Raw genomic sequence first — 55,785 nt, 5'->3', positions numbered from 1 at the left:
CCGCGCCCCGCAGGGCGAGCCGGAGGCCGCCTCGCGGGGCCCCCGCCGCCCGGTACGGCCCGAGCCGGACCCCGACCCGGATATCATTCGGTAGCGCCGCCGCCCTCACGGCCGGCGGGCGAGATCCGCGAGCAGGCTCGCCGCGACGACGGCCTTCGAGACGGTCAGTCCCGATGACGCGATGGCGTCGATGGCGCCTCGGATGCGGGTCAGCGCCGGTCCGCGGGCGGCGATCCAGGCGTCGAGGGCCTCCGGACCCGAGCCGATGTCGCCCATGACCTCGGCCGTCAGACTGCGATGGGCCGTCGAGATGCCGGCCACCGCACGCTCCAGGGCGACGCGGTCGAAGGTGTCGGCGACGGGAACCTGCCGGGTCTCGGCGACGAGGGCGTCGAGGCGAAAGGCGTGCTCGATGGCGAAGTGCGTTGCCGCGATCTCCGGAACCGAATGGCCGTCGGTCTCGGCGACGCGCACGATGTCGGGGGCCGAGATCAGCGCCTTCAGGGACGCAAGCCGGCGGGCCGGCTCCGCCTCCATGCCGCGGGCGACGAGATCGGCCCGCTTCGCCTCGATCTCCTTCGCGGCCTCGGCGTCCACCACGCTGGACAGGGCGTCGAGCACCGCGCTGACGCCCTCGCGGTAGCGCGCGACGATCGGCGAGAGTCCGCCCGAGAGATCGAGGTTGCGGATGAACCAGGTGATCCGGTTGGCGAGCAGGTCCTGCACCTCGGCGTAGAGGCCGAGCTGGTCCTGGCCGGGCAGGGCGCCGGCGAGACGGTCGATGGCGAGGTTCAGTTCGAGCAGTCCGAAGGCGTCACGGGTGACGGCGTAGGCTTTGGCGATGGTGGCGGCATCTGCCCCGGTCTCGTCGATCAGCCGGGTCACGAGAGCCGGGCCGCCGCGGTTGACGATGATGTTGGCGAGCGCCGTGGCGATGATCTCGCGGCGCAGGCGGTGGCCCTTCACCGCGTCCGGGAACTGCGCCTTGAGCGCGGCCGGGAAGTAGCGCTGCAGCTCGCGATCGAAATACGGGTCGTCGGGCACCGCGCTTTCGAGGATCGCGTCGTGCAGCGCGAGCTTGGCGTAGGCGAGCAGCATGGCGTATTCCGGCCGGGTCAGGCCCTCGCCGCGGCGCAGGCGTTCGTTGAGCACGGCATCGTCGGGCAGGTACTCGACGGCCCGGTCGAGGCGGCCCTCCGCCTCCAGCGCCTGCATCACCCGCATGGAGAAGCCGGTCTCGCCGGCACCCCGCCGCAGGGCGAGGGACAGGGCGAGGGTCTGGAGCTGGTTGTTGCGCAGGACCAGCGCGGCGACGTCCCCTGTCATCGCGACCAGCAGGGCATTGCGGTCCGCCTCAGCGAGCCGACCGTCGCGCTCCGGCGTCATCAGCGCGATCTTGATGTTCACCTCGACATCCGAGGTGTTGACCCCGGCCGAATTGTCGATGGCGTCGGTGTTCAGCCTCACGCCGGCCCGCGCGGCTTCGATGCGCCCTCGCTGGGTCAGGCCGAGATTGGCGCCCTCGCCGATCACCTTCGCCCGCAGCATCGTGCCGGTGATGCGCACGGCATCGTTGGCCTTGTCGCCGGCCTCCTCCTCGGTCTCGGTCCCGGCGCGGACATAGGTGCCGATGCCGCCGAACCAGAGCAGATCCACGGGCGCCTTCAGGATCGCCTGGATCACCTCGGCCGGCGCCGCCTCGGAGCGATCGAAGCCGAGGACGGCCCGGATCTCGGGCGAGAGCGCGATGCTTTTGGCGGATCGCGAAAAGACCCCACCGCCGGCCGAGATCAGGGAGTTATCGTACTCGGTCCAGGACGAGCGCGGCAGGGCGAAGAGGCGCTTGCGCTCGGCATGGCTCCGGGCCGGGTCGGGGTTCGGGTCGAGGAAGATGTCGCGGTGGTCGAAGGCGGCGACGAGCCTGAGGCTCTCCGAGAGGAGCATGCCGTTGCCGAAGACGTCGCCCGACATGTCGCCGACGCCGACGACGCTCACCGGATCCGTCTGCACGTCGACGTCGATCTCCTGGAAGTGGCGCTTCACCGCTGCCCAGGCGCCACGCGCCGTGATGCCCATCACCTTGTGGTCGTAGCCCTGGCTGCCGCCCGAGGCGAAGGCGTCGCCAAGCCAGTGGCCGCGCTCCTGCGAGAGGCCGTTGGCGATGTCGGAGAAGGTCGCGGTGCCCTTGTCGGCGGCGACCACGAGATAGGCGTCGTCGCCGTCGTGCCGAACGGTGTCGGCAGGCGGGACGATACCGCCTTCGACGATGTTGTCGGTGAGCTGCAACAGCGTGCGGATGAAGATGCGGTAGCTCTCGGTACCCTCCGCGATCCAGGCGGCGCGGTCCGAGGCCGGCGGCAACTGCTTCGGAAAGAAGCCGCCCTTGGCGCCGACCGGCACGATCACCGCGTTCTTGACCTGCTGTGCCTTCACCAAGCCGAGGATCTCGGTGCGAAAATCCTCGGGCCGGTCCGACCAGCGCAGGCCGCCGCGGGCGACGTAGCCGAAGCGTAGATGGACGCCCTCGACGCGAGGCGCGTACACGAAGATCTCGAAGAACGGCCGCGGTAGCGGCATCGCCGTGACTTTGGCGCAGGCGAACTTGAACGCGATCGTCTCGCGCAGGCCGCCATCGGCCGTTCTCTGAAAAAAATTCGTGCGGACGGCCGCTTCGATCAGGTTCACGAAGCGGCGCAGGATGCGGTCGTCGTCGAGACTGGTGACGTCGCCGAGCGCCGCTTCGATGGTTTCGCGGATCGCACCTTGCGCCGCCTCGCGGTCGCCCTCGGTGGCGGGGTCGAAGCGGGCACGGAAGAGGGCGACGATCTTCGCGGACAATGCCGCGTGCCGGCTCAGCGTCGCGGCGAGATAGTCCTGCCCGTAGCGGATGCGGAGCTGGCGTAGATAGCGCCCCAGCGCCCGCATCAGCGCGGCTTCGCGCCAGTCGAGGCCCGCTTCGAGCACGAGGCGGTTGTAGCCGTCGGATTCCGCCCGCCGTTCCGAGAGGGCGAGCAGCGCGGCCTCCAGCGGCTTCTCCAGCATTTCCAGGTCGACTGCCGCGCCGCTGGCCCGCTCCAGCAGCATGTCGTGCAGCCAGACCCGCGTTTCGCCGTCCGGCAGCAGCACGCGGTAGGTGCGCTCGTCGATCACGCGGAAGCCGAGGTTCTCGAGAGCCGGCACCCGGTCTGACAGCGGCAGCGCGGCGCCACGCGAAAACACCTTGAGGCGCACCTGCGAGGCCGGATCGGTCTCGCGCCGGCCGAGTTCAGCCGCGCGGGGATCGGCCTCCGACAGCCGCTCCAACACCAGCACGTCGGCGACGGCGACGCGCGGATCGAAGTTTTCGCGGTAGCCGACCGAGAAGGCCTCGGCGTAGCGCCCGGCCAGTGCCCGGGCGCCGGGATCCGGCATCGCTTCGGCCAGGGCCTCGCGCAGGCCGTCGCCCCAGGTCCGCACGATGGCGGAGACGCCGTCTTCGAGCGTCGCGGATTCGCGGTCCTGCGTGTTCTTCTCGACGAGGCCGACGATGACGTGGATGCGCGCGAGCGGCCCATCGGGAAATTCCGGATAGGAGGCCGAGAGCCGCCCGCCGAAGCTGTCGGCGAGGAAGGCGCCGATGCGGGCGCGCACGCCGGCGTCGTAACGGTCCTTCGGCACGTAGACGAGAAGCGACACGAACCGCCCGAACCGGTCCGGCCGCGACAGCACCCGAACCCGCGGCCGGTCGGCCAGGTTCAGGATCGCCAGGGCGAAGCGGTACAGCCGCTCCACGTCGATCTGAAACAGGTCGTCGCGCGGGTAGGTCTCCAGCACGTCGATCAGAGTGCGGCCGGCATGGCTCGTGGGATCGAACCCGGCGCGGGCGGCGACCTCCGCCACCTTACGGCGCAGATAGGGAATCGTCCTGGCCGGGCTGCTGTAGGCGCTTGCGGCGAACAGCCCGACGATGCGCAGCTCGCCTGCGGGCGCACCGTCGTCCCCAAAAAGCTTCACTGCGACGTAGTCGAGATGGACCGCGCGATGCACGCGCGAGCGCCGGCTCGCCTTGGTGACGATGATCGCCTGCGGGTCGTCGAGGAAGGCGGCGATCTCCGGCGTCATGTCGACGTAACTGCGGCCGAGGCGCAGGACCTGGACCTCCGGGTCGCGCAGCAGGCCGAGTTCGATGCCCGCGAATTCGGGCGTGCTCGCTCCGTCGACGACATGCGTGCGCATGCCGAGCGGCGTGAAGTGTCCGTCGCGCAGCCATTCGAGGAAGGCGGCCGCCTCGCGGGTCTCGCCCTCGGGCAGATGCGGGACCGTCTCGCGGTAGCCCTCGCTGTCGAGAAGCGTGTCGATCAGGCCGAGCATGGCGCCGTGATCGTCGGTCACCGCCGCGACGTCGGCATAGACGCGGGCGAGGCCCTCGGTGAGCCGCGCCCGGGCCTGCGGCTCGTCGAGCCGGTCGAGATGGATGTGTATGAAGCTTTCGCGGGGGACGTCGCCCCGCGCCTCGGCCGTGGTCTCGCCGACGACGCGCACGAGGGCGCCGCCCGGATCGCGCTCGACTCCGAGGATAGGGTGCGCCACCAGCAGGGGCATCAAACCCTGGCCGTTCAGCTCGGCTAGCGTCGAATCGAGGAGGAAGGCGCGGTTGTCGTTGACGACCTCGACGACGGTCAGATCCCGCGCCCGCCCGTCGCGCTCAACCGTAATGTCGACGAGCCTTGCATCTGCCGCACCGCCCGTGCGCCGCGTCGCCGCAAGGTGCTCGTGCGCCGCGACCGCCAGACTGCCGAGCGCCTGCACGGAATAGCGCGCCAGATCCTCGGACGGCACGCGTCCGAACAGGTCGCGCACGAAGGCTTCCGGCCCCCGATCGCGCCCGACCAGGGCCGACGCACTTTCGATCAGACCCTCACGCGCCGCCCGATCCTCGGCGGAGGTGAGCGTCGCTGCCGCGTCCAGGGTCATGTCGCAGGTCCTCGCCGAGTCGCGCACGACCTTCGGCGCTTCCTGCCACCCGATCAACCGGATGCGACGCCCAGACGACAGTCACGGGAGGACCGGCAAAAAAGGAGTCTCGGCGTCGGATCGGCCGGATCAAACCATCGAGTGTGCCGGGAACGCGGCCGATCGCGATGGGGCGTAAGCGTCGCGATAGGAGCGGTCGATCTCCAGCAGGATGTTCGAGCCCGCGACGACCTCGCCGGATTCATCGCGCAACGGCGTCGGATACGGCATGAAGCAAACCTTGGTACCGTCCGGTCGCTCGAGGATGGCCCGGACGCCGCGCACGGCACGGCCCTCCCGGAGTGCCACTGCCATGGGGCATTCCTCGTGCGGCAACTCGCAGCCGTCCGCCTCGTAAAGACGCCAGGCGCCGCACCACCGCGCCTTGCCGAGGACAGGCCGAAAGCCCCAGAGCTTTGCGGCGGCGTCGTTGTAGTAGGTCAGCCAGCCCTCGGCGTCGGTGGTGTAGAGGGCGGCCGGAATCTGGCGAAAGAGCTCGGCCCGCGACGGCTCGTAATTCCAGTCGGAATCCGGAGCCTCGAAATCGTAGTCGATGCCTTCAAGGTCCATTGTACTCCCCACGACAGACGGGCTGGATGCCCATGGCGAAGACCGGAACGCCGGTCTCCATTTGCCCCCATCTGTCGCGTGTCCCTGTGAACCCTCCGGCCGCTTTCGCGGACCGCCGAAGGCTCGTCGGTGTGCACCAGCGCGGTGCGCACTCCAGATCGTCCAACCCTATAGGATTGTGCCTGGACAGCTTCCGGGGGCGGTTGCTGTCCCGACGCCATAACTGGAATGACCAGCCTGGGCTCTCCAATAGGGCCGTGTACGGACAAGGCTCTAAAACCACGAAAACAGTCTTCGTGCAAGTGCAGGAAGCTCTTGGTGCAACGCGAGATTTCATCTTTTGCAGGGCAACGTCTCCGGCGACTGCGAACGAAGGCGTTGCGGCTGTTGCAGCGCAACACGATGTGCGATCGGCCGTTGATGGCGGAGTCGCGCTTCCCCTATGGTCGATCGCATGGACGCGATCGCGATCGACTTCGAGACGGCCAACGAGCGGCGCGACAGCGCCTGCGCCGTCGGCCTCGCCTGGATCGACCATGGACGGGTCGTGCGCCGGGAAACGCGGCTGATCCGGCCGCCGGAGCTGCGTTTCTCGCCGGGGAACATCCGCGTCCACGGCATTCTTCCGGCCGACGTGCGCGGCCAGCCGAACCTGCCCGAGGCGATGGCGGAATTCCTGCCGGATCTGTCGGACAGGCTGGTGCTCGCCCACAATGCCGGCTTCGACATCGGCGTGCTGTCGGCCTCGCTCGCCGCATGGGGCAAGCGCGCGCCGCCGGTGACGTATCTCTGCACCGTGCGAGTTGCGCGGCAGGTATTTCCGCACCCGGCCGGCTGCGGCCTCGCCAAGGTGGCCGGACGGCTCGGCATCCGGTTCGAGCATCACGATGCCGGTGAGGATGCCTATGCCTGTGCCGAGATCGCCCTCGCGGCCATGCGCGAACGCGGGGCGGCGAGCGTCGCCGATCTGCCGCGCGTGCTGAAGATGCCGGCGGTCGTGCGGGCGGGGGGCTATCACCCGGATCCTGAGAACCTGCGCTCGACGGCCCCGCGGGCGCTCGGAACGACACGCAACCGGATGCCGAGTGCCGATCCCGGCCTGCGCTTCGCCATCCGCGGCAGCACCGGCAATCGCTATGCCGTCGTTCTGGAGGAGCGCAGCACCGGTCCGTATCTACGCTGCGACTGCACCGCCGGTCTTCATCGACGGCGCTGCCGCCACGTCGATGCCGTCGTCGAGGGCGACGTCACGGATCTGGTCTCGGGTAATTTCGGAGACGTCGAACGGCTGCGCGAGCGCCTCGCGGTGGCCGGTACGCCGGTCGAACCCTTGCGTGTCAGAGCGGCGACGGAACGCCGAAGCCGGGCCGGCCTCGGCTGAGGCGCCTCAGCGGCGCCGCGGTGCGGGGTTCCGCAGAGGCTCGATGCTGATGGCGCGGCGCCAGAGCTGGAGCATGATCCAGGCAGCGCCGAGGCTGAACAGGGCCATCAGAACGTGGCCGACGGTATCGCCGAGTTCGAACAGACCGGCCAGCGCCCAACCGGCCGCGACCGCCGCAGCGAACACCTCGGTTCCGACCAGCACCATCAGGCTGACGATCGTGATCAGGTTGCGGGTGTTCACGGGCTCGGACCTGTTTTCGCAGATGTTGGCACGCGCAGTAGCCCGACCGGCCCCGCGCACGCAACCGAGCACACGCCGATACCCCCGACGCTATCGCATCGAGGGCATCACTCAGTCGAGTCTGCAGACGTCGCCAGTCGTGGCCTCGGCTCAGCGCGGCGCGCGCTTCGCCAGGATCCGCTGCAGCGTTCGGCGATGCATGTTGAGACGCCGCGCCGTTTCCGAGACGTTACGCTGGCAGAGCTCGTACACGCGCTGGATATGCTCCCAGCGCACGCGGTCCGCCGACATCGGGTTCTCCGGAGGATCGGCGCGCTCACCCGGCTGCGCCATCAGCGTGCCGTGGATCTCGTCGGCATCGGCGGGCTTGGCGAGGTAGTCGAAGGCGCCGAGCTTCACCGCGGTGACGGCGGTGGCGATATTGCCGTAGCCGGTGAGCACCACGCCGCGTGCCTCGGGACGACGCTCCTTGAGACGCGCGATCACGTCGAGGCCGTTGCCGTCGCCGAGCCGCATGTCGATCACGGCGAAAGCCGGCGGCTCGCGATCGACGGCGGCGACGCCCTCGGCCACGCTCTCGGCCACGTGGACCTGATAGCCACGGGCTTCCATGGCCCGGGCGAGCCGGGTCGAGAACGGGCGATCGTCGTCGAGGATCAGCAGGCTGCGGTCCGTGAAGGCCGCCAGCGGATCGGAATCGGACAACACGGCTGGGTCGGTTCCCTGCGTCGGCGCACCGGTGTGCGTAAGCATGTGATGTTCCTTGCTCGGTCTCGTCTTTGAACTCCTATATGGGCGCGGTTCCGCGTTCGGGCAGTGGCCTCATTGAATTGGGCGCAACAAAATTGTTCGCCAAAGTTCCGCGTTCGAAAATCGGGCGCGCCCAGGATATCCGGGCCACCGCGCCTTTCATGCCGGGGGTCGAGGCGTTTGAGAGGCTTAGCTGCGCCCCCGAGCGCTCGATCAGGGTTTTCGCGATGAAGAGGCCGAGGCCGAGGCCGGAACCCACCGTATCGGGCGACGTCGAGGGGCCCGGGCTGCGGGTGGTCACGTAAGGCTCGCCCGCGCGCAGCAACACCTCGCTCGGGAAGCCCGGCCCATCGTCGCGGAATTCCAGGGACACACGGTCGAGGGTCCAATGGGCTTCGACCAGCACGCGCGATTCCGCGAAATCGACGGCGTTGTCGAGGATGTTCGCAAGCCCGAACGTGACGCCCGGATTGCGCCTGCAGGATGGCTCCGGTCCATCGCCGCTCTTCGTCACCTCGACGGCGATGCCGAGCGCCCGCTGCGGCGCGACGAGTTCCTCAATGAGGTGACCGAAGCTCAGCGTTTGCAGAAATCCCTCGTCCTCGTCCAGCGAGGTGAGCTTCGAGAGGATGCCGCGGCAGCGGTCGACCTGATCGCGCAGGAGCTTGAGATCGTCGGCCACGGCCGGCGTCGCGGTCGGGCCGAGCTGCCGGTCGAGTTCCTTTGCCACGACCATGATGGTGCCGAGCGGCGTGCCGAGCTCGTGTGCCGCCGCCGCCGCCAGCCCGTCGAGCTGCGAGAGGTGCTGCTCGCGGGCCAGCACGAGTTCTGTCGCCGCGAGCGCCTGGGCGAGCTGCCGCGCCTCTTCGGCGACGCGCCAGGCGTAGACGCCGGTGAAGGCGGTGCCGAGGAGGATCGCGGTCCAGACGCCGGAAACGTAGAGGAACGGCAGCTCGATCCGCCCGTCGGCGAACCAGGGCAGCGGACGGTGGACCAGGGCGAGCAGCGTCGCCAGACCGATGGCCAGCATGCCGAGCGCCAGGGTCCGCTCCGGCGGCAATGCGGTGGCAGAGATCAGCACCGGGGCGAGGAAGAGGAGCGAGAACGGGTTCTGCAGGCCGCCGGTGAGGAACAGCAGCGCTGCGAGCTGTACGATATCGAAGGCGAGGAGAAGCGCTGCCGAGTCGTCGCTCAGCCGGTAGCTCGCAGGAAAGCGGATGCGGAGCGCCAGGTTCAGCCAGGACGAAACGGCGATGACCAGGAAACACCAGCCGAACGGTAGGCGCAGGCCGAGCCCGAATTGTGCGCCGACGACGGCGGCGCTCTGCCCGGTCAGCGCGAGCCAGCGCAACCGTACGAAAGTGTCGAGCCTGAGATGCCGGGCGTCGTTGACGCCGGCCCCGCTGCCCATGCCGTTCATGTGCCCAAGCCGTTCATGACCTCGTCCAAAGCGTCGGATGCGCGGCGTTCGACGCCATTCTCCGCAAGAGGGCGCAGTCGCCGCCGCGCGTCATCGCCGGTTCAGGCCACATGGCGGAAGAAGCGGCGCGCTGATTGGTTCCCTGCACGTGTATTCGCAGAAAGACGGATTTTACCCGGCGCGCCGGGCCTCTAAGAGGTCCTTTGACAGAACCGCGCAAGAGGGTGTCGTCATGGATCTCGCCTACGCCTGGTACGAAACCATGAGGGCGATGCTGGCCCCGGCCCGCGTCATGGCCGACATGACGCGGCATGGCCTGCAGAATCCGGCCAACCCGCTGGCCTATTCACAGTATCTGCGACCGCTCGCGGCGGCCTGCGAAATGTTCGAGCGGGTGACGCGCCGCTACGGCAAGCCGGCCTTCGGCCTCGACAGCACGGTCATCGACGGCGTGGCCGTGCCGGTTTCGGAGCGGGTGGTCTGGTCGCGCCCGTTCTGCAACGTCATCACCTTCGACCGCGCCTTCGCACGCGGACCAGCCGTGCCCGACCCGAAGCTTCTCATCGTCGCTCCGATGTCCGGCCATTACGCCACGCTGCTGCGCGGCACGGTGGAGGCGATGCTGCCGAGCCATCAGGTCTTCATCACCGATTGGACCGACGCGCGCATGGTGCCGCTGCTCGACGGCCATTTCGACCTCGACACCTACATCGACTACCTGCGCGACATCTTCCGGGATCTCGGGCCGGACCTGCATGTCATGGCGGTCTGCCAGCCGGCCGTGCCGGTGATCGCCGCCGTCGCCCTGATGGAGGCGCAGAACGCCGAGAACATCCCGGTCTCGATGACCCTGATGGGTGGTCCGATCGACACGCACCGCTCGCCCACTGCCGTGAACTGCCTCGCCCAGGAGCGCGGCATGGCTTGGTTCGAGCAGCACTGCATCACGCTGGTGCCGGGGATCTATCCGGGCTTCTTCCGCCGGGTCTATCCAGGCTACCTGCAGCTCTCGGGCTTCATGGCGATGAACCTCGATCGCCATGTCACCGCGCATAACGACATGTTCCACCACCTCGTCACCGGCGACGGCGAATCGGCCGAGAAGCACCGCGACTTCTACGACGAGTACCTCGCCGTGATGGACCTGACGGCGGAGTTCTACCTGCAGACCGTTCAGACCGTGTTCGTCGACCGTTCGCTACCCAAGGGCGAGATGATGCATGCCGGCACACGCGTCGATCTCGGTGCGATCCGCCGCTGCGCGATCCTCGCCGTGGAAGGCGAGAACGACGACATCTCCGGTGTCGGCCAGACCAAGGCGGCCCTCGACCTGACCCCGAACTTGGCCCCCGAGCGCAAGGCCTACCACCTACAGAACGAGGTCGGCCATTACGGTGTGTTCAACGGCTCGCGCTACCGCTCGGTGATCGCGCCGCGCATCGCCCGGTTCATCCGCGAGATGCAGGAGCCGCCGGCATCCGGGGTCTATCTGCGCGAGGTCGGCTGAGCGCCGACGCACCGTAGACGATGGTTCGGAACGGCCTGCCAGCTCTGGCGTCTCTCACGACACCGCCCGCCGAGCCGTCACGGCCAGAGGACGAACTCTCGCGCCTCACGAGTTTCGCGAGGTGCACCTGGCGAGGCTAGACCATTCCGGCACACGGCTTATGGTGACGCTCCCGACCCGGCAGCCCCATCTCGGCATCGGGCGGGCTCCAGGGACAGGCGGACAGGAGGCCGGTTATCCGCGTCATGGTAGCCGCGTTGAGATCCCTGTTGCTGCGCACGCCCGATCCGGACTTCCTGGAAGTCCGTCACGAGGGCGTCGGCCTCAACGTCGTCCTGCGCCGTCGCCCGACGGCCCGGCGGCTGACGCTTCGGGTGTCCAACGCCACCGGCGAAGTCATCATGACGTTGCCGACGCGGACCTCGCTCGCGGCGGCCCAGAAATTCGCGTTGAGCCATGGCGGCTGGATCGCGGCACGCCTCGCCAAGGTGCCGGCCCGGGTCGCCTTCGAGCCGGGCGCCAGCATCCCAGTTCGCGGAGAGGCGCATCGCATCGTGCACAGACCGGGACGCAGCGCCTCGGTCGTCGAGCGGACCGGGGGCGAAGCCCTGCTCGTCGTCTCGGGCGAAGCCGCCCACGTCTCCCGCCGCGTGCGCGATTTCCTGCAGCGCGAGGTGCGGCGCGATCTGGCCGTAGCGGCGGACGTCTATGCGGGACGCCTCGGCGAGCGACCGAAGCGCATCACGGTGCGGGATACGCGCAGCCGCTGGGGCTCCTGCACGGCGAGCGGCGAGCTGAACTTTTCGTGGCGGCTGATCCTCGCCCCGCCGGTGGTGCTCGACTATCTCGTCGCCCACGAGATGGCGCACCTGCGCGAGATGAATCATTCGGCCCGGTTCTGGGCGCTGACGAACGCGCTTTGCCCGAATGTCGAAGAAGCAGAGCGCTGGCTGAAGCGGCATGGCTCGGAGCTGCACCGCTACGGCTGATGGGTGCTTCCGGTCTTCTGCCGTCATTCCGGGGCCGCGCAGCGGAACCCGAAATCCAGAGCCGCCGAGAATCGTGGCCAAGCGGTCAGGTTCAGCATCGCCCTGACCCGCAGGCGGTTCCGGATTCCGGGCCCTCTTCCTTGCCGAGCTTCGAAAAGATCGATGGGGCTCGACCTGAAAACCGGAACCGTTCTCGACCTCAACCGCGCGTGCGAACCGTCGTCCGGCGTAGCACGCGCTCGGCCGGCCAAGCCGGACGGGGGTCGGTGTGGCCATGCCAGAGGGTGCGCGGCGCGACGTTGTCGCAGACTTCGCGCTGGCGAAGGATCGGCTGGCCGTTCCGATCGCGCCGTACGATCGTGCCGCCCTCGTGACAGAACCCGGCGATGGCCGCCGAGCGACGGCCGCGACGCCCACCGGGAGCGACCGGCGGATGCTCGATCGTCAACGGTGCCTGATGGTTCAGCGAGCGCTCGTGATAGGTCGTCGTCGCTTCCGGCGGCAGGTAGTCGGATTCCTCGAATGGCAGCGAGAGCGCGCAGGCCGCGCCCGTGCCCGCGACGAGGAACAGGGTCGAAGCGACGAGGCGGCGGAGCACTATGCGACGCATGAGGAAATCCGGACAGGGGCTTTTCGACAGGGTTAAGCCGTGACGGGGCAGGGCGATAGCGCGCGCCGGCCACACTCGGCGCGAAGCCGTACAACCCCCGTGTCTATGTCGTCGATCCATGGGCGCGACCGACTTCGACACATCGCGCGAATCGGATCGTGACTGGCGGGACATGGAACCTTCGCTGCCAGTCACCGTTCGGGTTGCCAGAAAGGCGGTCGCGTCATCCGGACGCACCGCGGAGGAGATCTGCCATGAGCAGCACCACCGACAAGATCAAGGGTACCGCCAACCAAGCCGCCGGCGCCGTGAAGCAGAGCGTCGGAAAGGTCACCGGCAACACCAGGCTCCAGGCCGAGGGCCATGCCCAGGAAGCCAAGGGCACGACGCAGAAGACCGTCGGCGACGCCAAGCAGGGCGTGAAGAACCTCGTCAACAAAGTGAAGTCGAGCCTTTGAGCGCCCATCGGTCCACGGCAGCGGCGCCGGCCGGCGCCCGCCGTGGGCCGACCCCGCTCGTGGCCCGGGCCGCCCGGCGCGGCGACGCAGGACGCGGCGGCCCTCACCTTTTCCAGTCCCGCATCGCGATGTCCCCTGTCGTCAGCGGCTCGGCCATCCGATGCTCCAGAAAGACGTTTCGATGAATAGAGATCAGATTGAAGGCGGTATCCGCAACATCCGCGGTCGCGGTCGCAGCGCGCTCGGTGCGGTGACCGGCCGTGCGCGTCCGCAGGTCGAGGGCGCCTACGAGCAGGTGGCCGGCGTCGCGCAGTCCGCTTACGGCCGCGTGCAAAATCGCGCCGAACGGCTGGAGCGCGATGGCCGCGACTTCGCCGAGGATGCCGCGAGGCGCGGCCGCAGCCTGCGCGACGACGTCTCCCATCGTGGTCGGGCATTGCGCGACGAGACGGTCGAGCGCGGCCGGTATTATGGGCGCGAAGTCACGGAGCGTGGTCGCGCCGTCTACGAACGCGCCGAGGACAACAAGGGCGCGACCCTCGCGATCGTCGCTGCGGCGGCCTTCGGCTTCGGCTGGCTGATCAGCCGCCGACGCTGACCTCGTCCCAACCTTGACGACCGGCCCGGCTTGCCCCTCCTGTGCGGCGAGCCGGTCTCCGGCGGGATGCTCGATGAGGGAGCCATGCCGGCACGTGCCTGGCGCGACCTGACCACGATCGATGTCGCAACACGCGACATGGCGCACGCGATCGCCGTGCTGCCCGTCGCAGCGATCGAGCAGCACGGACCGCACCTGCCGCTCGGCACCGACGCGATCATCGCCGAGGGTTATCTCGCCCGCGTCGCGGCGCTGGTGCCGGACGAGCTCGACGTTCTGACCCTGCCTGTGCAGGCGATCGGCAAGTCGGACGAGCATGACGGGTTCGCGGGTACCCTGACCTTCTCGACGGCGACGGCGCTCTCGGCTTGGACCGAGATCGCGTCCGGTATCCATCGGGCGGGCTGCCGCAAGCTCGTGATCGTCACCTCGCATGGCGGCAACAGCGGCCTGATCGACCTCGTCGCGGGCGACGCGCGGGCGCGGTTCGGCATGCTCGTCGTGACGACGTCTTGGAGCCGGCTCGGCTACCCCGAAGGACTGGTGCCCGACGCGGAGATCCGGCACGGCATCCATGCGGGCGGGATCGAGACCGCGCTGATGCTGGCGATCCGGCCGGACCTCGTCCGCACCGAGCGCGCGCAGAACTTCGAGCCGCGTACGGTGGCGATCGAGCGGGACTACGCGTTGCTGCGCGCCGGGCGTCCTGCGGCGTTCGCCTGGAAGGCCCAGGACCTGCATCCCTCCGGTGCGATCGGCAACGCCACCCTCGGCACCGTCGAAGTCGGCGAAGCGCTCCTCGACCACGGGGCGCGGCTTTTCGTGGACCTGCTCGACGAGGTGGCGCGCTTCGACCTGTGAGGGCCAGCGGCCTTCGCTAGCCCGCGAACAACGCGGCAATATCCGCGTCTTGCATGATACGGTAGCTGCCGGCCTGCAGCTCGTCCGGCAATTCCAATCCGCCGATCTTGTCGCGGTGGAGCTCAGCGACGTGGTTGCCGATGGCCGCGAACATGCGCCGGACCTGATGATAGCGACCCTCGCTCAACGTCAGCGCCGCATGCGTTGCATCGTGCACCTCCAGAGCGGCTGGCAGAAGCGGCTTTTCCTCCCCCTCCAGCATCAGTGTGCCGGACGCGAACACCCTTTGCTCGTCGCCGGTGAGCGGCCGTTCCAGCGTGACCCGATAGCGCTTCGCCACATGCGCCTTCGGCGAGATGATCCGGTGCAGGAGGGCGCCGTCATCCGTCAGCAACAGCAGCCCCGAGGTTTCCTTGTCGAGCCGGCCGACGGTGGAAAGCGCCGGGTCGCGATACCGCCAGCGCTCCGGTAGGAGACTATAGACGAGCGAGCCCGCCTCCTTGTGCGAGCAGGTCACGCCGAGGGGCTTGTGCAGCAGCAGCGCGACGCCGGGCAGCGGATCGAGCGGCGCCTCGTCGATCGTCATGCGGGCCGGCAGATCGGGATCGAGGGCGATGCGTCCGGCCGCATCCCTGACCGGTACGCCATCGAGAAGCACGGCGCCGGCACGGGCCAGCGCCTGGATCTCCCGCCGGGATCCGTAACCGAGGTTCGCGAGCAGCTTATCGAGGCGGACGGCTTTGCCGCCGCTCATTTGCGCGCCTCGTAGACCTTGAAGCCGCCCTCGGCCGCCACGGGCGTCACGGTGCGGAAGGCCGCGCGCAGCGGCGCCTCGTAGGGCAGGTGCTGGTTCGCCGTGATCCAGAGCGTCCCGCCCGAGCGCAGGGCCTCGGCGGCGCGGGCGATGAAGACCTTGCCGAGGGCCTGATCCTCGGCGCCGCCATCGTGGAAGGGCGGGTTCATCACCACGAAGTCGAGGCGGGTCAACGTCGGGTCGGACTGGCGGATGTCCGCCCAGCGGATCGTGGCGCGGGGATCGACGACGTTGCGCCGGGCCATCTCGACGGCGCGGCGGTCGATGTCGATCATGGCGAGGCTGGTGACGGACTCGTCGTGGAGCACTGCGAGCGCCAGGATGCCGAGCCCGCAGCCGAAATCCGCGCCCTTGCCGGAGAGCTTTTTCGGTAGATGCCTAAGCAGCAGCACGCTGCCGGGATCCACCCGGTTCCAAGAGAAGATGCCGGGCTGCGTGCAGAGCGCGAGGTTGTCTACATGGCGCGAGCGTCCCTCGTCGATCGCCTCGTCCAGTCCCTCGAGGGAGTCCGGACGCGACACCGTGCAGATGCGGTGATGACGGCGAGCCTCCTCGGACACCGTGCAGCCGAAGCCGGCGAGTTCCTTACCCAGCCGGCTGCCGCCCCGGTCCTTCGGCGCGAGAGCAACCAGCGTCTCGCCGGGGGACAGAGCCCGCAACGCATGCGCAAGGGTGTAGCGCCGTTCGGCCGTTCCCGGCGGGGCGAGCACGACTGCAGGTCCCGGCGCCGCTGCGGGCCGATGGTCCTCCAGGCGTGCGGAACCCGGAATGAGTGGCGAGACCTGAAGGGATCCCTCGGGAACATCGACGAGCTCGGCCGGCGGCAGGCCATACACGACGGGCCGCGGGACCGCGACTCCGTTCTCGGGATTCACCATGGATGGTTCTGAACTCATTCGGGCTTATTGAATGGAGACGACAGGGGGCGACGGGACAGGACATCGAGCATGCCCGAATCATCTCATCTCATGGCGTTCGCTCTGATCTCGCTCGGCATGGTTCTGACTCCGGGGCCGAACATGATCTACCTCGTCTCGCGCTCGATCTCTCAGGGACCGGCGGCAGGGCTCGTCTCCCTCGGGGGAATCGGGCTCGGCTTCGTCTTTTATATGCTTTGCGCGGTGTTCGGGGTGACTGCGCTGTTGATGGCGGTGCCGTTTGCCTACGATACCCTGCGATTGGCGGGTGCGGCCTACCTGCTCTGGCTCGCGTGGCAGGCAGTAAGACCTGGAGCGCGCTCACCTTTTCAGGCCACGTTACTTCCGAGTGACAGCCCGGGGCGACTTTTTGCCATGGGGTTCCTGACGAACGTCCTGAACCCCAAGATCGCGGTGATGTATCTGTCGCTGCTGCCGCAGTTCATCCGCCCGGACCAGGGCCACGTACTCGGGCAGGCGGTCACGCTGGGTAGCGTCCAGATCCTGGTCAGCCTCAGCGTGAACGCCGCCATCGCGATCACGGCCGGATCGATCGCCCGGACGGTGAGCGCGCGGCCCGGCTGGCTCGTGGTCCAGCGCTGGCTGATGGGCACGATGCTCGCCGGCCTCGCCGTCCGCATGGCGACGGAGGCGAGGCGGTAGTCAGCCCCGCGGAAACTCCAGGCCCATCTCGCGGTAGCGGGCGGGGTCGTCGGCCCAGTTCTCACGCACCTTCACGTGCAGGAACAGGTGAACCTTGGCCTCGGCCACCTCCGCGATGTCGCGACGCGCGGCCTGGCCGATCGCCTTGATGGTCTGACCCGCCTTGCCGAGCACGATCGAGCGCTGGCTCTCGCGCTCGACGAAGATCGTCTGCTCGATGCGCACCGAGCCGTCGCTCTTGATCACCCATTGGTCGGTCTCGACCGTGGAGCGGTAGGGCAACTCCTCGTGAAGCCGGTCATAGATCTTTTCGCGGGTGATCTCCGCGGCGAGCATACGGATCGGGGCGTCGGAGACCTGGTCCTCCGGATAGAGCCACGGGCTCGGCGGCATCCGGGCAGCGAGCGCCTTGCGCAGATGTGGCACGCCGTCGCCGTTCAGCGCCGAGATCATGAACGTGTCCTCGAAGGGCACTCGTGCATTCACCGCCAGCGCCAGTTCGAGCAGCTTCTCGCGGGCAATCAGGTCGATCTTGTTGAGGATCAGCAGCTTCGGCCGCCGCACCTCGGGCAGCTTCGACAGAATGGACTCGACCTCCTCGTCGATGCCCTTGCGGGCGTCGATCAGCAGGCAGAGCGCGTCCGCATCGCCCGCGCCGCTCCAGGCCGAATGCACCATGGCGCGGTCGAGCCGGCGCTTCGGCGCGAAAATCCCGGGCGTGTCGACGAGGATGACCTGCGCCCTGCCCTCCATGAGGATGCCGCGCACCTGGGTCCGCGTCGTCTGCACCTTTCGCGAGACGATCGTGACCTTGGCGCCGACGATGGCGTTGAGCAGCGTCGACTTGCCGGCATTCGGCACGCCGATCAGCGCGACGAAGCCCGCCCGCGTCTCCACCGGCTTGAGCTCCGGCGGTTCGCTTGCGTGCGCGTCGGTCCCGGTGTCGTCGGGCTCGTGGTCGTCGGGCGTCTGGCCCTCGGTCTCGGTCATTCCTGTCCGTCCTGCGCGACGCCTGCGGCGCCGATCCCCTCGCGGTCGAGCACGGCTTGTGCCGCTTCCTGCTCCGCGAGCCGTTTCGAGCCGCCGCGTCCGAGCCCCGCCTCGACCCCGGACACGCGCGCGGCGATGACGAAGACCGGCGCGTGGTCGGGGCCGGAGCGCTCGACCACCTCATAGACCGGAATCGGCAGGGCCCGCGCCATCGCCCATTCCTGCAGGGCCGATTTCGCGTCGCGCCCGCGGGGTGCCGCCGTATCCTGCTCGGGGCGGAAGGCCGCCTGCACGATCGCCTTGGCGGCCGCATAACCGGCATCGAGGAAGACCGCGCCTAGGATCGCCTCGCAGACATCGGCCAGGATGGTCTGGTTGCGCCGGCCTCCGCCCTGGACTTCGCCGGGACCGAGATTGAGATGCGGGCCGACTTCCCAGGCCTCGGCGACCGAGGCGCAGGTCTCGCGGCGCACGAGTCCGGCGAGGCGGCGCGACAGGTCGCCCTCGTCGGCCTGCGGAAAGGCCTCGTAGAGCAGGTCCGCCACGGCGAGGCCGAGCACGCGATCGCCGAGGAACTCGAGGCGCTGGTAGCTGCCGATGCGGCCGCCATCCGCCTTGCTGACATGTGTCAGCGCCAGCGGCAGCAACTCCCGGTCGGCGAAGCGGTAGCCGATCGCGGTTTCGAGGACATCGATGGCGGGCTTTGGGCGATGCGCGCGCCGGGCGCGACTCGACGGACGTCCCTGCCGTCCGTCGTCAGGTCCGGAATTCTCGGTCTCGGCCGTCACATCAGTGGATCGTCGTGAAGATGCGGTTCCAGCGCACGTCGGCCGGCCAACGCCAGACCTGCCAGGCGGGCGTGCCCTCGTCGATGGAGAAGAAGATCATCTCGGCGCGGCCAACGAAGTTCTCGAAGGGCACGTAGCCGACGCTCGACAGGTCCCGCGAGTCGGTGGAGTTGTCGCGATTGTCGCCCATCATGAAGAAGTGGCCGGCGGGCACCGTGTAGAGCTCTGTGTTGTCCCAGAAGCCGTGGTCGCCGTCGCGCTCGACGGTGCGGTGCTCGACGCCGCCGGGCAGCGTCTCGTTGTATTGCGGCACCTTGGTCGCCTGACCGAAGGCGTCCGTCGTTTCGTAATCGGCGATGCGCTCGCGCTTCACCGCCTTGCCGTTGATGTTGAGCACGCCTTCGATCACCTGGATCTTGTCGCCGGGCAGGCCGATCACGCGCTTGATGTAGTCGGTGGCGTTGTCCTTCGGCAGCTTGAACACGGCGATGTCGCCGCGCTTCGGCTCGGCCCCCCAGACCCGGCCATGGTACTGGAACGGCAGGTACTCGGAGAGCGGCAGGGAGTATTTCGAGTAGCCGTAGGAGTACTTCGACACGAACAGGTAGTCGCCGATCAGCAGCGTCGGCACCAGCGAGCCGGAGGGAATGTTGAAGGGCTGGAACAGCAGCGTGCGCACCACGAGGGCGATGAGCAGGGCCTGGATGCCGACCTTGACGGTTTCCCGGATGCTGGCCCAGGTTCCGGTGTCGGGCTCGGCCGTCCGGACCTGCTGCTTCGTGTCTTGATCCACGCGCGCCTGTTCCATGTCGTTGGTGCTGGGCTCCAGGCCGGTCTCCGCCACGGTCGCGCGTGAGCGACCCGGCGAGGCGTCGGCGGTGTGCGGCGGTCTAGACCAAGCCGAGCCCCCCGGCAACGCAGGGGCGTGTCGGCTACCGATGCACGGTGCCGGAGGGCACCGCCTCGATGATCACGAAGGCCTGTGCCATCGGCGGATCGTCGGTCAGCGAGATGTGGATGCGGGCCTCGTGGCCCTCGGGTAGCATCGCGGCGAGCCGCGCCTCGGCGCCCCCGCTCAACCGCAGAGTCGGCTTGCCGCCGACTAGGTTCACCACCTCCATGTCGCGCCAGAACACGCCTTGGCTCATGCCGGTCCCGAGCGCCTTGGCGCAGGCCTCCTTGGCGGCGAAGCGCCGGGCATAAGAGGGCGCGCGCGCGGCTCGCGCATCGCATTTCACCCGCTCGCCATCCGTGAAGACGCGATGGGTGAAGCGCTCGCCGAACCGGGCGAGCGAGGATTCGATGCGGCGGATGTCGCAGAGGTCCGAGCCGATGCCGAGGATCATGGATGTGTCGCGTCTTCGCCAAACGTCTTCATTTGCCGAAACGCGGGCCGCCGTCGAGCGCGCGCGCAGGGGCGAGAAGGGATGCTTTCCCCGTGTGGCGCGCGCTCGGGGCCGGTCAGTGCGCCCGTTGCGCAACAGTCCTGGGATCGCCCGGCTGTTATCAAGGCGGGGCCGGTAGGGGCAAACCCGATCGCTCCACACCGACACTCAAGCCCCGCGGCCTCGTGCCCGCGGGGCTTTTTCTGGCCCGAACTACCGCGCTCACCGGTCGACACTGGGGTGGTCGGGTCCGGCGAGCGCGGTAGGCCAGCGTTCATTCGAGACCGGCTTCCGTATTCTATCGTACATTAGTGTCAGGTCCAGCGAAGGCTTGCCGTCACGGTGCGGAAGATTGCGGATTTTTTTCGCGATCGCACGGCGCAATGCCTTCGTTCAACCGTACCGCGCCCGGTCCATCGCCGCGCGCATGTCGCGAACCGCCTGCCGCAGTCCGACGAAAATCGCTTCGGCGATCAGCGCGTGGCCGATGTTGAGCTCGCGGAGCTCGGTCAACGCCGCAACCGATCCGACACTGTCGAGGGTGAGGCCGTGACCGGCATGGACCTCGAGGCCGAGCCCGTTGCCATGGCGGGCGGCGCGCACGATCCGGTCGAGCTCATGCCGGGTGCGGGCCTCGTCGCCCGCGACGTGCGCCTCGCAATAGCTGCCGGTGTGGAGCTCGACGACGGGCGCCCCCAGAGCGAACGCGGCTTCCATCACCGCCTCGTCCGGCTCGACGAAGAGCGACACGCGGATGCCGGCCTGCGCCAGGGTGGCGATTCGCGGCGCGAGATGGGCGCGCGCCCCGATGATGTCGAGGCCGCCCTCGGTGGTACGCTCCTCGCGCTTCTCGGGGACGAGACAGGCCGCGTGCGGCCGGGTCGCCAGCGCGATGGCGACCATCTCGTCGGTCGACGCCATCTCGAGATTGAGCGGCACCGGCAGGCTCTTGAGCGCAGCGATGTCGGCGTCGCGAATGTGGCGGCGATCCTCGCGCAGATGCGCGGTGATTCCATCGGCGCCGGCCGCCACGGCGTCGCGGGCTGCGCGCACCGGATCCGGGTAGACGCCGCCGCGGGCATTCCGGACGGTGGCGACGTGGTCGATGTTGACGCCGAGCCGCAGCAGCGTAGGCGAGGAGGACGTGGACACGGGAGAGCTCCGCCAGAGGACGCGGCGCGCAGCGCTGCCGCTCGCGCGGAATTGGACCGTGCTTCGCGCAATGACAATGGAGCGGATGCGCCGGGGACCTCGTCGCCCCTGCGATCAGCCTGCGAGCGAATCTTCGTCCGCCTCCAGCAGCCCCCGCATGACGTCGAGAAACCCCTGGAGGATGTAGGCGGCCGCGAGCTTGTCGACGACTTCGCCACGCCGTGCGCGGGAGGTGTCGGCTTCGATCAGCATCCGGTTCACTGCGGCGCTCGACAGGCGCTCGTCGTGGAAGAACACCGGCAGCGGCAGGATCGGCTTCAGGTTGCGGACGAAGCTGCGGGTCGACTGCACCCGCGGACCCTCCGAGCCGTCCATGTTCAAGGGCAGGCCGATGACGAGCCCGCCGACCTGATGGCGCCCGCATAGCTCCGCCAATCGGCCGGCATCGGGGGTGAACTTGACCCGGCGGATGGTCTCCAGCGACGAGGCGATCTGCCGGCCGACATCGGAAAGCGCGAGGCCGATGGTCTTGGTGCCGAGGTCTACCCCCATCAGCCGGGGTGCTCCGCGCGATGCCGCGACGAAGGCCGCGATGTCGTCGCGGTTCACGCCCGGCCTTCTGCCGGCACGGCTTCCGCGCCGATCCGCGCCAGGGCTTCGGCATCGTCGCCTTCGAACGAGGCCGGGAGGGGCGCCTCGGCGCCGCCGAGGATGTGCAGGATCTCCGCGCCCTGGAGCCCGCGCACCAGCGCGAGCAGATCGGCACCGCCGAAATGAATGGTTTCGAGATCCGCGCCGAGCGCCCAGATTTCGTACTCGGCGGAGCCCGGAGTCACGTCCCAGAACAGGAAGCTGCCGCTCTCGGTCTCGCCGAAGAACGCGGCCCGCTCCATCAGCGCCGCATCGGAATCGCCCTCGACGGTGAAGCGATGCGGCTCGTCGCGGGTCAGGGCGTTCTCGGACAGGCTGTCGATCGCCACGGCGACGCTGTGGGCGATCACGTGCGCGCGGGTCACGAGATCGACGGCAGGCTCCGGCACCGGCGTCGCGATGCGCAACTGGCCGCCGATCCGGCCGGCGCCGCATTCGCGGGCGAAGGCCCTGTAGGAGGCGGGGAGGGCGAAGCCGAGTTCGGCCTCGGCACGGTCGAGATCCGCCTCGGTCGAGAGGAGTCCCGGCCGGAATTCCGTGAAGACGCGCTGCCACATGATCGGCCTCCCGGGATGTCGCGGATCGAGCCCCGGCTTACGTCCGCCGCCGCGGAGTTGTCCACCGGCCCGTTCACCATGCGTAGAGATCGCCATGGCGCGAAACGGATCAGGCCCGGCATGGTGGCGTTTAACGATAGCTTAACTCTGTTCCGGACCGCCCGTGACCGCTCCCAGCCCGACGACGGTTCGCCGCAAGCCCGCCCCTACGGTCGTGACCCTGGGGCAATGGCGGCTGCGGCGCAGGCACCTGCTGATGCTGGCGCTCGCCGTCGAAGTGCTCGTGATGGGCGCGCGGCGCGCCGAGCACTACCACCCGCCCGGCATCACCGTGGACCTGCCGAGCACGCAAGGACACATCATCACCTGAGCCTCCTAGCGCGGCCGAGCGTTGCCCGCGCGCGAATGGCGGTGCTATAGCCCGGCCGTTCCCGGCTAAAGCCCTCACCGGCCTGACTGCGTCAGGCCGGTGAGGGCTTTAGGTCTTTAGTTCGACGCGCTTTCCGACGAACCGGCATCCACTTCGCCGCAAAGCGCTCTGAGGCGGTACAAGGGCGGCATGTCGGTCGACGCGAAGACGGTACGGCGCATCGCGCATCTGGCGCGCATCGCGGTCGCGGATGAGGACGTGGCGCCGCTCCAGGGCGAGCTGAACGCGATCCTCGCCTTCGTCGAGCAGCTCAACGCGGTCGATGTCGACGGCGTCGAGCCGATGACCTCGGTCACCCCGATGATCATGAAGAAGCGCGTAGACGCCGTCACCGAAGGTGGCCGCGCCGGCGATATCGTGGCCAACGCCCCCGAGACCGAGGACGGGTATTTTCTGGTCCCGAAGGTCGTCGAGTAGAAGGTTGGGGTCGCTCGACACGCGTTTGGCACGAACGAATGACACCCGCCCCGTCATTGCAAGCGAAGCGAAGCAATCCAGCCTCGGTCGTAGGGCGTCGCGCTTCCCTGGATTGCTTCGCTTCGCTCGCATTGACGGCCCGGTAAGCGACAGCCTGCACGAGGCTATGAAAGTGGCATGACGGCACTCAACGAACTCACCCTGGCCGAAGCCCGCGACGGGCTGACCACCAAACAGTTCTCGGCGCGTGAGATCGCGCAGGCGCATATCGATGCCCTGGAGAAGGCGCGGGTGCTCAACGCCTATCTCGTCGAGACGCCGGACCGCGCGCTCAAGATGGCCGATGTCAGCGATGCAAAGATCGCCAAGGGCGAGGCGCGGCCTCTGGAAGGCCTGCCGCTCGGCATCAAGGACCTCTTCTGCACGCAGGGCGTCCACACGACGGCCGGGTCGAAGATCCTCGAAGGCTTCGAGCCGCATTACGAGTCGAACGTCTCGACCCAGCTCTGGCGCGACGGCGCGGTGATGCTGGGCAAGCTCAACCTCGACGAATTCGCCATGGGCTCGTCGAACGAGACCAGCGCCTACGGCAACGTGATCTCGCCCTGGCGGCGGAACGGCTCGGACGCGGCGCTCGTCCCCGGCGGCTCGTCCGGCGGCTCGTCGGCCGCCGTTGCCGCGCACCTCTGCCTCGGCGCCACCGCCACCGACACCGGCGGCTCGATCCGCCAGCCGGCCGCCTTCACCGGTACCGTCGGCATCAAGCCGACCTACGGCCGCTGCTCGCGCTGGGGGATCGTGGCCTACGCCTCGTCCCTCGATCAGGCCGGACCGATCGCCCGCACCACCCGCGACTGCGCGATCCTGCTCGGCTCCATGGCCGGCCACGATCCGCGGGACACCACCTCGGTGGACCTTCCGGTGCCCGACTTCGAAGCGGCGGTCGCGCGCGGCGTGAAGGGCCTGACCATCGGCATCCCGAAGGAGTACCGGGTCGACGGCATGCCGGCCGAGATTCAGAAGCTCTGGGACCAAGGCGCCGAATGGCTTCGGGCCGCCGGCGCGACCATCAAGGAAATCTCGCTGCCGCACACGCAGTACGCGTTGCCGGCCTACTACATCGTCGCGCCGGCCGAGGCCTCCTCGAACCTCGCCCGCTACGACGGCGTGCGCTACGGCCTGCGCGTCCCCGGCAAGGACATCGCCGGGATGTACGAGAACACCCGCGCCGCCGGCTTCGGCCCTGAGGTGCGCCGCCGCATCATGATCGGCACCTACGTGCTCTCGGCCGGCTACTACGACGCCTATTACGTGCGCGCCCAGAAGATCCGCACGCTGATCAAGCGCGACTTCGAGCAGGCCTACGCCGCCGGCGTCGACGCCATCCTGACGCCTGCGACCCCGTCCGCCGCATTCGGCATCGGCGAGAAGGCGAGCGCCGACCCGGTGGAGATGTACCTCAACGACGTGTTCACGGTGACGGTGAACATGGCCGGGCTCCCCGGCATCTCGGTACCGGCCGGCCTCGACGCTCAGGGCCTGCCCCTCGGCCTCCAACTCATCGGCCGCCCGTTCGACGAGGAGACGCTGTTCGCCGCCTCTCAGGTGATCGAAGACGCGGCCGGGCGTACGCGCCTGCCCAAGGCGTGGTGGGCGTGACCCCCGCCGAGCACCTCTCCGTCCCGGTCTATCCGTTCGCCGTGTGGATCATGGCGGCGTTCGACCCGGTCCTGATCCTGGTCTCGGTCTGGCTCGGCTGGACCGCAAACCAGTTTGGCAAGCTGTTTCTGGCCGCGATCGCGGGCCTCGCGGTCTCGGTACTCGCCTCCTGGCTAATTACGGCCATCGGTATCCCCTGGCCGGCCCCGGTCGCCGCCGACCTGCCGACGTTCTTTCCCGTGCGAACGGTGGGGTCGTTCCTGTGGGCGCTCGTGGGGTATGGGGCGCGGCGAGTGGCGAAGCCAAGAAGCGGCTGAGCCTTCTGGACGACCCTTCGAGGCCCGCTACGCGGGCACCTCAGTGTGAGGCGGGTGGTTTGGATGAGCGTTCGGTTCGGGCCGTTGGGCGCTTCGCCAGTTCCTGAAGCCTGTCCCAGTTCTCGGCGATCAGCGCTTCCTTCTTCGCCCGGCTCCAGCCCTTGATCTGGCGCTCGGCAGCGATGGCGTCGGTGATAGGTGTGTCCGGGATACCTCCCCGATTAATGCTCACCAAAGCGCTTTTCGAGACTCTAACCGCGAGCCGAACCAACATAGTAGCTGCCGTCGACACATCGCAGGATGTAGACGAAAGCGTTCCTTCCACAGCCTCATAGCGCCACGCCAATGGAGCCTATCCCAGCCCCTCATGCTGAGGTGCCCGCGTAGCGGACCTCGAAGCACGGCTGACGCGGCTCCAACTCTACTCCGCAGGCACTGAATGCGCCGCCGGCATAGGCCGAGCCTCAGCGGCCTCGCGCTCCCCGGCCTCGACATCCCGCCGCCTGAACAGCCGCATCACGACCACAAAAAACACCGGCACGAAGAACACCGCGAGCACGGTGGCGGAGATCATGCCGCCCATCACTCCGGTGCCGATGGCCTGTTGGCTCTTCGAGGCGGCGCCGGTCGCGATGGCGAGGGGGACAACGCCGAAGATGAAGGCGAGCGAGGTCATCACGATCGGGCGGAAGCGCAGGCGGGACGCCGTGATCGTGGCCTCGACGATCGAGGTGCCGGGCTTCCAGAGGTCACGTGCGAATTCGACGATCAGGATCGCGTTCTTGGCAGAGAGGCCGATGATCGTGATGAGACCGATCTTGAAATAGACGTCGTTCGGCATGCCGCGCAGATAGACCGCGGCGACCGAGCCGATGACGCCGAGGGGGATCACGAGCAGCACAGAGAACGGGATCGACCAGCTCTCGTAGAGTGCCGCGAGACAGAGGAAGACGATCACCACCGAGAGGGCGAGCAGCAGCGTCGCCTGGCTGCCGGCCTCCTTCTCCTGCAGGGACTGGCCGGTCCAGGCGTAGCCGAAGCCCTTGGGCAGGTAGGTCATCAGCCGCTCCATCTCAGCGATGGTGTCGCCGGAGGTGTAGCCGGCGGCCGGCTCCCCGGTGATGCGCACCGACTGGTAGCCGTTGAAGCCGACGATCTGGGCCGGGCCGACGCTCCATTTCAGGTCGGCGAAGGACGACATCGGCACCATCGTGCCCTGCGCATTCTTGACCGCGTAGTTCAAGAGGTCCGAGGCGCCGAGGCGCTGCAGGTCCTCGGACTGGACGATCACGCGCTGCATCTTCCCACGATTGGGGAAGTCGTTGACGTAGACCGAGCCGAGATTCACCTGGATCGTGTCGTTGATGTCCTCGAAGGCGACGCCGAGCGCGGCGGCCTTCTCGCGGTCGATGACGAGTTCGGCCTGGGGGGCCGGCGGCAGACCCTCGATCTTCATCTTGGTGAGGATCGGGCTTTTCTTGGCCAGCGAGAGCAGCTGCTCCTGCGCCGCGAGCAGAGCCGAATAGCCCTTCTGGGCGCGGTCCTGCAGACGGAACGAGAAGCCGGCGGCATTGCCGAGGTTGTCGATCGGCGGCGGCTCCTGCGCGTCGAAGCTCGCATCGCGATAGTTTGCCATCGCCTCGTTGGTGCCCCGCACGAGGTTCGCGGCCGAGTTGGCGGCGTCGCGCTGCGACCAGTCCTTCAGGGTGACGAAGGCCTGGCTCGTCATCTGGCCCTGGCCCGAGAACGAGAAGCCGTTGATGATCGTCACCGTAGCGACCCCCGGCTGCGCCATCAGGTGGTCCTCGACTTTCTTCACTGCGGCCAGGGTGCGGTTGAAGGAGGAGCCCGGCGGCGTCTGGATGTCGACGGTGAAGAAGCCCTGGTCCTCCAAGGGTAGGAATGCCTGGGGCATCCGGGCGAAGCCGTAGGCGACGGCTCCGACCAGCACGAGGTAGATCACCATCACCCGGCCGGACTTCTTGATGAACCAGCCGACGCCGTCGGCGTAGCGGGCGGTCTCACGGTCGACGATTCGGTTGAACCAGCCGAAGACGCCGCCCTTGGCGTGGCCGTGGCCCTTCTCGATGGGCTTGAGGATCGTCGCGCAGAGGGCCGGCGTCAGCGAGAGCGCCAGCAGGGCCGAGAAGGCGATCGAGGTGACCATCGCGATCGAGAACTGGCGGTAGATGATGCCGACCGAGCCGGGGAAGAACGCCATCGGGATGAACACCGCGATCAGCACCAGCGTGATGCCGATGATGGCGCCGGTGATCTGGCTCATGGCCTTCCGGGTGGCCTCCTTCGGCGGAAGCCCCTCCTCGTTCATGATGCGCTCGACGTTCTCGACCACGACGATGGCGTCGTCGACGAGGATGCCGATGGCGAGCACCATGCCGAACATGGTCAGCACGTTCACCGAGAAACCGGCGAGCATCATCACCGTGCAGGTGCCGAGCAGCGCGATCGGCACGACGATGGTCGGGATCAGCGTGTAGCGGATGTTCTGGAGGAAGACGAACATCACGATGAAGACCAGCACCACGGCCTCGACGAGGGTCATCATGACCTTCTTGATCGAAGCCTGGACGGCAGGCGTGATGTCGTAGGGGATGTCCCATTTCAGGCTGTCGGGGAAGAACTGCGACAGCTCCTCCATCTTGGCGCGGATCGCCTTGGCGGTCTCGAGCGCGTTGCCATCGGGCGCGAGGGTCACCGAGATGCCGGCGGCCTGACCGCCGTTGAGGCGGGTGGTGAACTTGTAGTCCTCGCCGCCGAGTTCGATCCTGGCGACGTCGCGCAGGCGAACGTTCGAGCCGTCGGGGTTCGCGCGCAGCACGACGGCGCCGAAGGCCTCCGGCTCCGTCATCTGGCCCTTGACGATGATCGGGTAGTTGACCGCGTGCGCCTCCGGGCTCGGCTGCGCCCCGACGGCGCCCGACGCGATCTGGACGTTCTGCTTGCCGATCGCCTTGGTGACGTCGGCGGCGTTGAGCGAGAGGCCGCGCAGCTTGTCCGGGTCGATCCAGATGCGCAAGCTGCGCTCGGTCGAGTACAGCGTCGCCCGGCCGACGCCGGGGATGCGGCGGATCTCGTTGATGACGTTGCGGATCAGGAAGTCGCCGAGGCCGACCTCGTCGGTCTTCCCGTCGGTGGAGACCAGCGTGATGATGTTGAGGGTAGCGGCGGAGGCTTCCTCCACCAGGATGCCCTGCTGGCGCACTTCCGCGGGCAGACGGGCTTCCACGCGCTTGAGCCGGTTCTGAACCTCGACGCCGGCATAGCCGGGATCGGTGCCCGGCCGGAAGCTCGCGGTGATCTCGACGACGCCGAACCCGTCGGAGGCCGATTCGAAGCTCAGGATGTTGGCCGCGCCGTTGAGCTCGTCCTCGATCAGGCGCGTCGTGCCCGTGTAGAGGTTCTCCACCGAGGCTCCGGGATAGGCCGTCGAGAGCGCGATCGCGGGCGGCGCGATGATCGGATACTGCGCCACGGGCAGGTTCGGGATCGAGAGCGCGCCGCCCAGCATGATGAAGAGCGCGACGACCCAGGCGAAGACCGGCCGGTCGATAAAGAAGCGAGCCATGTTCCTGCGGCGCCTTCAGCGGACCTGGGCGACGGGCTGGGCAGCCCCGTCGGGGGAGGCGGCCGCGTCCTTGTCGGCGGCGTCGGCATCGTGCGGCTTGTCGCCCTCCGGGACCTCGGTCTTCCAAGGGTGGGTCTTCACCTCCATCCCGGCGACGATCTTCTGAAAGCCCTCGACCACGACGGTCTGGCCGGGCTTGAGCCCTTCGCGGATCACCCAATTGCCGTCGACCACCGGACCGACCTCGATCGGCTGCAGCATGACGTGGCCGTCGGCCTTCACCACCCAGACCTCGGGCTTGCCGTCGTTGGTGCGCTGGATCGCTTGCTGCGGCACGGCAATGGCGTCGACGTCGATGCCCTGCTTGATGCGGGCGCGGACATACATCCCGGGAAACAGCTCGTCGTGCGGGTTCGGGATCAACACGCGGAGCGTCACCTGGCCGGTGCTCGGATCGGCTGTGACATCCGAGAACAGCAGGCGGCCGGCAGACCCGTAGAGCGCACCGTCATCCATGATCAGGTGGACGTTGGCCGCGTCGTGCGACAGCCGGTCGAGCTCGCCACTGGCGAAGTCTCGGCGCAGCTTGTTCAGTTCCCCGACCGATTGGGTGATGTCGACATAGATCGGGTCGAGCTGCTGGATCGTGGCGAGGACCCCCGTGGTGCCGGACTCGATCAGCGTGCCCTCGGTGAGCAGCGCCCGGCCGATGCGGCCGGAGATCGGCGCGCGCACGTCGGTCCAGGACAGGTTGAGCCGGGCACGGTCGCGCATCGCCTTGGCGCCGGCGACCTCGGCCTCGGCCTGCTTCTTTCCGGCATAGGCGGTGTCGTATTGCGCCTGGCTCGCGGTGTTGCGGGCGAGCAGCGTCTCGAGGCGCTCGGCCTGCTGCGAGGCGAGCACCAGCGCCGCCTCGGTCTTGGCGAGCGTGGCCTCCGCGCTGGCGAGATCGACCTGATAGGGCGCCGGGTCGATCTTGTAGAGGATGTCGCCCTCGTGAACCGCGCTGCCCTGTTCGAACAGGCGCTTGGTGACGAGGCCGGAGACGCGCGAGCGCACTTCGGCGATCCGCATCGGCGCCACGCGCCCGGGCAGGTCGCGTACGTAGGGGATCGGCTGCGATTTGACGTTCACCACGCTGACGTCCGGCGGCGGCAGCGGCACGGGGGCGGCGGCCTTCTGTTCGTTGCAGGCCGAGACGGCGACCAGCACGAGGCTGGCGGCCAGCGTGGTGCTCCAGGTCCAGCCGCTGCGGATGGCTCGGCGAGGGCTCAAGCGGGACGACGTCACGATGGGTTCGCTCCTGCGATACGCTCAAGTCGGAGGCACACGGCCTCTTCAGGTACGAATGGCCCGGGCTTCCGGGTCATGCTCCCGGCGGGAGATGCGAGGTGTCTCGACGCCGGGTCTCCGCAGGCCCGATCGTCGATCGGCCGGGCGTGCGGTTGAGGCGCATCCCGGGGATGCGGCGACAGTGCGGATCGTACACCGTGTCGTCGGCGTCGGTGCATGCGGGGAAATCTGGGCGATCCCGCGACACTGCGATCCGTGTCGCGGACCTGCCTGCCGAAGCCGAGGCCAGGACCGGACGTGGGGTCGTCAGACGCGGGGCGGACGCTCGGGCAGCGGACTCGCGGCTCCGGCCGGTCCCGTATCGGCGATCAGCACAAGGCTGCCGGAGGTCAGGCAGGGCGCGGGCACCACGGCATCGGCGAGGGGGAGACGGCCATGCTCGAACGGGTTGTCCGAGTCGGCAACGGCGCGACCCGCCACGAAATCCGCCGGCACGTCTCGGCTGCCTTCGGATTTGACGGCAGTCTCGACCCGCGACAGCGCGGCGCCCGAGGGCGCAGCCTTGGACGCAGAGGCGTCGGCAAGCGCAAACAGGGCCGTCGTCAGGATGCAGAGGAGGGCGACCAGCACGCAGCCGGCAGCCCTGCCTGTCCGTATGGAGGGGAACGTAGCCGTCACGGGAGAGGACATTGGGGAGATTTATCCTCCGATGCAATCGACCGCGACATTCTGTCATCCTGTCTTAGCCGATTGGCAGGGAACCAATCGTCTTCGACGCGCAGGCTGGCAGTAGCAGGGGGCGACCCTAGTCCGATGTCGGTTTCGCCCTGCTGTTGCCGGAAGCGCACAGCCGCGCCTCCCTTCCGCCCCAACTCGGCTGCCAATCCCTTGGTGCTCGCGCTTTGCCCCGATGAGGCGGCTCGGCGCACCGGACCGACGAGGAGCAGATTCGGCATGACCTTCCGCCACACCATCGCACCGGCCGCCATCGCCGCGATGCTCTGCCTGGGCGCGGCGCCCGAGGCCCGCGCAAACCCGCTCGACAGCGGGCCGATCGCCGACTTCATGAACATCTTCAAGACGCAGGCGATCCCGCGGGACACCGTCGCCTGGCGCGGCAAGGAGAAGCCCGGCACCGTCGTCGTCTCGACGAGCGAGCGCCGGCTCTACTACGTGCTGCCCGGTGGCGAGGCCGTGCGCTACGGCGTGGGCGTCGGCCGGCAGGGCTTTTCGTGGTCCGGCGTGAAGAGCGTGACCATGAAGAAGGAATGGCCGGATTGGCGCCCGCCGTCGCAGATGCTCGCCCGCCGTCCCGACCTGCCGCGCTACATGGCCGGCGGCCAGGACAACCCGCTCGGCGCCCGCGCCATGTATCTCGGCTCATCGCTCTACCGGATCCACGGCTCGAACGAGCCCGAGACCATGGGCGCCGCCGTATCGTCCGGTTGCATCCGCATGACCAACAAGGACGTGGTCGACCTCTATGACCGCGTAAAGGTCGGCACCAAGGTCATCGTGCGCAACTGACGTCGATGCGCATGTCCCGGACGGCAGCAATCACGTCCGGGGCATGCGTGCATCAGCACGGTGCGGTGCGCAGAAAAATCGAGATCTCGATCGATTGTGCAAAACGTTCTGCCGAACGCCGGAGACGAACGCTGGTGGTCCGGCAATCCTCCGATGATCGTCGTGCCGCGCGGAGCCAGTGCCGGGTTGGAAACCGGCGGTCGAAAGCCGCTTCCACAACATTCGCTCAGAGCCACGGTCTTGAAGACGACCTTCCGCTCGTCGCGGATGTTCGGTGCTGAGCCTTAACGCTTTGAAAGGTGGAAGTGCGGAAGGTGACTTTGCTTGAAATTCGGCGAGGATCGCCCGAGGCATGCTCGACGACGCTGCAAGGCCTGTCGGTTCGGCCGGCGCAAGGGACGATCACCCCGTCGCTTCCGTGCCTGCCTGTTGCCGCGGCGTAGGTCCAGCTCGGGCGTTCGAGACACGCGGCGATCCTCATCTCGATCGACTGCTCGGACTTGCCGCCGACATTGCCGATACCCCGATCGCGGCGATCTCGCTCATCGACGGTGGCCGGGAGTGGCTGAAGGGCTGCGGTAGCTTTCAGGGGCTCGCGGGCTTCGCCCAGGCTCCCGGAGCCTGTCCGCATGGGCTCGAAGCCGACGGCGCCGTGATCGTGCACGACGCCCTCGCCGATCCGCTCCGGCGCAGCCATTCCTTCGTGACCGGCGAGGCGGCCGTTCGATTCTATGCCGGCGTTCCGCTGCTCGGCCTCGGCGGCGACACCCTGGGCTGGCTCGCCGTCGCCGACAGGCTACCGCGCCCAGCCTTTTCCGGACGGTCGCGGACACGTCTGAGGCGTCTCGCGCGTATTGCTGCACACCTTCTGGAGGCAGGGCCGACCGGTGCCGCCGGCGACCACGCCGACGACTTCCTCGATGCGACGCAGTTCGCGGTGTTGATCTCCGACGACCTCGGCACCATCACGCGGGCCAATGCCTCGTGCGAACGCCTGCTCGGCTACGAGCCCGGGACGATGCTGGGCCTCAACGTGCGCGCGATCGTGCCGGCCCGCTTCCACGGGCCGCACACGGCCGGAATGGCAGCGATGGTGGCAGGCGGAACGCCGCGGCTCGCCGGCAAGTCCGTCGAAGTCACCGCCGTGAGGAAGGATGGCAGCGAACTGCCGATCGAGCTCTCGCTGTCGAGCTGGCGCGGCGGAGCGGGCCTCGCCATCGGCGCCGTGATCCGCGACATCTCCGAGCGCCGCCACCGGGACGCCCGGCTGCTGCGCCTCGCCCACCAGGATCCGCGCTCGGGGCTGCCCAACCGCAACCGGGTCGTCGAGGAACTCACCGCTATGCAGTCGAGCGGCGGCGAGGCGATCCTCCTCATGCTCGGCGTCGATGGCCTTCGCAGCGCCAACGACAGCCTCGGCTATGCGATCGGCGACGCCCTCCTCGAAGCCCTTTCCGTCCGCTTGACCGCTCGTCTTCGGTCGGGCGCATTGCTGGCGCGGATCCAGGGCGACGAACTCGCCGTACTGCTGCCGGGGCGCGCCGACCCGCTCGAGGCGCAGGCCTGTGCGCAGTCGCTGGTGTCGGCCTGCGCCGAACCGATCCAAGTCGGCGACCATCCCCTTCATGTCGGCGTCGCCATCGGTGCGGCCCTGGCACCGAACCACGGCACGGATGCCGAGGAGGTGCTGGCGAGCGCCGACCTCGCCCTGCATCAGGCGCGCCGCGACGGCGGCCGCTGCTTCCGGCTGTTCGAGCCGGTGATGCGCAGTGCCGAGGCCGCGCGGCGCGACCTGATCGATCGGCTCCGCATCGCCGCCGAGCGGCAGGAGCTGGAACTCCACTACCAGCCCCAGGTCGACCTCGAGAGCGGCCGGATCTGCGGCGCGGAGGCCCTGATCCGCTGGCGGCATCCCGAGCGCGGGCTCCTGCCGCCGGCCGAGTTTCTGCCGGCGATCGAATCCAGCGTCCTCGCCCTCTCCGTCGGCTGGTGGACCATCGACGAGGCCTGCCGCCAGACGGCCGCGTGGCGCGCCGCCGGCCTGCCGGCGGGACGCGTCGCCGTGAACCTGTACGCGGCGCAGCTTCGGTCCGGCACCCTCGACGCGGTGGTGACCGAGGCGCTCGAGCGCCACGGCCTCGGCTCGGCGGATATCGAGATCGAGGTGACCGAGACCATCGCATTGCGGCCCGACGACAGTATGCTGCGGCCGCTGCGCAATCTCCACGAGAGCGGTGTCGGCATCGCCTTCGATGATTTCGGCACCGGCTTCGCGTCGCTTTCGACGCTGAAGCGCTTCCCGCTGACGAAGCTGAAGATCGATCGCAGCTTCGTGCGCGACATCCTCACCGACCCGTTCGATGCCGCCATCGTGAAGGGCCTTCTCGATATCGGCCGCGGCCTCGGGCTGAGCGTGATCGCGGAGGGAATCGAGACGGCCGAGCAGGAGGCGGCGCTCCTTGCCATGGGATGTCGCCTCGGCCAGGGTTTTCGCTACGCCAAGGCGCTGGAGCCCGATGCCTTCGCACGCCGGCTGGCGGCGGATGCCTGCAGCCTGGCCGAGGTGGAGGCCTCGGAGACGAAGCAGGCTTCCTGATACGGCGGAGGCGGTGAGAGCGGACCGATCCACGGCCGCGTTCCCTGGTGATACCGCCTGGGTTACAGCTCGCGCGCCATCCCGGCGCGGAGCCTCGATCCCCGTGACCCCAGTCCAGACAGTCGATCGGCTCCCCGCATGATCGGCGGAGTCGATGCCGGCACGCTCGCTGGCCTTTTCGGAGTCGCCGTGGTGGCAGGGTGCTTCGATGCCATCGCCGGGGGCGGGGGCCTGCTGACGCTTCCGGCGCTCCTGCTCGCAGGGTTCGATCCCGTCAGTGCCATCGCCACCAACAAGCTCCAGAGCAGCGGCGGCTCGGTCTCCGCCAGCATCGCCTTCGCGCGCCGGGGCCTGATCCGCTGGCCGGAGGCTATTCCGGCCGCACTCGCGGCCGGCGGCGCTTCGGTCGTCGGCGCGCTCTGCGTGAGTCTGCTGCCGAAAAGCGCCCTCGACGCCATGGTACCGGTGCTGCTCGTCGGGATCGCGCTGTATTTCGCGACCGCGCGCCGCATCAGCAACGAGGATGCGACGGCGCGGATCACGCCGAAACAGTTCGCGATGACGCTGGCGCCCGCCGTCGGATTCTACGACGGCGTCTTCGGGCCGGGCGCGGGCTCGTTCTACATGATCGGGTTCGTGACGCTGCTCGGGCTCGGCGTAGTGCGCGCCACCGCCCACACCAAGCTCTCCAACGCGGCGAGCAATCTCGGCAGCCTCGCGCTGTTCGCAGCGCAGGGCGTCGTGGTCTGGCCGGTGGGCCTCGCCATGGCGCTCGGGGCTTTCATCGGGGCGCAGGCGGGGTCGGCGCTGGCCGTGAAGCTCGGCGCCCGCCTGATCCGCCCGCTCCTCGTCGTCATCGCCTGCGCGATGGCGGTGCGCCTGCTCTCCGACCCAGCGAACCCGCTCAGGCGCGCCGTGCTCGGTTTTCTCGGATTTTAGCGCGGCATGAAGGCCCAGTAGTCGAGGTCGAGGATCACGGCCGGGTCGTAGCCGTCGCCCTGACGGTCGGGGTAGTTGCCGCAGGGCTGGTTCTTGGTGGCGACAGTGCGCAGGCGCAGCGCGCCGATGTCGCTGCGGCCGGGCAGCTCGGCCGTCTCCAGCACCTCGCTCCAGGCATAGACGGTGTCGCCGGCAAACAGCGGCGCTACGTGGCGACCGGCATTGATGCCGGCGAGCGCGAAGGCGTTGGCGAGGCCGTTGAAGCTCAGCGCGCGGGCGAGCGAGATGACATGCCCGCCATAGATCAGGCGCCGGCCGAACCGGGTCTCCTTCACCGCATGGGCGTCGAAGTGGACCTTGGCGGTGTTCTGGAACAGGCGGGTGGCGATCTGGTGCTCGGCCTCCTCGACGGTCATGCCGTCGACGTGGTCGATGCGCTCACCGGCCGCGTAATCGGCGAACTTGTGCGGGCTGCCGGCCAGCGCGAGATCGTAGGCCTCGGGCGACAGCGGCGGCAGCGAATGCGCGAGGTCGGCCGGGTCGACCACCTTGGCGAGATCCGGCACGCGCTCCTCGGCGATCTTCGCCTCGGGGTCGCGCTTGCGGACCAGCACCCAGCGGCAATAGCTCAGCACGGTCTTCCCTGCCGAGTCCGAGCCGGTGGAGCGCACGTAGACCACGCCGGTCTGCTTGTTGGAGCTTTCCTTGAGGCCGATCACCTCGGACACCGTCGAGAGCGTCTCGCCCGGATAGACCGGCCGGTGGAAGCCGCCCTCGGCATAGCCGAGATTGGCCAGCGCGTTCAGCGAGATGTCCGGCACCGTCTTGCCGAAGACGACGTGGAAGGTGAGCAGGTCGTCGAGCGGGCTCGCCGGATAGCCGATCGCCTTGGCGAAGGCGTCCGAGGACTGCACGGCGAAGCGCGGGCCGTAGAGCGCCGTGTAGAGTGCCACGTCACCGGTGGTGACCGTGCGGGGCGTCGCGTGGCGGATGGTCTCGCCGAGGCGGAAATCCTCGAAGAAGCGGCCGGGATTGGTCTTCATGCGGTCTTTCGTTCCGGAAATGCCTTGGGCCGCGCAGGGCGGGAGAATGGGCCGATGCCAGGGATCAGTAGGCGACCTGGATCACGAGGTCGGTCACCAGCTTTTGCACGAACAGCAGCAGCAGGATGAGGATGACCGGCGAGACGTCCACACCGCCGAGATTGGGCAGTAGGTTGCGGATCGGCCGCAGCACCGGCTCGGTGACGCGATACAGGAAGTCGCCGATCTGGGAGACCACCGGACTGCGCACGTTCACGACGTTGAACGCGATGAGCCAACTCAGTACGGCGCTCGCGATCAGGATGTAGATGTAGAGCTGGATGAGAGTGTTGAAGAGCCAGAGAAGAGCGTTCATCCGGGGCTTGCTGTTCCGCGCACCCGCACACCCGCGATAGCAACGCCGGAGGGCGGCCAGGGGCTCTTGCGGCAATTGACAGGGCGAGGCGCCCAAGCTTACAACGCCGGCACCTCGACGGGGCTGTAGCTCAGATGGGAGAGCGCCGCAATCGCACTGCGGAGGTCAGCGGTTCGATCCCGCTCAGCTCCACCAGGTTTTTCGCGAACGGAAAACCTGTTGCCGCGCAGGGCGATAGGTCGGCGGGATTTTCGGATAAGTCCCATCAAGTCCCAATCGGGCGTCGATTAAGTCCCAGGATATCCGCTACCGAATTCGACCCGAGGGGTCCGTTTGGCCGCCTCACTACCGCATTGCCACAAGCGGCGGTCGCCGCTCGGCGTTGTCGCGCCAACCGTCCAAAAAGCGGCCGAGGTGGGGGCGTTCGGGCCGTTCGCGTTCGAGGTATGCCATGAGTCCCGCGACGAACCGGTCGTGGGCTTCCGGGCCGGTCCTCCCGGTCAGGAACGCGTAGCGGACGTACAGCACCGCCAAGTTCAAGCAGTCGGTCTCGCAATAGTCGCGCACCCGGCCCGTCTGGCCATCCGCGACCATCGCCGCGACCCGGCTGCCATGCTCGCCCAGCTTGCCAGGCAGCCCGAGCAGGGTCGCGGCCTCCTCCAGCGTCAGCCGCTGGGTCGCGCCGAAATCGGCCATCATGTCCATCAGGTCGGTATGCCAGTCCGGCGCGTACCGATTGGCGTACCCCGCCCACTTGGTCCCGCGACGGTACCAGGCCGCCGCCGAGATGCCGTGCATCATCGAGCGCGCGACGATCGTCGGCATGTCGAAGCTCCTTCCGTTCCAGGTGACGACGCGGAAGTCCCCCTCGTCGAAGAACTTCCAGAACGCCCTCAACAGGCGTCCCTCGTCCCAGCCCTCCGCGCCGCCGCTGCGACACGCCGCCAGGTGGTATTCCTCAAGCCCGGTTGTCTTGTCCCGGCGGATCTCCGCTTCGACGAAGGAGATCGCCACGATCCTGTGCCAGGCGCATTTCGGGAACCTGTCCGGGGGCCAATCCGCCGGCATGACGTCATCCGGCACCGTCTCGATATCCAGCACCAGGAGCCTTCGGGGCGGTTCGTTCGAGGGGGAGCCATGCGGGAGTCGCGCGGGCGTCGGCCGGGGCCTGTCGGAACGGTTCACCGGCGGCGCCGGCGTCACGAAGGGCAGCGTGCATTGGTTGGACGTTTCCAAGATCAAACCTCCACGACGAAAGCGGGGTCGAAGGTATCGGTGCCGATGGTCCGCGGACGCGGGTTCGCGACCACGCGGCATCGTCCGACCGCGTAATCCGCTGGACTCAGCACGTGCCCGTGGATCCAGGCCGCGGGCGCGGCCCACATCCTCATGACGTCCTCGACGTCCGACGCGCATGCCGCCGAGATCCACGGTTCGCAGGCATCGGGTGACAATCGCGAACACAGGCTGGCGCGGCTCGGCGCGTGGTGGGTCACGACGACGGCGCGATCACCCGGCCGCACGTCCTCCACGAGGGCCGTCGGGGACAGGCCGAAGCCTTGCGCGGTTACCTTGATCGAGAGCAGTACGTCCTCGATGAAGGCGCGCGACCGAGCATGAGCGCCCGCTGCGTCGTGGGGCCGGTAGGGCACGCCTTCGGCCACCGCGATCCTGCCGTTGTCGCGGTGGTGGTGGCGCGCATATCCGCGCGCCAGGGTCGCGGCCTTGCGACCGTGCAACGCCCAGTCGGTCCAGAGCGTGCTCCCGACGAAGTGGACGCCCGAACCATTCCCGTCCTCCACCCTGAGCGCCGTGTCCGACAGCAAGGTGATGCCGAGATCCTCGGCGAGGATGCGGCATCGCCGGAGGCTCTCGTCCTTCGGCCGTCCGTCCCAGAACTCGACGTTGCCGGGAACTAGCACCACCGGACGCCGGCCCTGGCGACCGTCGAGGGCGTCGGCGAGCCAGCGCAGCGACGCATCGAGGCCGGGACAGACGTTGCCGGCGACGACGAACGCGTCGAAATCCGGGAGCGGATCGGGCATGGCGAGGGGCCTGCGGTCGATCCGCATGTCGGACATGACCCAGATCCGGAGGCCGCCCCGTGCGGAATGCTTCGGTACGACAGCGTCTGCGCGGTCGAGACCTACCGTGGCGCATGCGAAGCGACCCTTCATGGGCGGCACTCCCCGGCTGCATCCGATCCGGCCAGGATGGCCCTCAACGTGTCGCCAGAGACCACGCGATGCGCGATCAGGCGCTCGGCGACGGTACGCACGGAAACCGCGTGATGCTCGATCAGCTTGACGGCCTCGCCTTGGAGCCGGGCAAGGTCGGTCTCGACCGCCGCCCGCGCGGCACCGTCGTTACGCAACCCCCGGGCGAAGTCGTCCATCGTGCCGAGGTAGGCGAGGCTGCCTCCAAGGCCGAAGGAGCCATGGACGCCGGCGACAAGCGCTGTTGCGCGGGCAAGATCGGAGTCTCGCGCGCCGCCGGAGCCGCCGCACGCCTCCCGCAGGAACACCAATTCCGCGGCGCGTCCGCACAGCAAAGACACGACCAGCCGCTCCAGGTCGTCCTTCAGCGGCATCGAGGTCTCGTTCGGGACGATTGCGGTGGCGCCGCCGTTCGACGCCCGGGCGACGATATCGACTTGCTTGATATGCCCGGTCCCGAGGATCTCGACGCTGACGGCATGACCGGCCTCGTGCAGCGCGCATCGCCATCTTACACCATGGGGCCGGGTATCCGGGGGAGCGGCCGCTTGCAGGAGGTCGTCGAGCAGGAGGGGGCGTCCGGCGGCTCGGGCCGCCGTGCGCGCGTCTTTGACCCAGCCCGCGACCTGGGCGCCGGTGGCGCCGAAGGCGATCTCGCCGAAGACGGCGAGGTCGAGCCCGGCAAGGTCGTCGCCCAGGTGCTGCCGGGCGATCACGGACAGATCGGCCGCCGACGGCGGGCCGATGAAGATCACGCGGTTCAGCCGCCCCGGCCTGACGAGCGCGGCGTCCAGCCTGTCAGCATAGTTCGTCGCGCCGACGATACAAAGATTGATAGAAGGCTCTGACATAACCCGATCAATAGTCAAAAGTATGTGCGTTACTACTGTATTCCACCACTCTCTAGCTCGGCTATCCAGGGTGTTTCTATCCGGTATACTGTCAATCTCGTCTAGGAATAAAATCGATGGCGAGCGTGAAGCGGCGTTCTCGAACACCCCGTCGATCTGGCGCAGGACGCCGTCGAGGTAGCCGCTCGATTGCGTGAACCAGGTCGAGACGGAACTGACCGACAGCGGCAGCCGGGCGGCCCTGGCCAATGCGCGGACGTAGCTTGACTTTCCCAGTCCCGGCTCCGACCCGAACACGACCGCGCGGTCGATGCGGTCGAACGGGATTTCGTCCCGCCTCCAGGCCTCCAAGTCGTCGAGGAAACGGAGTCCCCAGTCGTGGGCGGCGCCGTAGCCCACGAGATCGCCGAAGGCCGGCGCGCCGGCGACGCCCGGATCGGCCTCCGACTTTGCGTTCCCGAGCGCGGCGAGGCGATCGACGATGGTGCCGGGCGAGCCCCTGACCGCAGCGCAGAGTTCCCAATAGGTCAGGCCCGCCGCGATGCGTGGCGGCATGGGGCCAAGGCGGCCGCCGGTGGCGCTCCGGATGACGCGGGCGACGACGGCATTCGACGGTTGGCCGATACGGATGCGAACGTCGGCGACGGAAACGAGCGTCGCAGGAAGCAGGCGCTCGGGAGCCTGGGACACGCCGACCACCCTGCCGCCGCGGGCGAGGGTCTCCGCGACCTTGTCGTTGCCGCGTTCCGGTCTGTCTTCCGTCCGTGCGGACCCGGATCGCGCGAACGAATACGTCCACGACGCCAGCTCGGCGCTGGCCTTGGCGACAGGTTCGACCCAGTCGCCCGACGGCACCTCGATCACCAGGGCGAAGGAACCCGAGCGCGCCAGGCGACGGCGAAGCGCCGACGGTACCGCGTCTTCCAGGGCGAAGGCCGCAAGGGTTTCCAGAGCCGGCCTGCGGATGCCGGACCGGCCCGAGGAGGATGCCAGCTCGTCTTCGATGTCGTGGCGGAAGAATGCGAGGTCGTCTCTTGGCATGGTTCGCCCGCGTTTGGCCGCGCGACGGTTCCGGGACCGGCGCGTTCGGGATGGATCGGGAAAGGGCGGATGTCGGACCGGAGCCGTCAGCCCACGTTGACGACGAGGCCGGGGGCGAAGCCCGTCCGCTCGCCCTCGTAGCCTCGGGGGTTGCAGACGACGCGGGTGTCGCCGAGCCGGTAGTCGAAGGCGGCGTGCGTGTGCCCGTGCACCCAAAGGTCGGGCCTCGCCGCCTGGACGAACGCGCCGAGTTCCGAGGCGAAGGCCGCGTTCAGCGCGCTTCCCGCGTAGGCCGCGGCGATCGACAAGGGGCTTGGCGCATGATGCGTGACCACGACGTGCGGTCGGCTGCGGCCGCCGGGCGGATCGACGCGAAGCAGGGCATCTTCGAGGAATAGACGGGACGCGTCGTGGAGCCTGAGCGCGTCCTCCGGCCAGAACCTCCTCCACGCGGGATGTTGCGTCGAGGCGATCCGGCGATGGTCGTTCAGGCCGTGGAGCGCGGCCGACATCCTGGCCGGTCGCGCCTCGCCGCCGTCGAGCGAATAGTCGGTCCAGAGCGTGCAGCCGCTGAAGGTGCAGCCGGCCACGACGGCGCTCTCGTCGTCGAGCAGGACGATGTCCTGCCGCTTGGCGGCCTCCCTCCCGAGCGCGCGCTCCTCGTCCACCGCGCCGCCGTAGAACTCGTGGTTGCCGGCGACGAGCACCACCGGCATCGCGGGCCGGACGGTCGCGGCGAGCCACGAGACCGTGTCCGCGAGCCCCTGGCCGATGTCGCCGGCCACGACGGCGACGTCGGCCTCGGGGATAGCCTCCGGCGTCCAGGGCGTCCTGGAAAGGTCGAGATGGAGGTCGGAGAACAACCACAGCCGCATTCGATGCACCATCCTGGTTCGGGCGATCCAGACTCGTTTCTTCGAAGCTCACGCGCGGGAGTCTGGAGGGCCGCGCGAGGCTCCGGCGGCCCAAAGTCGTGCGCGGCCGTTCAGCCGGGCGGCGTCTCGGCGTCCTCTCGCCAGGCGCTGGAGGCCGTGCGCCAGCACGAGGGCGGCGGCGGGGTCGCCGGTAACGGCGTGAACCAGCACCGCCGACATCGCGATGTCGCAGACGGGCGAGGGAAGCCCCGGCCGTCGGAGGACGCGCACGGCCACCCCGACCGCGGACGCCGCGTCGCCGCGTCGGACGCCGGGCCAGCGTCCGTCGTGGATCGCGACGCTATCGAAGAGGGCACGGCGGATCGTCGCCACGACATCCGGCCCGATCCGTTCACGGTCGAGGGTGCGCCACGCTTCGAGAGGCCGATCGACGGTCGCGCCGGCGTCGCAGTGCTTATGGCCGTTGCGTCGGCGATCGCACGCGGCATCGTTGGCGCGGTGTGGGCGCATGCGTTCTCCGTTCTATGGGCATGGTGGGGCGCTCGCCGCCGTTCGGACGGAGGCGCTCGGCGGGGGTCCGGGCCTGACGGCTAACGGAAGTCGCGTCGGTCCTGGCCCCGGGCCGGCTCGCCGAGGCGATAGTAACGCGAAAGCGTCCTCGCCCAGGACGTGCCGTCCGAGGCGTAGAGGTCTGAGGTCACGATGGGGCGCCCGTCCGCGATGTCGGGGTGCCCGTAGACGCGACCGGTCACGACGCGCACCTCGCGGCGCGCCGACTTCCAGTCCTCGATCCGGGGAGCGCAATCGAGCTCGATCTGAGTCGGGGCGTCGTAATCCTCGATCGCCTGCAGCGCATCGGCGAGATCCCGGAGACGGTCGCCGACGTCCCGCCGGTGGGACGTCTTCCCCGTGTTCGCGTCGGCGCCGGGAGCGGAAGCGAGGCTCCCGGCGTCGATGGCAGGCGCATCGGGTTTCTCCCGCGCGGCCCGAAGACTCGCGAGAAGCGGCAGGCCCAGCGCGAGCGTTCGGGCGCTTCGGTCGCCGACCAAGATGCGCAACGCCTCCGCCTTGCTCAACGTCGGCCAGGTCACGGGGAACACCCGCGGCGTACGTGCCATGTCCATGCCGCAGGAGATGCGGCCCATGTCGCGCTCGAAGGCGGACGCCGCGCAGGCATTCCCGCGTCCGCAGCCGAGAAGCCATGGCCACGGCAGCTTTCCGCCGACAGGAACCGGGATCTCGGCGAGGGCGTGCAATAGGAACGCCGCCGCATGCTCGTCGAAGGGCGTCGGTCCGACGACGATGACCGGCACCTCGATCCCGTCCAGGACATCCGGTTCCACGAGGCAGGCGGCAGGCAGGTCCAGCACCAAGTCGGCCTCCGATCGACGTGCCGCCGCGATTTCCTCGACGACGATGGCGCGGATCTCGCCAACGTCAGCCGCCGTTGCCTGGACGACGACGAGGTCGTCCGGCCGGTACTGCGGCTTCGGCAGTTCCGCGTCGCCCGGCAGCGTCACGCGGACGAACCGCGCGGCTCCGCCCTCGACGAGAATGGCGTCCACCAGCATGAGGGAGGCGTGTGCGGCGTCGGTCCGGCCCGACGCCCCGAACAAAGCTACGATCAAGCGCAATCTCCGGAAAGGCGCCGACGGGTTCGCGGCCGCAGGGGGAGGCTGCGGGCGAAGCGATAGACGCGAATTTATGAGATGGCGAATTATAGAACGAAACCTTTGTTGTTAGCAAGTACATCGTGGTGAAGGCAAGTGGACCATTGATGTCTTGGTTAATTCGCCGAGGACCTTCTCTATTTTTTGCAAGTCGCCTCGCGATCTGCCGGCAACGCCGGCGGTTCCCGAGGCTCGCAGGTCACTCCCAACCGCCTTCTTCAGCGTTGACCGCGCGGTAAATGCTCGTGGCGCCGGCCAGCAGGTCATCGGCATCCATGTCGAAGTCGGTATCGAGCAGCGCGGACGCCCACATCGTCTCGGTGGGCTCGTCGAAGGTCTCTTCCGCGAGATCCCGCACGACCGCGGGGGGAGGGGGTGTCCTGCTGCCCTCCTGGGCGCTTCGCCATGCCGGACGCCCGCGACCGCGTTCGGCCTGATGCGTCCGGGTCCGGCGACCCCGGCCGGGATCGGATATGTACGCCGGGGCGGTGTCTTTCGCGGGTCTGATGACGGCACGTAAGGTCATATCGGTACCTCCGATTACTGTTCTCTGAAAGTTTTCGAGACGCGTCGCGCCGTCCGCCGAGGATCCGGGTCCGGGGCCGCCTCCGGTAGATGCAGCCCGTTCGACGCCCGTCTCGATGCGGTGCCTCGCGGAGGATACGCCGGCATGGTCGCGCGCCCGCCGGGACGCCGTGTCGACCGGGTGGGCACGACCTCGTCGGTCGGCTCGTTTAGGTCGGCGACGAGGTCGAGGAGCCTCGCGCGCAGCGACAGGCCGGCCGCAGTCGTTTGGCCCGACAGGATGTCGAGGACCTGCCCCGGTTCCAGCGCGGGGAGGTAGGGGTCCTCCGCGGCGACGAGGAGGGCTGCGGCCAAGCCGAGCGCCTGACGGGCCGTCGCGCCGGCGGGACCTCCGGAACGAAGGTGGCCGAGACCGCGCCCTCGCCGTACGCCGACGGATGTCGGAAGGACGCGCAGCAGGTCCGGCCACGCTTGCCGCCGGCAAGGGAGCAACCAAGCCGGCGGGAGTCCACGCGCGGATCCGTTCCTGTCCGAGGATAGTGCGTCGACGGCACGTTCCGCCGACTCCGGGTCCGAACCGCAGGTGACGACGGCAAGGTCGAGCCGTTTGCGGATCGAAGGCGTCTGGAGCAACCGCAGCGGGAGCGCCGCGATCAGGGTGCCCCCCTCCATCGACGCTGCCTGCAGACGATCGGGAAGGCGGTCGGCGAGGGCTTCGGCCCCCGCCAGGAAACCCGGACCTGCCATCGGCCAGCGAGGGGTGGGGTGATTGAGGGCGTAGTCTGCAAGAAGCGACGCGTGGACTGCCGAAGGGTCATCGGCGAAGAATACGATGTTCATTCCGGGCCCCATTACGCATGCCGGGAGGACTAACGAGGCAATAGTACCCCACGATTGCTTCCCCCATCAAGCAAAACCTCTAGTAGCTAGAGCTTTATGGCCGACATCGTTAACGGCAGGGCGGGGGTTTGCCTAAGCTTTTCGCGGTGTGGTTCCCGGTGCAGGGCGCCGGCGCCTGGGACGCGAGACGAAATACGAGGGGAAGTGGGAAGCAGACGACGCTTCCCGCTTTCCGCTTCCAGGCCCTTAAGGAATTGTCGAGCGCGGCGGCCTTAATATCCCGTGGGGGAGGGGCCGGCGATGACGTTGGAAGAGGAAGTCTGGCTGGCGGCGGACGAGGTCCATCGCGCGGGCGAGAAGGTCAACCAGGACCGGGTGATCGCGATCCTGCAAGGACGACTCCGGGGCAGGTCGCCGCGCACGGTCGGCCCGCATCTCCTGTCATGGAAAGCGGCCCGCCAGTACGATGCCAGGCTGGATACCAAGGAGTTTCCGGCCCGGCTCAAGAGCGAGCACGCCGCATTCATGGGGCGAGCTTGGGCTGCCGCGCTGATCGAGGCCTCGGAACGTTTCGAGGACAGACGGCGAAAGGTGGAAGCCGAGGGTCAAGCCGCGCGCGAGCTGATGGACGAGGCCTACGTGAAGGCGGAGGTGGCCATACGCGAGGCCGAGCTGTCGAAGGCGCGCGTAACGGAGCTGGAAGCCGAAGTGGCGCAGCTGCGAGAGCGCGTGGGGGACCTCGTGGCGGAGGAGTTCTGGGATCGCGTCATGCGCGAGATCGGGAGCGTGCTGCCACCGGACGTCTGGGTGCAGGATCGCGAGGTGATCAAGCTCCTGTCCCCGTTCGTGGCCCGTCAAGCGATCAGCAATGGCGCTCCCCTGTCGCGGGGCACGCTCAACAGGAAGATGGGCATTCGGGTCACCCACACGAAGTATTTCGAGCGCGAGACGAGGAAAGACCGCACCAGATGGTATCGTCGCAAGAAAGAATGACTGATGGCCGTGAATCCCGGCTGCATCTGGGGTGAGGGGCTTCGGCCCAGACGGTGAGGTCGAGATCGACGGGAGGTACTTCAGCGGGTCCGATCATAGCGGGCACCGCATGGGTATTGCCGACTGCGCGAATGCGGCTGCGGCTGCGAACGCGAGGACTCCCGCAGCGCGAGAAAGTCCAGGACCGCCAGGCCGGACGCGGATGCCGTTTCAGTGGCGTTCATCCGCACACTTGCCGTGATCCGACAGCGTTTCGATCACGCGGCATTCGCCGACGCGGCCCTGGCCGCATTCCGCGATCATCCGGCTCAATTCGTCCCGCAATCCCTCAAGCTTCTCGATCCGTCGATCGACCTCAGCGAGATGGCGACGGGCGATCGTGTCGACTTCGGCACAAGAGCGCTCCGGATGGGCGTTCAGTGTCAGCAGCTCCCGAATGGCATCGACCTCAAATCCAAGTTCGCGCGAATGGCGAATGAAGTTGAGACGCACCACCTCGGCTTCTCCGTAGCGACGCTGAGAGCCGGTCGTACGGGGGGGCTCCGGCATCAAGCCGACCGACTCGTAGTATCGAATCGTGGGGACTTTTACGCCGGTTTGCCGCGACAGCTCGCCGATAGAAATCTGCATGATTTTCCGCTTGCACCTCTAGCCGCTAGAGGTCGTACGCTCCTCCTCGTCCGATGGAAAGGCGAAGACATGAGCGATCATTGCTGTGGCACGACGACGGTCGGAACGTCCTGTTCGCCTCCCCCGCCCGCGCCGCCCGGCTCGGCGTCTTCCGACCACGGCCATGGCCACGGGGCTTCCGAAGCGTCATGCTGCTCGGCCGGGGTCCCGGTCTTCGACGGCGTCGACCCCCGCTACAAGGCCATCCTCTGGACCGTCATCGGCATCAACGGCGCGATGTTCGTGACCGAGTTGGCGGCCGGTCAGCTCGCCGGATCGCAGGCGCTCAAGGCCGACGCCCTCGACTTCCTCGCCGATACGGTGACCTACGGCTTGAGCCTCGCGGTGATCGGCGCGTCCCTGGCCCTCCGCTCCAAGGCGGCCCTGTTCAAGGGCCTGTCCCTGTTCCTGATGGCGCTCTGGGTGTTCGGCAGCACCGTCTACCAGACGATGGTGCTCGGCTTGCCCAAGGCCGAGGTCATGGGCCTGATCGGCGTGATGGCGCTGGCCGCGAACCTCGGATCGGTCTTCCTCCTCCGCCACTACAAGGACGGCGACGCAAACGTCCGCTCGGTCTGGCTGTGCTCGCGCAACGACGCCTTCGGCAACGTCGTGGTGATGGTGGCGGCCCTCGGAGTCTGGGGGTCCTCGTCCGCCTGGCCCGACCTGGCGGTTGCGGCCGTCATGGCCGGCATCTTCCTGACCTCGTCCGTGCAGATACTGCGGCAGGCCTGGGCCGAGCATCGGGAAGGCGCCGTCGCGATGCGTCCCGCTCCGGCCGAATAGCGCCGCGCCAATCCATCGACCGACACAGACCCATACGGAACGACCATGACCTCGCACGCCGCCCACGCCGCCCACGACCACGGGTCGCACAGTCACGAAGCCCACGGGTCCCACGACCCTGCCGGGCATTCCCATGGGCCCGGCCACTCTCACGCTCCCCCCAGCTTCGGGAAGGCGTTCGCCATCGGTATCGCGCTCAACGTCGGCTTCGTCGCCGTCGAGGCCACCTATGGGGTACTTTCCAACTCGGTCGCCCTGCTGGCCGATGCCGGCCACAACCTCTCGGACGTGCTCGGCCTCGTGGTGGCCTGGATCGCCACGGTGCTGGCCAAGCGCGCGCCCAGCGCCCGCTACACCTACGGGATGAAGGGGTCGTCGATCCTGGCGGCCCTGTTCAACGCGGTGTTCCTGCTGATCGCCGTCGGCGCCATCGCCTGGGAGGCGATCCAGCGTTTCGGCGAGCCCGTCCCGGTCGCCGGCAAGACCGTGATGATCGTCGCCGCGATCGGCATCCTCGTGAACGGCGTCACCGCCTGGCTGTTCGCCTCAGGCGCCGAGGGCGACATCAACATCCGCGGGGCCTTCCTGCACATGGCCGCGGATGCCGCGGTCTCGGCGGGCGTGGTCATCGCTGGCCTGGTGATCCTCTACACGGGGTGGACCTGGCTCGATCCGGTCGTCAGCCTCGCCATCGTGGGGGTCATCGTATGGAGCACCTGGGGACTCCTGCGCGACAGCCTCACGCTGTCTCTTGCCGCCGTCCCGCCCGGCATCGATCCGGCCGCCGTCCGCAGCCACCTCGAAGGGCTGCCCGGGGTCACCGCCCTGCACGACCTCCATGTCTGGGCGATGAGCACCACCGAGACCTGCCTCACGGCGCACCTCCTCATGCCCGGGAGCCGTCCCGACGACGCCTTCCTGATGAGCGCCGCGGCCGGGATCAGGGAACGGTTCGGCATCGGCCACACCACCCTCCAGGTCGAGACCGGCGCGGACACCCCTTGCGCCCTCGCTCCCGAACACGTGGTCTGAGGCCGGCGATGCAGGCCTGGGCCTGCACCCTGATCCCCGCCGCGGCCGCCATCGTCGGGGCGGCGATGGCGGTCAACCTCCGGCCGGGCGCCGTGCTGGTCAGCGCGATCCAGCATTTCGCGGCCGGCGTGGTCTTCGCCGCGGCGGCCGGTGAGATCCTACCCGACCTCAAGCATGCCGGCTCACCCTGGGCGACCCTCGTCGGCGGCGCGCTGGGCGTTTTCGCGATGCTCCTCGTCAAGAGCCTCGGCAAGCGGGCGAAGGGGCCCGCCGGATTGATGGCGGTCACCGGCATCGACATCCTCGTCGACGGGCTCGTCCTCGGCATCGCCTTCGCCGCCGGTGCCAAGGCCGGCATGCTGCTCACCGTCGCCCTCACCATCGAGGTCCTGTTCCTCGGCCTGACGGTCGCGACCCAATTCGGGGAGACTGGCGCGTCCAAGGGCAAGGTGGTCGGCCTTACGGCGGGCCTGGTCGTCCTGCTGCCGTTGGGCGCCCTTCTCGGCGGCCCCGTCGCCACCCTGTCGGCACCGATCCAGGCCGGGTTCCTGTCCTTCGGGCTGATCGCGCTGCTGTACCTCGTCACCGAGGAGCTCCTCGTCGAGGCGCACGAGATCGAGAACCGACCGTGGGTGACCGCGATGTTCTTCGCAGGCTTCCTGCTGCTGCTCCTGCTCGACCAAGCCATCGCATGAGCGGGGGGCATCGCGTGTCGAGGCGGGCACCGGCACCCTTGCTGAACAGGGGCCTCAGATGCGGTTCACGTCGGCACGACCATTCTCACGGTTTAAATGTTTGAAAGAAGTGTCATGCGAAAGCGTCTGATAGGCCTCGTCGCGGCGAGCCTGATCCTGGCCCCCGTGGCGGCGTCCGCTCAGTATTATGGCGGCGGTTATGAGGAACGGGGCCGGGTCGTCCACGTCGACCGCTACCGGCATGGCGATCACGACGACGTGGTGATCCATCGCGAACGCCGGGACTACGACGGGCGCGGCTTCTACGGCGAGCGGCGCCACCATCACCACCACCATCACGACGACGATTAGTCCCAGGGCGTCGTCAAGCCGAGACCATCCGCGTTGTATGGATGAGCGCAAATCGTCCATAAGGACCGAGATGAACCACGGACGTCCGATCAGGGCCTACGAGACGATGCGCGGCTGGTGGGCGACCACCGTCCGCGTGCTGTCGCTCGTCCTGGTCCTGGCGCTCGTCGTCCCCGGCGCGATCCATTCCGCCGAGGCCCATCGTCCGGCGAGCCACGAATTGTCCGTGACCGCCCCATCCGAGGCGGGTGCGACCGACCATTCCGATGCCTGCCCGGCCTGTCACGCCAACTGCGGCTGCCACCAGGCCCTCGGCGTCGACGCGACGCCGGCCTTGCCGCATCGCGGGAGCGGGCGCGCGTCCTACGCGACCGTGACCACCGCAAGCGGGTCCGTTTCGCCGGACCGTCTCCCAAGGCCCCCTCGCGCCTGAGGCGACGCGGCCACGCCCGTGGCGCGTCCCGGCCCGCCCTCGCGGGTCCCGGTCGCCTCACCCTCGCGAACCACCTTGTACGGGACAGTCCGAGGCCGATTGAGCGGATAGGCGACGTCCCGGTCGGATACGGCCCATTCCCATGCGTGCATTCCTTTCCGTGGCCTTCCTGGCCATCGGCATCGCGATCGGCGGTGCCTTCCCCCGCGTGTCCGAGTTCGTGCAGGGCGCCCTTGCCGCCGCCGGCCTGGTCAGCCCCCGGACGGCGCCCACGACGAACGCTGCCATGACCAAGCCCGCGACACCCGAAGCCGACGATGGGCACGGTCACGGCGAGCATGGCCGCGAGCACGCGGAGGGAGAGCCCAAGCCTTCCAGCGAGCACAGGCACTCCGAGGGAGAATCCAAGCCCGAGGCCGGTGGCCACAAGCACGCCGAGGGCGAGGCTCACGGCCACGACGATGAGGGCGAGGGCAGGATCAAGATGACGGCCGAGCAGGCCGCGGAGCAGGACATCAAGCTCGCCACGGTCGCGGGCGGCATCCTCTCGCGACACCTTCTCGTGCCCGGCACCATCGCCCAGGATGCCGACCGGATCGCTCGCGTCCCCGTGCGGGTCGTCGGAACCGTGGCCGAGATGCGCAAGCGCCTCGGCGAGGAGGTCGCCAAGGGCGAGGTCGTGGCCGTCCTCGACAGCCGCGAGGTCGCCGAGGCCAAGAGCGACTTCCTCACCGCGATGGTAAAGGCGGACCTGGAGAAGACCAACTTCGACCGCCAGCAGGCCCTCTGGGACAAGCGGATTTCGGCCGAGTCCGCATTCCTGAACGCCAAGGCCGCCTACTCGGAGGCGACACTTCGGGTCGACCTGGCACGCCAGAAGCTATCGGCCCTGGGGCTGAACGCGGCCGAGGTCGCGACGTCCGCCAAGAAGGACGAAACCACCCCGAACCTATCTTCGCTGCGCCGCTACGAGCTTAAGTCCCCGCTCGCCGGCCGTGTGGTCGAGCGTAAGGTCGATGTCGGCACCGCCGTCGGCAAGGAGGGCGACCCGGCCGACGTCTACACCGTCGCCGACCTGTCCTCCGTGTGGATCGAGCTCGCGATCCCGACCACCGAGCTGTCGAAGGTCCGGGAGGGCGCCAAGGTCACCATCGTCGGGGGTGACGACGCTTCTCGCGGCGTGGGCAAGGTCGTCTTCGTCAGCCCGATCCTCAACGCCGAGACCCGCTCGGCCCGGGTCATCGTCGCCCTGCCGAACAAGGACATGACCTGGCGGCCCGGCACCTTCGTCACGACCGAGGTCGAGATCGCGCAGGACAAGGTCGCGGTCCGGCTGCCCAAGTCCGCCATCCAAACCATCGGCGGCGAGAAGGTCGTGTTCGTCCGCACCCCGGACGGGTTCGAACGCAGGGACGTGACCATCGGCAAGGCCGACGACGACGCCTTCGAGATCCTGTCCGGCCTCAAGCCCGGCGACGAGGTCGCGGTCGCCAACTCCTTCGTCCTGAAGGCCGAGCTCGGCAAAGCCGAAGCCGACCACGACCACTGAGGGGGCCGGCCATGATCTCGAAGATCCTCGACTTTTCCGTCCACCAGCGCTGGCTCGTGGTGCTCATGTCGCTGCTCGCGGCAGGTTTCGGCGTGTTCTCGCTGACCAAGCTCCCCATCGACGCGGTGCCAGACATCACCAACAACCAGGTGCAGATCAACACCACGGCGCCGTCGCTCTCCCCGGTCGATATCGAGAAGCAGGTGACCTACCCGGTCGAGACCGCGCTCGCCGGCATCAAAGGCCTGGAATACACCCGCTCGCTCTCGCGAAACGGCTTCTCCCAGGTCACCGCGGTCTTCTCCGAGAAGCTCGACATCTACTTCGCCCGCCAGCAGGTCGCCGAGCGCATCGGGGAGGCCAAGTCGACCCTGCCGCCGGGGGCAGAGCCGCACATGGGCCCGATCTCCACGGGTCTCGGCGAGATCTACATGTGGTCGATCCATTACGCCCAGCCGAAGGAGCGCAAGGTCTCCCCGGACGGCAAGGCCGGCTGGCAATCGGACGGGAGCTACCTGACCCCGGAGGGCCAGCGGCTCGCGACGGAGCTCGAACGCACGGCGTACCTGCGCACGGTCCAGGACTGGATCATCCGCCCCCAGGTGAAGACCGTGCCGGGGGTCGCCGGCGTCGACAGCATTGGCGGCTTCGACAAGCAGTACCACGTCCAGCCGGACCCGATGAAGCTGACCGCCCTCGACCTGTCCTTCGCCGACATCGGCCGGGCGCTGGAGGCCAACAACGCCAACCAGGGCGCCCGCTACCTGGAGGACAACGGTGAAGGCTACGTCGTGCGTGCCGCCGGCCGCCTTGAGACCATGGAGGACATCGGCTCCGTCGTGGTGACCACCCGCGGCGGCGTGCCGGTCCGCATTTCCGACATCGCCGAGGTCCGGATCGGGCGCGATCTGCGCACGGGATCGGGCAGCGAGGACGGGCGCGAGGTCGTCATCGGCACCGCCCTGATGCTGATCGGCGAGAACAGCCGGACGGTCTCGGCCGCCGTGGACGCGAAGATGACGGAGCTGCGGCGCACGCTCCCGCCCGGCGTCGAGGTCCAGACCGTCCTCAATCGCACCCTCCTCGTCGAGGCCACGATCCGGACGGTGGCCAAGAACCTGGCCGAGGGCGCCGCCCTCGTCATCGTCATCCTGTTCCTGCTGCTGGGCAACATCCGGGCGGCCATCGTCACGGCGCTGGTCATCCCGGTGGCGATGCTGATGACCATGACCGGCATGGTCCAGGGCCGCATCAGCGCCAACCTGATGAGCCTCGGCGCCCTCGACTTCGGCCTCATCGTCGACGGCGCCGTCATCATCACCGAGAACGCCCTGCGCCATTTGGCGGAGCGGCAGACCGAGCTCGGGCGCAAGCTCGACCTGGAGGAGCGCCTCGTCACCGTGCGCGCCTCGGCCGAGGAGATGATCCAGCCCTCGCTCTACGGGCAGGCCATCATCATCCTCGTCTACGTGCCGCTCCTCACCTTCACCGGGGTCGAGGGCAAGATGTTCGAGCCGATGGCGCTCACCGTCATCATCGCCCTCGTCTCGGCCTTCGTGCTGTCGCTGACCTTCGTGCCGGCGATGATCGCCATCGTCATCACGGGCAGGGTCACCGAGAAGGACAACGTCCTCATCCGCGGGATCAAGGCCGCCTACCGCCCGGTCCTCGGGGCGGCCCTGCGCATCCCGATGACCTTCGTCGCGGTCGCCCTGGTGCTGCTCGTCGGGGCCGGGTTCCTGTTCAGGGGGCTGGGGCAGGAGTTCATCCCGCAGCTGGACGAGAAGAGCATCGCGCTGAACGCCCAGCGCATCCCGTCGACGTCCCTGACGCAGTCGCAGGCGATGCAGCTGAAGGTCGAGCAGGCGATCAGCCGATTCCCCCAGGTCGCCTACGTCTTCTCCAAGACCGGCACCGCCGAGGTCGCCTCCGACCCAATGCCGCCGAGCTCGTCCGACACCTTCGTTATCCTGAAGCCGCAGGAGGAATGGCCCGACCCGGACCAGACCAAGGCCGCCCTTCAGGAGGACATCGAGAAGGCGGTGGGGGCGCTTGCGGGGAACGTCTACGAGTTCTCCCAGCCGATCCAGCTGCGGTTCAACGAGCTCCTGGCTGGCACCCGCGGCGACCTCGCCGTAAAAGTGTTCGGCGAGGAGTTCGAGCCGATGCTCAAGGCCGCCAACCAGGTCGCCGCGATCCTGCGCGGGACCGAGGGCGCCGACGACGTCAAGGTGGAGCAGACGGCCGGGCTGCCGTTCTTGGAGATCAAGATCAACAAGGTCGAGGCCGCGCGCCTCGGCCTGAGCACCTCCGCGATCCAGGACGTCATCGGCGCGGCCATCGGCGGCCGCGAGGCGGGCATGGTCTTCGAGGGCGACCGCCGCTTCCCCATCGTCGTGCGCCTGAACGACAAGGTCCGCGAGGACCGCGAGGCCCTGGAGAACATCCCGGTCCCGCTGCCCCCGGGCGTCAACGGTCGGGCGTCCTCCGTCCTCCTGAAGCAGGTCGCGAGCTTCTCCGTGACGGAGGGGCCGAACCAGATCTCTCGCGAGAACGGGCGGCGGCGGGTCGTGGTCACGGCCAACGTGCGCGGCCGCGACATCGGCTCGCTCGTCGCCGAGGCTCAGGCGAAGGTGGCCTCCGGGGTCCAGCTTCCGGCCGGCTACTACGTGACCTGGGGCGGGCAGTTCGAGAACCTGGCCTCGGCACGCCAGCGCCTGATGGTCGTCGTCCCGGTGTGCTTCTTCCTGATCTTCCTGCTGCTGTTCTCGGCCCTGAACTCGGCGCGTGACGCCCTGCTGGTGTTCAGCGCGGTCCCGCTGGCGCTGACCGGCGGCATCGCGGCCCTATGGCTGCGGGGGATGCCGTTCTCGGTGCCGGCGGCGGTCGGGTTCATCGCCCTGTCCGGGGTGGCCGTCCTCAATGGCCTGGTGATGCTGACCTACATCAAGCAGCTCATCGCGGAAGGGAAGCCGCGCCGCGAGGCGATCCTGGAGGGTGCGATGACCCGGCTACGGCCGGTGGCGATGACCGCCCTCGTGGCGTCGCTGGGGTTCGTGCCGATGGCGCTGGCCACCGAGACGGGCGCCGAGGTCCAGCGCCCCCTGGCGACGGTGGTGATCGGCGGCCTGATCTCGGCGACCCTGCTGACCCTCGTCGTCCTGCCGGCGCTCTACGCGCGCTTTGCCGGTGCCCTCGCCCCGGTGAAGACCACCGTCGGGAAGGATGGTCCCCATGCACGCCCCGTCCTCCCCCAGGCGGCGGAGTAGGTCGATGCCTCGCCGACCCGCGCTCGCACTGGTGGCGGCGACGTGGACCGGTACGGCCCTAGCGGCTGACCCGACGTCGGGCGAGGCGCCGTTCGGATTGGCTTGGGGTGCCTTGGACCGGGTCGACACGCCCTCGATGATCGACCGCGAGGCGAACCTGACCGGCCTGTATTACTTCCGCGACCGTCCGCTCGCCTCCGGACCCGACACCGTCGAGGTGGTCCTGGTGGTGTGCCGGGAGCAGGGCCTCCAGCAGGTCGTCTGGGTCGGGCGGCCGCTCGACGGACCGGCTTACGCCACCGCCCGGGAGACCATTCGGCGCGAGGGGGTACGCCGCTACGGCGAGCCCCGGCCGGGACCCGTTCCCGGATCGCTCGAATGGCCGGCGGGACGAACCGTCCTGGCAACGCGCACGATGCCAGACGGCACCTCGGAGCTTGTGATGTCCGCGTCCGGCCCGGACTACGCGGCCTGTTCGGAAAGCCATCGTGCCGCTACCGGCCATCTCGCCGACGCCCATGTGGCCGACCTGCTCGGCAAGGGCATCCCATGAGGGTAGCGACGATGCATGCGGAGGAACGCCCGGACGGGCATCGCGGGATCCATCCACGACGGCCTCCGAGGCGATGACGGGCAAGAAGCTCGGGCGCAGGATTTAGGCCTGGGGAGGCGGAGGGGGTGGACGGCGCACGGTCAGGCCGCACGTCCGAAAGGCCGCCGGCCGGGCGCTCCTCATGGCCCACATCCTGATCGCCATAGTCCTGGCGATGTTCGGCTGGCTCTCCTCGATGCGATGAAGACCCCGGAAGACGTGCCCGGACGTTTGCTGTATCCCTTCCAGGGGGATAGGATGCCTCTATGGAACATGCCTCGCACCCGGATATCGTCAAGCGCCTCAAGCGCGCCCACGGCCATCTCGCAGGCGTCATCGCGATGATCGAGGAAGGCCGGCCCTGCGTGGACCTCGCCCAGCAGCTCCACGCCGTGGAGAGCGCGATCACCAACGCCAAGCGCGTGCTCATCCAGGACCACATGGAGCATTGCCTCGGCGACGGGATCGAGCACGGCGGCAAGGCGGCGAAGGATGCCCTCGGCGAGTTCAAGACCCTCGCGAAGTATCTCTGAGGCGCCCGAGATGCTGAGCGTCCTCGCCAACCGCACCTATCGTCACCTGTTCGCGGCCCAGGTCATCGCCCTGATCGGTACCGGCCTGCTGACAGTCGCCCTGGGGCTCCTGGCGTTCAAGCTGGCGGGCGACCGCGCCGGGACTGTCCTCGGCACGGCACTCGCCATCAAGATGGTGGCCTACGTGCTCGTCGCACCGATCGCGCAGGCCTTCACGAGCCGGTCACCCCGACGCGTGTTTCTAGTGGCGACCGACCTCGTCCGCGCGGCCATCGCCCTGATGCTGCCGTTCGTCGACCAAGTCTGGCAGATCTACGCCCTGATCTTCGTCCTGCAATCGGCCTCGGCGGCGTTCACCCCGACCTTCCAGGCCACCATACCGGACATCCTGCCGGACGAGCGCGACT

General features: G+C 68.5%; 55 protein-coding genes, 1 tRNA gene and 1 pseudogene (1 of these 57 only partly in view). 27 read left to right on the top strand and 30 right to left on the bottom strand.

Features of this window, described 5'->3' with window-relative positions:
* On the top strand, window positions 1-94 hold the 3' portion of the coding sequence (locus MHA02_RS01510; protein ID WP_170248964.1) for a collagen-like protein. 860 nt of this gene lie to the left of the window's left edge; only the last 94 of its 954 coding nucleotides appear in the window; the start codon falls outside the window, past its left edge; it ends in the stop codon at window positions 92-94.
* An 11-nt stretch (window positions 95-105) separates the two neighbouring features.
* Here the strand turns inward: MHA02_RS01510 and MHA02_RS01505 are convergent, their stop codons facing one another.
* Window positions 106-4,953, bottom strand: coding sequence for an NAD-glutamate dehydrogenase (locus MHA02_RS01505; protein WP_147076206.1), 4,848 nt, complete (start codon window positions 4,951-4,953; stop codon window positions 106-108).
* 129 nt (window positions 4,954-5,082) lie between these two features.
* Entirely contained in the window at window positions 5,083-5,562 is a 480-nt protein-coding gene (locus MHA02_RS01500; RefSeq protein WP_147076205.1) for a PAS domain-containing protein, read from the bottom strand.
* Window positions 5,563-6,016: 454 nt separating this feature from the next.
* On the opposite strand from MHA02_RS01500, the gene MHA02_RS01495 reads away from it, so the two are divergent.
* On the top strand, window positions 6,017-6,943 hold the full coding sequence (locus MHA02_RS01495; protein ID WP_147076228.1) for a 3'-5' exonuclease: 927 nt from the start codon (window positions 6,017-6,019) through the stop codon (window positions 6,941-6,943).
* A 6-nt stretch (window positions 6,944-6,949) separates the two neighbouring features.
* On the opposite strand, the gene MHA02_RS01490 is transcribed toward MHA02_RS01495, so the two are convergent.
* From MHA02_RS01490 to MHA02_RS01480, 3 genes are all read right to left on the bottom strand, one after another.
* Window positions 6,950-7,186: a hypothetical protein gene (locus MHA02_RS01490; protein WP_147076204.1), complete on the bottom strand. Its 237-nt coding sequence runs from the start codon at window positions 7,184-7,186 to the stop codon at window positions 6,950-6,952.
* A gap of 150 nt (window positions 7,187-7,336) precedes the next feature.
* The gene (locus tag MHA02_RS01485) at window positions 7,337-7,939 is read right to left on the bottom strand and encodes an ActR/PrrA/RegA family redox response regulator transcription factor (protein ID WP_147076203.1); all 603 of its coding nucleotides are present in this window, start codon (window positions 7,937-7,939) and stop codon (window positions 7,337-7,339) included.
* 34 nt (window positions 7,940-7,973) lie between these two features.
* Window positions 7,974-9,356: an ActS/PrrB/RegB family redox-sensitive histidine kinase gene (locus tag MHA02_RS01480; RefSeq protein WP_147076202.1), complete on the bottom strand. Its 1,383-nt coding sequence runs from the start codon at window positions 9,354-9,356 to the stop codon at window positions 7,974-7,976.
* 232 nt (window positions 9,357-9,588) lie between these two features.
* On the opposite strand from MHA02_RS01480, the gene MHA02_RS01475 reads away from it, so the two are divergent.
* Both MHA02_RS01475 and MHA02_RS01470 read left to right on the top strand, forming a co-directional pair.
* Window positions 9,589-10,863: a polyhydroxyalkanoate depolymerase gene (locus MHA02_RS01475; protein WP_147076201.1), complete on the top strand. Its 1,275-nt coding sequence runs from the start codon at window positions 9,589-9,591 to the stop codon at window positions 10,861-10,863.
* A 257-nt stretch (window positions 10,864-11,120) separates the two neighbouring features.
* On the top strand, window positions 11,121-11,852 hold the full coding sequence (locus tag MHA02_RS01470; protein WP_147076200.1) for a M48 family metallopeptidase: 732 nt from the start codon (window positions 11,121-11,123) through the stop codon (window positions 11,850-11,852).
* A 199-nt stretch (window positions 11,853-12,051) separates the two neighbouring features.
* Here MHA02_RS01470 and MHA02_RS01465 read toward each other — a convergent pair whose 3' ends face one another.
* Window positions 12,052-12,462, bottom strand: coding sequence for a hypothetical protein (locus MHA02_RS01465; RefSeq protein ID WP_147076199.1), 411 nt, complete (start codon window positions 12,460-12,462; stop codon window positions 12,052-12,054).
* Window positions 12,463-12,716: 254 nt separating this feature from the next.
* Here MHA02_RS01465 and MHA02_RS01460 point away from each other — a divergent pair, with 254 nt between their 5' ends.
* The 3 genes from MHA02_RS01460 to MHA02_RS01450 all read left to right on the top strand — a co-directional run bounded on the left by MHA02_RS01460 (window position 12,717) and on the right by MHA02_RS01450 (window position 14,379).
* Complete coding sequence (locus MHA02_RS01460) at window positions 12,717-12,920, top strand: CsbD family protein (protein ID WP_147076198.1); 204 nt, start codon at window positions 12,717-12,719, stop codon at window positions 12,918-12,920.
* Window positions 12,921-13,101: 181 nt separating this feature from the next.
* A complete protein-coding gene (locus MHA02_RS01455) occupies window positions 13,102-13,518 on the top strand; it encodes a CsbD family protein (RefSeq protein ID WP_147076197.1) in 417 nt (138 codons plus the stop codon).
* 84 nt (window positions 13,519-13,602) lie between these two features.
* Window positions 13,603-14,379 (top strand): creatininase family protein, encoded by a 777-nt coding sequence (locus tag MHA02_RS01450; RefSeq protein ID WP_147076196.1) that lies wholly within the window; start codon window positions 13,603-13,605, stop codon window positions 14,377-14,379.
* 16 nt (window positions 14,380-14,395) lie between these two features.
* On the opposite strand, the gene MHA02_RS01445 is transcribed toward MHA02_RS01450, so the two are convergent.
* Window positions 14,396-15,133, bottom strand: a complete 738-nt coding sequence (locus MHA02_RS01445) for a pseudouridine synthase (RefSeq protein WP_147076195.1) — start codon at window positions 15,131-15,133, stop codon at window positions 14,396-14,398.
* Window positions 15,130-16,071 carry a class I SAM-dependent methyltransferase gene (locus tag MHA02_RS01440; protein WP_147076194.1) on the bottom strand — a complete coding sequence of 314 codons (942 nt, stop codon included), beginning with the start codon at window positions 16,069-16,071 and terminating at the stop codon, window positions 15,130-15,132. Before MHA02_RS01440 ends, MHA02_RS01445 begins: the two co-directional genes overlap by 4 nt.
* 69 nt (window positions 16,072-16,140) lie before the next feature.
* On the opposite strand from MHA02_RS01440, the gene MHA02_RS01435 reads away from it, so the two are divergent.
* On the top strand, window positions 16,141-16,773 hold the full coding sequence (locus tag MHA02_RS01435) for a LysE family translocator (protein WP_147076193.1): 633 nt from the start codon (window positions 16,141-16,143) through the stop codon (window positions 16,771-16,773).
* Here the strand turns inward: MHA02_RS01435 and era are convergent, their stop codons facing one another.
* The 7 genes from era to MHA02_RS01400 form a co-directional block, all read right to left on the bottom strand.
* Window positions 16,774-17,763 carry a GTPase Era gene (era, locus tag MHA02_RS01430; RefSeq protein ID WP_147076192.1) on the bottom strand — a complete coding sequence of 330 codons (990 nt, stop codon included), beginning with the start codon at window positions 17,761-17,763 and terminating at the stop codon, window positions 16,774-16,776.
* Window positions 17,760-18,551, bottom strand: a complete 792-nt coding sequence (gene rnc, locus MHA02_RS01425) for a ribonuclease III (RefSeq protein ID WP_147076191.1) — start codon at window positions 18,549-18,551, stop codon at window positions 17,760-17,762. Before rnc ends, era begins: the two co-directional genes overlap by 4 nt.
* Window position 18,552: 1 nt before the next feature.
* A complete protein-coding gene (gene lepB / locus MHA02_RS01420) occupies window positions 18,553-19,359 on the bottom strand; it encodes a signal peptidase I (RefSeq protein ID WP_147076227.1) in 807 nt (268 codons plus the stop codon).
* Window positions 19,360-19,483: 124 nt separating this feature from the next.
* Complete coding sequence (gene acpS / locus MHA02_RS01415) at window positions 19,484-19,897, bottom strand: holo-ACP synthase (RefSeq protein ID WP_147076190.1); 414 nt, start codon at window positions 19,895-19,897, stop codon at window positions 19,484-19,486.
* Between the two features lie 432 nt (window positions 19,898-20,329).
* A complete protein-coding gene (locus MHA02_RS01410; RefSeq protein ID WP_238180389.1) occupies window positions 20,330-21,088 on the bottom strand; it encodes a pyridoxine 5'-phosphate synthase in 759 nt (252 codons plus the stop codon).
* Between the two features lie 114 nt (window positions 21,089-21,202).
* The gene (gene ruvX, locus MHA02_RS01405) at window positions 21,203-21,697 is read right to left on the bottom strand and encodes a Holliday junction resolvase RuvX (protein WP_147076189.1); all 495 of its coding nucleotides are present in this window, start codon (window positions 21,695-21,697) and stop codon (window positions 21,203-21,205) included.
* Window positions 21,694-22,296, bottom strand: coding sequence for an SMI1/KNR4 family protein (locus tag MHA02_RS01400; RefSeq protein WP_147076188.1), 603 nt, complete (start codon window positions 22,294-22,296; stop codon window positions 21,694-21,696). The genes ruvX and MHA02_RS01400 overlap by 4 nt, the downstream gene beginning before the upstream one ends.
* A gap of 163 nt (window positions 22,297-22,459) precedes the next feature.
* On the opposite strand from MHA02_RS01400, the gene MHA02_RS01395 reads away from it, so the two are divergent.
* The 4 genes from MHA02_RS01395 (at window position 22,460) to MHA02_RS01380 (ending at window position 25,119) form a co-directional block, all read left to right on the top strand.
* Window positions 22,460-22,666, top strand: a complete 207-nt coding sequence (locus MHA02_RS01395) for a hypothetical protein (RefSeq protein WP_147076187.1) — start codon at window positions 22,460-22,462, stop codon at window positions 22,664-22,666.
* Window positions 22,667-22,855: 189 nt separating this feature from the next.
* Entirely contained in the window at window positions 22,856-23,143 is a 288-nt protein-coding gene (gatC, locus tag MHA02_RS01390) for an Asp-tRNA(Asn)/Glu-tRNA(Gln) amidotransferase subunit GatC (RefSeq protein WP_147076186.1), read from the top strand.
* 177 nt (window positions 23,144-23,320) lie between these two features.
* The gene (gene gatA / locus MHA02_RS01385; protein WP_147076185.1) at window positions 23,321-24,802 is read left to right on the top strand and encodes an Asp-tRNA(Asn)/Glu-tRNA(Gln) amidotransferase subunit GatA; all 1,482 of its coding nucleotides are present in this window, start codon (window positions 23,321-23,323) and stop codon (window positions 24,800-24,802) included.
* 50 nt (window positions 24,803-24,852) lie between these two features.
* Window positions 24,853-25,119, top strand: coding sequence for a hypothetical protein (locus MHA02_RS01380; protein ID WP_147076225.1), 267 nt, complete (start codon window positions 24,853-24,855; stop codon window positions 25,117-25,119).
* Window positions 25,120-25,159: 40 nt separating this feature from the next.
* On the opposite strand, the pseudogene MHA02_RS22915 reads toward MHA02_RS01380, so the two are convergent.
* The 4 genes and pseudogenes from MHA02_RS22915 to MHA02_RS01360 form a co-directional block, all read right to left on the bottom strand.
* Window positions 25,160-25,318, bottom strand: a pseudogene (locus MHA02_RS22915) (GIY-YIG nuclease family protein); the annotation flags it as partial.
* A gap of 222 nt (window positions 25,319-25,540) precedes the next feature.
* A complete protein-coding gene (locus MHA02_RS01370; RefSeq protein WP_147076184.1) occupies window positions 25,541-28,705 on the bottom strand; it encodes a multidrug efflux RND transporter permease subunit in 3,165 nt (1,054 codons plus the stop codon).
* Between the two features lie 15 nt (window positions 28,706-28,720).
* Window positions 28,721-29,980: an efflux RND transporter periplasmic adaptor subunit gene (locus MHA02_RS01365; RefSeq protein ID WP_373866676.1), complete on the bottom strand. Its 1,260-nt coding sequence runs from the start codon at window positions 29,978-29,980 to the stop codon at window positions 28,721-28,723.
* 324 nt (window positions 29,981-30,304) lie between these two features.
* The gene (locus MHA02_RS01360; protein ID WP_147076182.1) at window positions 30,305-30,628 is read right to left on the bottom strand and encodes a hypothetical protein; all 324 of its coding nucleotides are present in this window, start codon (window positions 30,626-30,628) and stop codon (window positions 30,305-30,307) included.
* Between the two features lie 366 nt (window positions 30,629-30,994).
* Here MHA02_RS01360 and MHA02_RS01355 point away from each other — a divergent pair, with 366 nt between their 5' ends.
* From MHA02_RS01355 to MHA02_RS01345, 3 genes are all read left to right on the top strand, one after another.
* The gene (locus tag MHA02_RS01355) at window positions 30,995-31,525 is read left to right on the top strand and encodes a L,D-transpeptidase (protein WP_238180180.1); all 531 of its coding nucleotides are present in this window, start codon (window positions 30,995-30,997) and stop codon (window positions 31,523-31,525) included.
* A 418-nt stretch (window positions 31,526-31,943) separates the two neighbouring features.
* Complete coding sequence (locus tag MHA02_RS01350) at window positions 31,944-34,121, top strand: putative bifunctional diguanylate cyclase/phosphodiesterase (protein WP_244612388.1); 2,178 nt, start codon at window positions 31,944-31,946, stop codon at window positions 34,119-34,121.
* Between the two features lie 138 nt (window positions 34,122-34,259).
* Window positions 34,260-35,060: a TSUP family transporter gene (locus tag MHA02_RS01345; protein WP_147076179.1), complete on the top strand. Its 801-nt coding sequence runs from the start codon at window positions 34,260-34,262 to the stop codon at window positions 35,058-35,060.
* On the opposite strand, the gene MHA02_RS01340 is transcribed toward MHA02_RS01345, so the two are convergent.
* Both MHA02_RS01340 and MHA02_RS01335 read right to left on the bottom strand, forming a co-directional pair.
* A complete protein-coding gene (locus MHA02_RS01340) occupies window positions 35,057-36,103 on the bottom strand; it encodes a MaoC family dehydratase (RefSeq protein WP_147076178.1) in 1,047 nt (348 codons plus the stop codon). The genes MHA02_RS01345 and MHA02_RS01340 overlap by 4 nt on opposite strands.
* Before the next feature lie 64 nt (window positions 36,104-36,167).
* A complete protein-coding gene (locus tag MHA02_RS01335) occupies window positions 36,168-36,458 on the bottom strand; it encodes a YggT family protein (protein ID WP_147076177.1) in 291 nt (96 codons plus the stop codon).
* 119 nt (window positions 36,459-36,577) lie between these two features.
* Between MHA02_RS01335 and MHA02_RS01330 the strand changes: the two genes are divergently transcribed.
* Window positions 36,578-36,653: transfer RNA gene (locus MHA02_RS01330), tRNA-Ala, on the top strand.
* 150 nt (window positions 36,654-36,803) lie between these two features.
* Here MHA02_RS01330 and MHA02_RS01325 read toward each other — a convergent pair.
* From MHA02_RS01325 to MHA02_RS01295, 8 genes are all read right to left on the bottom strand, one after another.
* Window positions 36,804-37,559, bottom strand: a complete 756-nt coding sequence (locus MHA02_RS01325; protein ID WP_238180178.1) for a 3'-5' exonuclease — start codon at window positions 37,557-37,559, stop codon at window positions 36,804-36,806.
* A gap of 137 nt (window positions 37,560-37,696) precedes the next feature.
* Complete coding sequence (locus MHA02_RS01320; protein WP_170248962.1) at window positions 37,697-38,635, bottom strand: metallophosphoesterase family protein; 939 nt, start codon at window positions 38,633-38,635, stop codon at window positions 37,697-37,699.
* Entirely contained in the window at window positions 38,632-40,566 is a 1,935-nt protein-coding gene (locus MHA02_RS01315; protein ID WP_147076174.1) for an AAA family ATPase, read from the bottom strand. Before MHA02_RS01315 ends, MHA02_RS01320 begins: the two co-directional genes overlap by 4 nt.
* Window positions 40,567-40,652: 86 nt before the next feature.
* Window positions 40,653-41,441: a metallophosphoesterase gene (locus tag MHA02_RS01310; RefSeq protein WP_147076173.1), complete on the bottom strand. Its 789-nt coding sequence runs from the start codon at window positions 41,439-41,441 to the stop codon at window positions 40,653-40,655.
* A gap of 48 nt (window positions 41,442-41,489) precedes the next feature.
* Window positions 41,490-41,951, bottom strand: coding sequence for a hypothetical protein (locus MHA02_RS01305; protein WP_147076172.1), 462 nt, complete (start codon window positions 41,949-41,951; stop codon window positions 41,490-41,492).
* An 80-nt stretch (window positions 41,952-42,031) separates the two neighbouring features.
* A complete protein-coding gene (locus MHA02_RS01300) occupies window positions 42,032-43,069 on the bottom strand; it encodes a DUF6634 family protein (RefSeq protein ID WP_147076171.1) in 1,038 nt (345 codons plus the stop codon).
* Between the two features lie 241 nt (window positions 43,070-43,310).
* Window positions 43,311-43,469, bottom strand: coding sequence for a hypothetical protein (locus tag MHA02_RS21945; RefSeq protein ID WP_170248960.1), 159 nt, complete (start codon window positions 43,467-43,469; stop codon window positions 43,311-43,313).
* A 182-nt stretch (window positions 43,470-43,651) separates the two neighbouring features.
* Window positions 43,652-44,476: a hypothetical protein gene (locus MHA02_RS01295; protein ID WP_147076170.1), complete on the bottom strand. Its 825-nt coding sequence runs from the start codon at window positions 44,474-44,476 to the stop codon at window positions 43,652-43,654.
* 300 nt (window positions 44,477-44,776) lie between these two features.
* On the opposite strand from MHA02_RS01295, the gene MHA02_RS01290 reads away from it, so the two are divergent.
* The gene (locus MHA02_RS01290) at window positions 44,777-45,469 is read left to right on the top strand and encodes a DNA-binding protein (protein ID WP_147076169.1); all 693 of its coding nucleotides are present in this window, start codon (window positions 44,777-44,779) and stop codon (window positions 45,467-45,469) included.
* Between the two features lie 210 nt (window positions 45,470-45,679).
* Here MHA02_RS01290 and MHA02_RS01285 read toward each other — a convergent pair whose 3' ends face one another.
* Window positions 45,680-46,099 carry a MerR family transcriptional regulator gene (locus MHA02_RS01285; protein ID WP_147076168.1) on the bottom strand — a complete coding sequence of 140 codons (420 nt, stop codon included), beginning with the start codon at window positions 46,097-46,099 and terminating at the stop codon, window positions 45,680-45,682.
* Between the two features lie 69 nt (window positions 46,100-46,168).
* Here MHA02_RS01285 and MHA02_RS01280 point away from each other — a divergent pair, with 69 nt between their 5' ends.
* The 10 genes from MHA02_RS01280 to MHA02_RS01235 form a co-directional block, all read left to right on the top strand.
* Entirely contained in the window at window positions 46,169-46,924 is a 756-nt protein-coding gene (locus MHA02_RS01280) for a cation efflux transmembrane domain-containing protein (protein ID WP_147076167.1), read from the top strand.
* A 45-nt stretch (window positions 46,925-46,969) separates the two neighbouring features.
* Window positions 46,970-47,956: a cation diffusion facilitator family transporter gene (locus tag MHA02_RS01275; RefSeq protein ID WP_147076166.1), complete on the top strand. Its 987-nt coding sequence runs from the start codon at window positions 46,970-46,972 to the stop codon at window positions 47,954-47,956.
* An 8-nt stretch (window positions 47,957-47,964) separates the two neighbouring features.
* The gene (locus tag MHA02_RS01270; protein ID WP_147076165.1) at window positions 47,965-48,651 is read left to right on the top strand and encodes a ZIP family metal transporter; all 687 of its coding nucleotides are present in this window, start codon (window positions 47,965-47,967) and stop codon (window positions 48,649-48,651) included.
* Window positions 48,652-48,765: 114 nt separating this feature from the next.
* Window positions 48,766-49,002 (top strand): hypothetical protein, encoded by a 237-nt coding sequence (locus MHA02_RS01265; RefSeq protein ID WP_147076164.1) that lies wholly within the window; start codon window positions 48,766-48,768, stop codon window positions 49,000-49,002.
* A gap of 70 nt (window positions 49,003-49,072) precedes the next feature.
* On the top strand, window positions 49,073-49,435 hold the full coding sequence (locus MHA02_RS01260; RefSeq protein WP_238180177.1) for a hypothetical protein: 363 nt from the start codon (window positions 49,073-49,075) through the stop codon (window positions 49,433-49,435).
* A 142-nt stretch (window positions 49,436-49,577) separates the two neighbouring features.
* Complete coding sequence (locus MHA02_RS01255; protein ID WP_147076163.1) at window positions 49,578-50,984, top strand: efflux RND transporter periplasmic adaptor subunit; 1,407 nt, start codon at window positions 49,578-49,580, stop codon at window positions 50,982-50,984.
* 11 nt (window positions 50,985-50,995) lie between these two features.
* Entirely contained in the window at window positions 50,996-54,253 is a 3,258-nt protein-coding gene (locus tag MHA02_RS01250) for an efflux RND transporter permease subunit (protein ID WP_147076162.1), read from the top strand.
* A 4-nt stretch (window positions 54,254-54,257) separates the two neighbouring features.
* The gene (locus MHA02_RS01245; protein ID WP_147076161.1) at window positions 54,258-54,806 is read left to right on the top strand and encodes a threonyl-trna synthetase; all 549 of its coding nucleotides are present in this window, start codon (window positions 54,258-54,260) and stop codon (window positions 54,804-54,806) included.
* Between the two features lie 305 nt (window positions 54,807-55,111).
* The gene (locus MHA02_RS01240; protein WP_147076160.1) at window positions 55,112-55,378 is read left to right on the top strand and encodes a metal-sensing transcriptional repressor; all 267 of its coding nucleotides are present in this window, start codon (window positions 55,112-55,114) and stop codon (window positions 55,376-55,378) included.
* Window positions 55,379-55,388: 10 nt separating this feature from the next.
* A partial coding sequence (locus tag MHA02_RS01235) for an MFS transporter (protein WP_174804634.1) occupies window positions 55,389-55,785 on the top strand: 397 nt, incomplete at its 3' end.

The organism is Methylobacterium haplocladii, assembly GCF_007992175.1.
Lineage (GTDB): Bacteria > Pseudomonadota > Alphaproteobacteria > Rhizobiales > Beijerinckiaceae > Methylobacterium > Methylobacterium haplocladii.
Note: the sequence above shows the minus strand (reverse complement) of the source record. Positions and strands in the feature narration are given on the sequence as shown.

Coding starts and splice junctions, on each gene's coding strand:
- MHA02_RS01505 (WP_147076206.1), bottom strand. CDS start 4,953: ATGACCCTGGACGCGGCAGCGACGCTCACCTCCGCCGAGGATCGGGCG.
- MHA02_RS01500 (WP_147076205.1), bottom strand. CDS start 5,562: ATGGACCTTGAAGGCATCGACTACGATTTCGAGGCTCCGGATTCCGAC.
- MHA02_RS01495 (WP_147076228.1), top strand. CDS start 6,017: ATGGACGCGATCGCGATCGACTTCGAGACGGCCAACGAGCGGCGCGAC.
- MHA02_RS01485 (WP_147076203.1), bottom strand. CDS start 7,939: ATGCTTACGCACACCGGTGCGCCGACGCAGGGAACCGACCCAGCCGTG.
- MHA02_RS01480 (WP_147076202.1), bottom strand. CDS start 9,356: ATGAACGGCATGGGCAGCGGGGCCGGCGTCAACGACGCCCGGCATCTC.
- MHA02_RS01475 (WP_147076201.1), top strand. CDS start 9,589: ATGGATCTCGCCTACGCCTGGTACGAAACCATGAGGGCGATGCTGGCC.
- MHA02_RS01465 (WP_147076199.1), bottom strand. CDS start 12,462: ATGCGTCGCATAGTGCTCCGCCGCCTCGTCGCTTCGACCCTGTTCCTC.
- MHA02_RS01460 (WP_147076198.1), top strand. CDS start 12,717: ATGAGCAGCACCACCGACAAGATCAAGGGTACCGCCAACCAAGCCGCC.
- MHA02_RS01455 (WP_147076197.1), top strand. CDS start 13,102: ATGAATAGAGATCAGATTGAAGGCGGTATCCGCAACATCCGCGGTCGC.
- MHA02_RS01450 (WP_147076196.1), top strand. CDS start 13,603: ATGCCGGCACGTGCCTGGCGCGACCTGACCACGATCGATGTCGCAACA.
- MHA02_RS01445 (WP_147076195.1), bottom strand. CDS start 15,133: ATGAGCGGCGGCAAAGCCGTCCGCCTCGATAAGCTGCTCGCGAACCTC.
- MHA02_RS01440 (WP_147076194.1), bottom strand. CDS start 16,071: ATGGTGAATCCCGAGAACGGAGTCGCGGTCCCGCGGCCCGTCGTGTAT.
- MHA02_RS01435 (WP_147076193.1), top strand. CDS start 16,141: ATGCCCGAATCATCTCATCTCATGGCGTTCGCTCTGATCTCGCTCGGC.
- era (WP_147076192.1), bottom strand. CDS start 17,763: ATGACCGAGACCGAGGGCCAGACGCCCGACGACCACGAGCCCGACGAC.
- lepB (WP_147076227.1), bottom strand. CDS start 19,359: ATGGAACAGGCGCGCGTGGATCAAGACACGAAGCAGCAGGTCCGGACG.
- acpS (WP_147076190.1), bottom strand. CDS start 19,897: ATGATCCTCGGCATCGGCTCGGACCTCTGCGACATCCGCCGCATCGAA.
- MHA02_RS01400 (WP_147076188.1), bottom strand. CDS start 22,296: ATGTGGCAGCGCGTCTTCACGGAATTCCGGCCGGGACTCCTCTCGACC.
- gatC (WP_147076186.1), top strand. CDS start 22,856: ATGTCGGTCGACGCGAAGACGGTACGGCGCATCGCGCATCTGGCGCGC.
- gatA (WP_147076185.1), top strand. CDS start 23,321: ATGACGGCACTCAACGAACTCACCCTGGCCGAAGCCCGCGACGGGCTG.
- MHA02_RS01380 (WP_147076225.1), top strand. CDS start 24,853: ATGGCGGCGTTCGACCCGGTCCTGATCCTGGTCTCGGTCTGGCTCGGC.
- MHA02_RS01370 (WP_147076184.1), bottom strand. CDS start 28,705: ATGGCTCGCTTCTTTATCGACCGGCCGGTCTTCGCCTGGGTCGTCGCG.
- MHA02_RS01355 (WP_238180180.1), top strand. CDS start 30,995: ATGCTCTGCCTGGGCGCGGCGCCCGAGGCCCGCGCAAACCCGCTCGAC.
- MHA02_RS01345 (WP_147076179.1), top strand. CDS start 34,260: ATGATCGGCGGAGTCGATGCCGGCACGCTCGCTGGCCTTTTCGGAGTC.
- MHA02_RS01340 (WP_147076178.1), bottom strand. CDS start 36,103: ATGAAGACCAATCCCGGCCGCTTCTTCGAGGATTTCCGCCTCGGCGAG.
- MHA02_RS01335 (WP_147076177.1), bottom strand. CDS start 36,458: ATGAACGCTCTTCTCTGGCTCTTCAACACTCTCATCCAGCTCTACATC.
- MHA02_RS01320 (WP_170248962.1), bottom strand. CDS start 38,635: ATGAAGGGTCGCTTCGCATGCGCCACGGTAGGTCTCGACCGCGCAGAC.
- MHA02_RS01315 (WP_147076174.1), bottom strand. CDS start 40,566: ATGCCAAGAGACGACCTCGCATTCTTCCGCCACGACATCGAAGACGAG.
- MHA02_RS01310 (WP_147076173.1), bottom strand. CDS start 41,441: ATGCGGCTGTGGTTGTTCTCCGACCTCCATCTCGACCTTTCCAGGACG.
- MHA02_RS01305 (WP_147076172.1), bottom strand. CDS start 41,951: ATGCGCCCACACCGCGCCAACGATGCCGCGTGCGATCGCCGACGCAAC.
- MHA02_RS01295 (WP_147076170.1), bottom strand. CDS start 44,476: ATGAACATCGTATTCTTCGCCGATGACCCTTCGGCAGTCCACGCGTCG.
- MHA02_RS01290 (WP_147076169.1), top strand. CDS start 44,777: ATGACGTTGGAAGAGGAAGTCTGGCTGGCGGCGGACGAGGTCCATCGC.
- MHA02_RS01285 (WP_147076168.1), bottom strand. CDS start 46,099: ATGCAGATTTCTATCGGCGAGCTGTCGCGGCAAACCGGCGTAAAAGTC.
- MHA02_RS01280 (WP_147076167.1), top strand. CDS start 46,169: ATGAGCGATCATTGCTGTGGCACGACGACGGTCGGAACGTCCTGTTCG.
- MHA02_RS01275 (WP_147076166.1), top strand. CDS start 46,970: ATGACCTCGCACGCCGCCCACGCCGCCCACGACCACGGGTCGCACAGT.
- MHA02_RS01270 (WP_147076165.1), top strand. CDS start 47,965: ATGCAGGCCTGGGCCTGCACCCTGATCCCCGCCGCGGCCGCCATCGTC.
- MHA02_RS01265 (WP_147076164.1), top strand. CDS start 48,766: ATGCGAAAGCGTCTGATAGGCCTCGTCGCGGCGAGCCTGATCCTGGCC.
- MHA02_RS01260 (WP_238180177.1), top strand. CDS start 49,073: ATGAACCACGGACGTCCGATCAGGGCCTACGAGACGATGCGCGGCTGG.
- MHA02_RS01255 (WP_147076163.1), top strand. CDS start 49,578: ATGCGTGCATTCCTTTCCGTGGCCTTCCTGGCCATCGGCATCGCGATC.
- MHA02_RS01250 (WP_147076162.1), top strand. CDS start 50,996: ATGATCTCGAAGATCCTCGACTTTTCCGTCCACCAGCGCTGGCTCGTG.
- MHA02_RS01245 (WP_147076161.1), top strand. CDS start 54,258: ATGCCTCGCCGACCCGCGCTCGCACTGGTGGCGGCGACGTGGACCGGT.
- MHA02_RS01240 (WP_147076160.1), top strand. CDS start 55,112: ATGGAACATGCCTCGCACCCGGATATCGTCAAGCGCCTCAAGCGCGCC.